We start from the raw sequence: 57,671 nt of genomic DNA, 5'->3' as shown, positions 1-57,671 counted from the left end.
CGATTGGCTTAATTGCATTAAACTCATTTGATTCTCATCAATAAAAGTTCTTAATTTTGTAACCGTTGGTTTTACTTCATCTTGTAATTTTTGAAGTTTCTGGTTATTCTCACTTCCACCTAATACAGTTTCTGTTGGTTGATCTTTAGTCACTGAAATTGTGATATGTCCTGGTTCTCCGATGAAAAACACATTGTTTTGCATTTCCCCACCTAGTACCACATAAGCTTCTTCAAGTTCAGTAAATGGATTTTCAAAAACTAATTTATTATCTTTTATAGTCCCTGTGTAAACAACAGTTGGAGAAGGATTACCCAATTCTGAAGTCATGATTTCTACTTTTGTATCATTGGCAACATCTTTCGTAGTAATCTCAATTGTATTATCTTGCTTACATGAAAACATTCCTAATGCTAGCAAAACAACTGCTAATTTTTTCATATTAATGATTTATAATTTTACGTCTTCGTAAAAGTATTAATAAAATCAAGATATCAAAAAGAAGTTGCGTTAATAAATTAGTTAATATTGCCCTTGAATCAAGAATAGTTGAATTTTCGTTGTTTTTTTCAACAAAAAAATGAATCGTTTAACTAAGCCAAAGCTTAAAATCGTTAACTTTTTCTCTACTTACAATCAATTCTTCCTCAAAATCAACCTGTAAGCTCAATTTTAAACGCGAATTACTATAGGCTGTTATCTCCTTAATTGAATCTACAGCAACAATGTGTTTGCGGCTTATGCGAAAAAACTGTTCAGTCTCTATCGTTTTTTCAATCTCATCGAGGGATTGATCTAAGATATAGTCTCTACCTTCTTTTGTTTTGAGGTAGGTTATTTTATTTGTACTGAAGAAACAAGCCACCTCCCCAATCGGTACAATCTTTAATTGGGTACCTATTTTAATTAAAAAACGCTCTTTATTTTCTTTTGGTGTTGTAGATAGAAAAGATTTAAACAGATTCAATTGCTCTGTAAAAGCGAAGAAAGACGCTCGTTGCTCATTGAATTTATCAATTGCTCCTTTCAGATCTGTATCGCTAATCGGCTTTAATAGGTAATCAATGCTGTTTAATTTAAAAGCGCGCAAGGCATAGGCATCATAAGCCGTTGTAAAAACAATTGCGCTTTTAACCGTTACCTGATCAAATATTTCAAAAGACAAACCATCTGATAGTTGGATATCTAAAAAGATTAAATCTGGTTCTTCGTTTTGCTGGAACCATTGAACTGCATCTTCCACACTGGTTATCATTTCCATTACATGGTATCCCAATTTTTCTATTTTTCGTTCCAACAAGCGTGCCGCTGGTTTTTCATCCTCAATAATGACTATGCGAAGTGATTTCATCTTTTACTTTCAATTGATATTCGTATGTATTTTTCAACCGCTCAAATTCCTTGCGTTCTAAACGATCTTGCCATTGAGACAAGACAGGTATTCGCTCTGCATAGTAAAAAATAAATTGTACAATCAGGAGCACCAACCAACACAAAGGTAATTCATAAAACATTCGCTCTGAACTTTTATAGGTAGGCGTATGAATTCCGATTACCACGTCTTCAAATCCCACAAGCTGTTGGTAAAGCATAACACCAGTGAATAGTAACCACACCACAACTTGAATAAAAAGACTTTTCAAATATCCTGCTCTTTTGCGCTTATACCCCCAATATTTTTGTTCTACTTCTTTGGTATAAAAATCCATTTTTTCTTTTATTTCCAATTATTGGTACGATTATTTTGTTGATCCATGTATTCACGGATTTTTCGGTCTTCCCAATCCTTTCCTAAGAAAAAATGATAGTTATACGTTTTCATCCAATCGGCTACTAATCCAATTCCCCATGAAAACACAACGATTAAACTCCACATAAATCTGGCATCAGTCATCAAGTTCAGTACAATTAAAAAGGTATTCACCATAATATACATGGTAAGGTGCGCATAAAACTTCTTCATTTTCTCCACGTTTTTCTTTGCTTGAATCAATATTTCTTGTTCATTTTCTTGTACATCAATAATTCTCATAGGTTCAATAAGTTTAGTTAATATTGGGATTCGTATTGTAAATGTTGTTTCTGTTTGGTCAATTTTGATTGGTTTATTCGTCAATAAGGCATAGCGATCGGCGATATTGGTTAGCCCAATTCCCTTTCTATCCTCATTGACTTGACGTAAGTTCAAGTTATTTTCTACAACTAAATAGCCGTTTTCTTGTTTGATTACAATATGCAAAGGTTTTGTAGAAGTCGCTTTGTTGTGTTTAATTACATTTTCCAACAACAACTGCAAAGACAAGGGAACTACCTTTGCTCCTTCTTGCTTTATTTCTTGCTCAATTTCAAAGGTTAAACTCTCTTCAAAGCGCATTTGAAGCAATTCGATATACGTTTGAGCAAAATCTAACTCTTCTTCTAAAGGCACTAGTTCTTTATTTTTTTGGTCTAAGATATAGCGATAGGTCTTTGATAATCCGCTTGTAAACTCTTGTGCTTTTTCAGGGTTTTCTTCAATTAATGCATTGAGCACATTGAGACTATTAAACAAAAAGTGAGGGTCTAATTGATTTTTTAAACTTTCAAATTGAGCTGATACACTACCTGTAATCACTTTTTGCTCGTTAATACTCATTCTTTTGTCCAAAGACGTAAAATAAGTATAGTAATAAATATACACGAGGATACTAAAGAAAAAAGCGGTGCTAAAAATGGCGCTGAAACTACTAGAATCCATAAAGTAATAGAACGTTTTATTTCCTATAAAATGGACATCAAAAATCTTCAAGGCTAAACATATCATCCAAATAAACCCAAAGTTAATTGCAGTTACAATAGCTGTCACTTTGTGTACACTATTCTCCTTTCCATCTAAAGATTTCGTAAACTTCTTCCAATAATTTTCTTTCCAATATTGGTTCACCAAAATAATAACGCCTACAAAAGACACGAGATACCCCAAAAACAAGGATAAATCCATAAAACGCAACTTGAGCACTTTCGTAAACAAAATGAATACGATAAAAGCTAAGAGTACGAGTTTTACATAATTATTTTTCATTTTTTTTACTATCCGTTTTTACTTTCTTTATTGGAGCCTCTTGTTCTTCTTTTGTTGTTACAATTCCTTTGCTACTTTCCTCTTGATTATAAGAGGAACCGACAGACCAGTTTGTTCCCATCTGAAGGGCAAATTGTGTCAACATTACAATAATCAAAAATATAAATTTCATAGGTACTTTGGTTGGTTTGTAGTACAAAGATTAGGAGATTAGAAAGCATATAAAAATAAGACTGGACGAACTGTAGTTTTAGTAGGATGAATTGTAAAAGGTAGTAAGGTTTTGATTTCCAACTAAGAGAAACTGCTGTATCAACTGTTAATAAAAAGACCTCAAATTATACCCAAAGACTTAATAATAATTATAAATTTGCATTTCTAATCGGTTTAAAAAATTATGGTTTATAAATTCAGAGTTATCCTTGATACTGAGGAAGATATTTTTCGCGATATTGCTATTTTAGAAGACGATACTTTAGAAGATTTACACAATGCTATTGTGAATGCTTTTGGCTTTGACGGTATGGAAGCAGCTTCATTTTATGCGTGTGATGATAGCTGGGCTCAACAAGAAGAGGAAATTTCTCTTTTTGATATGAGTGATGATCAAGATGCAGGAAAAACAATGGGTTCAACACCTATTAATGCTGTTTTAGATGAAGATCAGACTAAAATCATTTATGTGTATGATTTTCTTAATATGTGGACCTTCTTCGTTGAATTAGCCGCAATTGAAGAGGAAGAACCAGGTATATTGTATCCGGAACTTTTATTTTCTCATGGTATTTTACCAGATGATATTCCTACTAAATCATTTTCAGCTGGTCCTGTATCGAATGACGATATTTTTGGAGATTTTGACGATGATTATGATGAGGAAGATTACGATATGTTTGAAGGCGATGATAGCTTTACAGACTACGGAGAGGATAATTACTAATTTTTTTACATCTAAAAATAACAGATCTAAAAAGATCTACTACATATTTAACTATTATGATCAACCTTTTTAATGCACACGTAGAAACTTTATCTATCCACAGAGTTGGAAATAAAAGTAGAAACGAAGCCATCTTTTTATCAGATGAACCTTATAGCTTAAACGATGAGATTGCTCCTTTATTAAAAGAGTACTTCTTTAAACCTTTCCGCGAGAAAGAAGAAAGTTATTTTCAATTTGTTCATGATGTTGATTTAGAATTCAACGATATGTTTAACTATGCAGCAGATTTATTTAATGCGCCTTCTTCTGAAAAAGCACATGAGATCTCTCAAAAAATAACAAAACACTTATTCGAGCAATCGAATCATCCCCATATTAAAAATGGAGAGGTTTATGTTACTTATTTAACGAATACTTCTATTGACAATAATGTAGTAGATGCGATTGGAATTTTCAAAAGTGAGATTAAATCTGATTTCTTACAATTTCAAGAAAATGGTTCAAATCTAGAAATGATTTTACAACAAGGAATCAACTTAAATAAGTTAGATAAAGGTTGTATTATTTTCAATTACAAAAAAGAAGAAGGATACAAAATCCTAACTATCGATAGCAACCGTTATGATGCGCGTTACTGGTTAGAGCACTTTTTAAGTGTGGATATCTTCCAGGACGAAGCCTTCATGACAAAAAAATATTTAAAATTCTGTCAAGACTTCGCTAAAGACGTAGTTTTACCAGCAGAAGACAAAAAAGAAGAAGTCATGTTCATGAACCGTTCAGTAAACTATTTTGCTAAAAATGACGAGTTCGAAGAAACCAATTTCTTAAATGAAGTAATTGACAATCCTGATTTAATTTCTGAGTTCAAAAACTACAAAGTAGATAAAGGAGAGAAGTACAGTATTGAAGATACAACATCATTCCCTATTGCTAACAATGCCGTTTCTGATGCCCGTAAAAAGATTAAAAACGTGATTAATTTAGATACGAATATTCAGATTAAACTTGATTTTATTAATCCTGAAAGTGCAGATAAATTTGTAGAAAAAGGATGGGATGAAGAAAAGCAAATGTACTACTACTTGGTATATTTCAACAAAGAACAAAAATCATAAAGACAGTATAAAAAAAACCGAGACTTTTATATCTCGGTTTTTTTTATGTTCTTATTTTACGATGATTTTCTCTGAAATCTTTCTTTCTTTGCTTTCGTAAATCACGATATAATTTCCTGTTTTCAATTGCGGAATATTCAATTTATTCTCCCCTCTTTCTACAGTAAAATCTTGTGTTACTTTTTGTCCTGCCATATTGTAGAACGCAACCACTCCTTTATCATCTTTAGTTAATACCGTTAATTCTCCATTTGTAACTGGGTTAGGATATAAACTAAATACATCTTTTGCTAATTCGAAATCTTCTACTCCCATGTTTGGACGTCTTTCACCAAAACCAACCGCATACCAAGCATCATAAACAGCATAATATTCCGCTGAATCTGCTCCATATAAATTTGCTGTAACAGTCAATGCACCCTCTACTGCATCAATATATTGAGAATTGCTCCCTAATTGTGACATTAAAGTCAGATAAGCAATTTGTTCTGCTTTTTGCATCCCAATTCCAGTGACAGTATACTCATTTCCAATATCATTTACTCCCATTCCTCCTTCAGAAAGCAAATAATACCAGTAGTTAATTACTCCACTGTTATAATGTACACCGCCACTATCCCATTCTATATTTGTATCTACCCAATATTGTCCTTGGTACGTATTTGGCTGTCGACTCTGTTCTCTTCCTTCTTTAGGGTCACTCATACTTCTCATAAAATGAATGGGCCCTTTTATAACTCCTGTTCCGATAAACCAATCGGCATCATCTACTGAATAATGCTCAATAGAGGTTCCAAAAATATCAGCAAACCCTTCATTCAATGCTCCCGATTCTCCTTGATAAAATAAACCTCCTCTACCATTATTATCCACCACTAAATGAGTAAATTCATGTCCTACAACATCTAAACCTGTTAATGGATTATACGTATCACCACCTCTACCAAAAACCACCACATTATAAGGTAAAGGTATAGCAACTGCATTATTAGGAAAACCTGATCGATCTCCATCCATAATAATAGGATTATAAAAAGCAACTATTTCTCCTCCTCGAGCATCATAACTATCTCTATTGTGTACATACCAATAGTAATCATACGTTTTCGATAATCCCCAATGAACATCATTTGCTGGATTTTTCGGAAAAGTAGATGTTGCATAGGTAAATACACTCCCAACTCCACTATATATTTCCCATAGATTTGTAGACTGCATACCATCTAATGTTCTTATATTTCTTTCTCTATCTATCAGTTGATACTGGTCATTTTTCAATCGTAGCCCTAGTGGTAAATTAGCGCGATAGAATCCATCACCTCTACCTTGCACATCAATATGCGCGAGTAAAGATATCTCATGCACGATATCACCTTTTTCAACCCCTACAAAGACATTCTTGCTTTGAATTTGAGTAGATGATAAATCATCAATACGCACTTTATGAGCCAATACAAAAGCCTTATTATGCTTCATTGACTTCACAAAAACAGTTTCTACGGGATACTTTGTCTTCGTATTTTCTACTATTTTATTTGCTTGAAGCGCTATACTAACCGCCTTTTCTTTTGAAATAATAACTTTGCTATCTACATGTTCTTTTAGCGTATATACGCTTTTTTTATTTTCAATATTGATGATGGTACCATTAACACTTGTTACCCGTCCATTTTTATTACTATGAACAATAAACATTTGTCCTTCTACCGCATATTGCCCCACAATATGTTGATAGGTTTGGTGTACCTGTCCCATAATATCTGTATAGGAATGGATGAGTTGAAACGAATTCGTTTCATTTAATCCAAAAAAGACCGTTGCTTTTGCTACAAATTCTTCTGCTGTTAGGTTTGTCTTTTGGTCCATACGAATCACAAAAGAACCATAGTCATTCAGTGGCTTATAAGACGGAAGCTTTGTTCCATAAGGATTGGTTTGTGTTGTACTAGTTACAGCAATTGGAGTACTATAACTATAGCCTACAAATTGAAATAAACCGAGTGCTACATAAAGAGATAATCTACCTAAGTATTTTTTTTTCATGAACTATTTCTGCTATTTAAATATTTTATTATCAAAACATAAATATATCCAAAAATACTTAACATAAAAATTAACATTTAGTTTAACGCACAAAAAAAACCGAGACGCATCTCGGTTTCTATTTGTTTTTTTTATTTTACGATGATTTTCTCTGAAATCTTTCTCTCTTTGCTTTCGTAAATCACAATGTAATTTCCTGTTTTCAATTGTGGGATACTCAATTTATTCTCTCCTCTTTCTACAGTAAAATCTTGTGTTACTTTTTGTCCTGCCATATTGTAGAATGTAACCACTCCTTTATCATCTTTCGTTAATACCGTTAATTCCCCATTTGTAACTGGATTAGGATATAAGCTAAATACATCTTCTGCCAATTCAAAATCTTCTACACCCATGTTTGGACGTCTTTCACCGAAACCAACCGCATACCAAGCATCATGAACAGCAAAATACTCTTCCGAATCTACTCCGTATAATTCTTCTGCCACCATCTTACTTTGTTCCACTGCATTGATATATTGCGCATTATTTGTCAACAATTGTAATGTCTCATAAGCAATTTGCTCTGCTTTTTTCATTCCAACACCAGAAACAACATAATCATCTCCCTTATCATTAACTCCAGACCCCCCTTCACTAATTAGATAATACCAGTAATTAATTACACCACTATTGGTATGTACTCCTCCTTCATCATCTGCACCAAGACGTGTACTTGCCCAATGTTCTCCTTTATAAGTATTCGGTTGTTTTGCTCCATTACGATTATTTTTGGGATTCTGCATATCTCGCATAAAAGAATACCCTCCTCCTTTTACAACACCTTTACCTATTAACCAATCGGCATCATTCACCGCATAATGTTCAACAGAAGTTCCAAAAATATCAGCGAATCCCTCGTTTAAAGCTCCTGATTCACCTTGATATCTTAATCCACCATTCCCATTATTATCTATGACTAAATGAGTAAACTCATGAGCCGCTACATCTATTGCGACCAAAGGGTTAAAATAACTTGATCCTCTACCAAATACTAAATGACTCATTTCTCCATAAGGCTGTGCATAAGCATTTTCAGGCATACCCGAATTATAATCACCATCTAAGAATACTGGATCATAATAGGCATTAATTTTTCCTCCGCGTGCATCATAACTATCGCGATTGTGAATTTCTTTATAATAATCATAAGTATTAGTTAATCCCCAGTGAATTTCATTCGCAGGATTTTTAGGGAATGTCGTAGTCGCATTGTCGAATACAGGCCCTCTACCAAAAAAGAAATCACGATCATTATTCATCGTTCTTGCATCGAAAGTCTTTATCCTTCTTTCGTTGTCATATAACTGATATCTTCCACTAACCTCCGTTAAACCTAGAGGTAAATTGGAACGATACTGACCGTCACCGCTACCTGGAACATTTGCATGTGCAATTAAGGATACTTCGTTTACCACTTCTCCATTTTCCACACTGATGTACACATTTTTACTCACTACTCTTCTAGAAGACATTTCATCGACTCTTACTTTATGAGCTAAGACAAATACACCCTCCTCCTTTACAGAAGGAATAAACACGGTTTCAACAGCAGTATCTAACTCCGGTTTTTCTGCAATTTGGTTAACTTTAAAAGCAATACTCACCGCGTCTTTACTCGTTACTGTCGGTTTTCTATTTACATTCGCTCTTAAACTATAAGGACTCTTTTTATTTTCAATGTTGATAATCGTTCCATTAACCGCAGTTACTTTCCCTTTCTTACTATGAATAATAAACATTTGTCCATCTACAGGGTATTTCCCAACATAGTGTTGGTAAGTATTGTGTACTCCACCACGAGCATCAGTATAACTATTCAATAATTCGAACGTATTCGTTTCATATAATCCAAAGAACTCATTTGCTTTTGCTAAAAATTCTTGTTCAGTTAAATTGCTCTTTTGATTCATGCGAATTGCAAATGAACCATAAGTATTAAGGGGCTTATACGTCGGTAAATCAGTAGCATAAACTTCTACGTGATTTCCTAAATCAATTTTAGCGATGTCAGCATATCCATTTCCTACAAAAAGAAAAGAAGCTAATGCTACATATAAAAGAGGGGCTTTTATGTATTTTTTTTTCATGGGCTATTTTAACTATTTAGATTGGGTTTAAATTATTCCGAAATATACCAAAAATTACCTAACAATTACTTAACAAAACAACATCAATAAACATTTAACACTGTTTAAACACAGTAACTTCTATTTTTTAGCGGAATTGAATATTAAATCAAATTTTTAAAACATATCTGTTCAAAAACAAAAGTAAAAAGGTACAGAAACAATTTATTTTTTAACATCATATTTGGTTTTAAAGTTTCCAAAATTGATTTTATCTCCCTATAATTACGTTTCTATACAGAAAAACCTTTGTCATTTGAAAGTAGTACTTTACAATTCGGGCTATAAAGATGATTGGAATTGCTTTTTGGAGCAGGCCAATCCGGCTAGTTTTTTGTTTCACAGAAATTTCATGGATTATCATCGAGATCGATTTTGTGATCATTCGCTTTTATTTTATGAAGGTGATCGTTTGATCGCTTTACTCCCTGCTCATACCAATGACACGGTCTTGTGTAGTCATTTTGGATTAAGTTATGGAGGAATTATCCATCGCGCTTCACTGACTACAGCAGCTTTTTTAGCTCTTTTAGAGCTTCTTGCTGAGCATTGTAAAGAATACCAGTTGGAAGCTATTATTCTCAACGAAATTCCATTTATCTATCAACATACAATAAGCAGCCTTATGCCTTTTGTTAGTCATGCATTACAAGCAGTCCAACACGTGCAAATGCTTTCAACGATTGATTTTAAAACTCCACTTCCTCTTAATACCAATCGCAAGCGCATGATTCAGAAAGGAATCAAAAATGGGTATTGGATTCAAGAAGATTCCTCAGCTACTTCTTTTTGGCAGCGTATTTTAATTCCTCGCTTACACGATCGCTACCAAGCGAATCCTGTCCATACAATAGAAGAAATAGAATCTTTACTGCAAGCCTTTCCTCAATCTATTAAGCAGATGAATGTATATAATAGTCAAGGCGAACTCGTAGGGGGTACAACCCTTTTCATTCATCCTCATGTTGTGCATTTGCAGTACATTGCCGGCAATGAAATGGATAACAACAAAGGCGCTTTAGACTTATTAATTTATACGCTAATTCAGGAATACCAAACTACCGTTCGCTATTTTGATTTAGGCAGTAGTCATTTGAATCCGAAGCAGCTAAATAAAGGATTACTCTATTGGAAAGAAAGTTTTGGTGCTCGAAGTATTCCTCAGTATTGTTATACCTTTCAAGTTGAAAACCTTTTACAAGCACGCCGTGTAATCGACTGATATTCCTTATTTTTGTTGGGATAGATTTGAGTTTCACTCACACCATGACACAATCGCTTAAAATACCATACAATCGCTTAATTCGGCTAGACAAAACGTCTACGACGCCTGTATATATGCAAATTGCCAATCAATTGAGCAATGCCATTCAGCGCAACATTATTCCGATTGACACTAAACTTCCTGGAAGTAGAAAATTAGCGGAACTTTTACAGGTCAACCGCAATACCATTATTGCTGCTTTCGATGAACTTATTACTCAAGGCTGGCTCATCAGTCACCCTAATCAAGGTACCTTTGTTCAACACAAGAAAAATCAGATTCAGTCTAAATCCAACGCATTTCCTTCCTCAACGGCTTATTCTTTTCCCGTTGACAATCGCTTAGATTTAGCAAACCATGAACATCGTTGCAACTATTTTTTTACTGATGGTACTCCAGATATTCGATTGGGATTACAGGAAGAATTAGCCGCTATTTTCAGTGCTAATCTCAAGCGAAAACAACATGTCAACTATTTTGACCCCTATACGAATAAAACGGAGACTGCCTTTAAAAAACAGATTATTAACTACGTTAATGTAACGCGCAATATTCAGGCATCACCTGCCAATGTTCTAACCACCCATAGCACAACAACCGCGCTATACCTTTGTGCTTCCTTACTTCTTCAAGCAGGAGATCATGTAGCTATTAGCGAATATGGCTATTACGGCAGTCATATTATTTTACAACATACAGGAGCACAGTTACATCCTATTCCCATTCACCAGGAAGGAATTGATTTACACGCCTTAGAAAAGCTGTGTCAGCAAATGCCTATTCGCCTTCTATACTTAACAGTAAATCACCACTATCCAACCACGCAATCACTCCCTGTTCAGCAACGAGTAAAACTATTGCAGTTGGCCCAACAGTATGGTTTTATTTTACTAGAAGATGATGTGAATTTTGATTTTCACTACAACAATACACCGCCCCTTCCATTAATAAGTAGTGATAGCAAAGGGATGGTTATTTACCTTAGTTCAATAGGTAAATCAATAGCGTCGGATTTCAACACCGGTTTACTCTTAGCTCCTGCTAATTTAATTCAAGAGTTAGAAAAGCACAAAGCCTTAGTAGAAGCGAACAAAAACTATTTTGCGATGCATACCTTAATTGAATTGATTGAGGAAGGCACCTTATTTCGACACCAGGTAAAAGTCAATAAGATTTATAAAGAAAGACGCGATTATTTCTGCAGTGTACTGACACGTTTGTTTGGAGATTCTATTGCATTTACTATTCCCGAAGGTGATTTAGCTGTTTGGGTCACTTTTAACTATCCGGTCAACTTGATGCGTGTCCGTACGTTATGTTTGCTTCATAACCTCTATATTCCAACTACGTTATTATATCAAAATAAGAAACTAACGGGTATCCGTCTTGGTTTTGCTCATTTAACTTTCGAAGAAATAGATTGTTGTTTGACTATTTTTCATCAAGCTTGTATGGAGTAATAAACTTTTTCCAAATAAAACGACTCAATATATAACTTAGATGGGTGAACACTAATCCACCTACTCCTATAAATAAAATGGCTAGAAATACTCCCAAAGTAGGCATTGCACATTTGATTTCCATTTCATCGTAATTCGGCATATACAAGGGCATAATGACAAAAAAGTAGATTATAGTAAAAAAAACAAATAACAACCATTTCCATTCTCCCCATCCCTTGTTGTCAAGATAGATATAACCCAGAATTTGTGTCAGTGTAACAAGTAGTATAGGAACTATTAAAGGCATCTGTTTATCATATTAATACTCTAAAATACAAAAAAAACCGAGTCTAAAAGACTCGGTTCTTCAATTATAACTATAAAAAACTTTAGGGTTCTTATTTTACTTCCTCGTACTCAACATCTTGAGGTCCTTCAGCATCTCCACCTCCTTGGTTTCCACCTTGGTTTGGTTGAGCGCCTTGTCCTTCACCTTGTTGAGCCTCGGCTTGTGCTTTATACATTTCTTCAGAAGCTGCTTTCCAAGCCTCATTGATTTTGTCTAAAGCTGGAGTAATTGTTGCAACATCTTTTGTTTCGTATGCTTTTTTCAATTCCTCTAAAGCTCCTTCAATCGCAGTTTTATTTGCTGCTGATAACTTATCTCCAAATTCTTTCAATTGCTTGTCTGTTTGGAAAATCATTGCATCTGCCTCATTGATTTTATCTGCTGATTCTTTTGCTTTTTTATCTGCATCTGCGTTTGCTTCTGCTTCTTTTTTCATTCTTTCGATTTCTTCTTCTGTCAATCCTGATGAAGCTTCAATACGAATATCATGTGATTTACCTGTTCCTTTATCTGTAGCAGATACTTTGATAATTCCGTTTGCATCAATATCGAATGTTACTTCAATTTGAGGCACACCTCTTTGTGCAGGTGGAATTCCATCTAAGTGGAAACGACCAATTGTCTTGTTGTCGTTTGCCATCGGTCTTTCTCCTTGTAATACGTGGATTTCAACTGATGGTTGGTTATCTGCTGCAGTAGAGAATACTTGCGATTTTTTCGTTGGAATTGTTGTATTTGCTTCGATTAATTTAGTCAATACACCTCCCATTGTTTCAATACCTAATGAAAGTGGTGTAACGTCTAATAATAATACGTCTTTTACATCTCCTGTTAATACACCCCCTTGAATAGCAGCACCAATCGCTACTACCTCATCTGGATTTACTCCTTTGTGTGGTTTTTTACCGAAGAATTTCTCTACTTCTTCTTGAATTCTTGGGATACGTGTTGAACCACCTACTAAGATCACCTCATCGATATCTGATTTAGATAATCCTGCATCTTTCAATGCTTTCTCACAAGGAATCATAGAACGACGTACTAAATCATCAGACAATTGCTCAAATTTAGCTCTTGTCAACGTTTGCACTAAGTGTTTCGGTCCTGAAGCCGTTGCTGTAATATAAGGTAAGTTGATTTCTGTTTGTGTTGCAGAAGACAACTCTACTTTTGCTTTTTCAGCAGCTTCTTTTAAACGTTGTAATGCCATTGCATCTTTACGTAAATCTACTCCTTCAGCACTGTTAAACTCTTCCGCTAACCAGTTGATGATTACGTTATCAAAGTCATCCCCACCTAAGTGTGTATCTCCATTCGTAGATAATACTTCAAATACTCCATCTCCTAACTCAAGGATAGAAATATCAAATGTACCTCCCCCTAAATCGTATACTACTACTTTTTGATCTTTTCCTGTTTTGTCTAATCCGTAGGCTAACGCAGCAGCTGTAGGCTCGTTAATAATACGTCTTACTTTTAATCCTGCAATTTCACCTGCTTCTTTTGTTGCTTGACGTTGTGCGTCATTAAAGTATGCTGGTACAGTAATTACAGCTTCTGTTACTTCTTGTCCTAAGAAATCCTCTGCTGTTTTCTTCATTTTTTGTAAAGTCATTGCAGAAATTTCTTGCGGTGTGTATAAACGTCCGTCAATATCAACGCGAGGTGTATCGTTATCTCCTTTTACTACACTGTAAGGTACAGCTGAAATTTCAGCAGGGATTTGGCTGAATTTCTCACCCATAAATCTCTTGATAGACGCTACCGTTTTTGTTGGGTTTGTCACTGCCTGACGTTTTGCAGGATCTCCAACTTTAATTTCTCCTCCTTCAACAAATGCTACAACTGAAGGTGTTGTTCTTTTTCCTTCCGCATTTGTGATTACTACTGGCTCGTTACCTTCCATTACAGAAACACATGAGTTCGTAGTTCCTAAGTCAATACCAATTATTTTACTCATAATATGTTTATCGTTTATCTTTTATACTTAATTTTCCTTATTCGTTTTTTGAACCTCAGGCTCGCTTACTATTAGTCAATCTTTGTGCCAAGAACAATCTTTGCCATTTCTGACCCATTTTGAGTAAAAAAAACCTTTACTAAATGTCACTTTGTCACTTATTCTTGTCATTCCGTTCTTATTCGCCTATCCTTTCGTCAGTTTTCATGACAGCTAAAACCCAACTATTCTTATCTTTTAACCTAATACTTTTGTATATTCTTCAATTTCTTATTCTTTTTATCCGTATTTCATCGTGTATTCTCAGGTCTAAAACGTTAAACTATCTATACGTTAAATCCCTTTGCTCCATTTGTGACTCCACAGTTTTTACTTATCTTCGTAACGATTAAATCATGCAACATTATGGAATGTATATCTGTTTTTGATATGCTCAAGATTGGCGTTGGACCTTCGAGCTCACACACATTAGGTCCTTGGAGAGCCGCAGAGCTTTTCTTGAAAGAACTAAAAGAGCGTCAACTATTTAACCAAGTGCAAAACCTAACCGTAGATCTATTTGGTTCGCTTTCACTTACTGGTATTGGACACGCCACAGACTTAGCGGTTATGTTAGGACTGAGTGGTGCGGATCCAGAATATGTTCCTGTAGAAAATATCGGTGCCATTATTGCCGAAATCAACACGACAAAATCCCTTATTTTAGGAGCTGAATTACCGATTACGTTTGATCCTAAAGTTCAAATCGTTTTCAATAAAAACTTCTTGCCTTTCCATGCCAATGGAATGACCTTTACTGTTGAAACCCAAACGGGAGCAATCTATACCTCAACATTTTACTCCATTGGTGGAGGATTTGTTGTCAAAGAAGAAAGTGCTTCCAATGAGAAGAACGATGAAATTAAGGCTAGTTTTCCTTATCCTATAGACAAAGCAACCGAGCTTTTAGCGTATTGCAAAGAACAAAACATGACCGTTTCACAATTGGTCTATGAGAATGAAAAATCACTGCGCAGTGAGGATGAAATTCACCATGAACTGATGCGTGTTTGGAATACGATGTTGGAGTGTATGTACATTGGTTGTCATACCGAAGGGGTTCTACCTGGAGGATTAAATGTCCGCAGACGTGCCTATGATTCCCATCAAAATTTAAAGAGCGATTTACCTTATTCCACTCCGCAAGAATGGTTGGGTACAATTCGCAAAACCAAGGTTTATTTCCGCCAAATTCTAAAATGGGTAAGTTGCTTTGCACTTGCTGTAAATGAAGTCAATGCTTCTTTGGGACGTGTAGTCACTGCACCAACCAATGGAAGTGCAGGTGTGATTCCTGCTGTATTGATGTATTATTTGGTGATTGAAAACCACAAAGCGGGCGAAAAAGAGATCAAACAGTTTTTATTGGTTGCGGGCGAAATTGGCAGTATCTTCAAAAAAGGAGCGACTATTTCTGCAGCAATGGGTGGTTGTCAGGCCGAAATTGGTGTTTCTAGTGCCATGGCAGCAGGTGCACTATGTGAATTAATGGGTGGTTGCCCAGAACAAGTGATGATGGCTGCTGAAATTGCCATGGAGCATCACTTAGGTTTAACTTGTGATCCTATCGGTGGATTGGTTCAAATCCCTTGTATTGAAAGAAATGCCATGGGAGCAATTAAAGCCATTAATGCGGCAGAACTTGCACTAGATACCGATCCTAAAAATGCAAAAGTGCCTTTGGATAAAGTAGTAAGCACCATGTGGGAAACTGCTAAAGACATGAATAACAAATACAAAGAAACCTCAGAAGGAGGATTGGCAGTAGCAGTAAACTTAGCAGACTGTTAGTCCGGGGATTATGAAAGAGCAATTTCTTTTGTGCATACACCAATAGTACCTTTGTTTTAGAACAAAACAATCTTATAAAAACAACCCCTACAATTTTTAAATTGTAGGGGTTGTTTTATAAATAGAGATACGAAATGTACCAGTTGTAAAAAACATTAGTCTTTCTTTTTTAACTTTCTCAATTGAGCCATCGTTAAATAATCCTCTACTTCTCCTTTAATCATTATTTTATAGTCATCCGGCCCACCACATATCCAATTCACTTCAATAATGGTATCTTGCTTATGAAAAGAAAACGTCAATTCTCCTTTTCTTTTTATGATGGTATCTCCAATTTCTACTAATTCAGCATAATTAGCTAACCATCGTGTTTCATCTTTGCAATTGCACTTTCTTCCTGTCACTAAATGGGTTCCTTTTGAATTCATATTATACGCACTTGTTGAAGGCTTTTTTTCTAGAATTTGCAAGCATTCTACTGCTAAAACCAAATTTTTATTTGCTTCACAATCAACCTCTAAACAAGAAGACAATGAAAACAATAACATGATAACTCCAACTCTTTTTAAAATTCTCATTTAAACTAATTTTTACTTGTGGCTGTATAAAGGTAAGTAATTTTCACAGCAGGAAAAATTACTTTTCTTTGCTTACAAATAAGAATAAAAAAGAACTTTTAACATCAATAATACTTACATCCAAAATTTTAAAACTAAACAGGCATTTAGATAAAAACAACAAAGCCCAATTAAATCGGGCTTTGTTATTTTAGATACTTTCTATAAATTCTGTAAAGGTCTTATCCTTAAAAACCGCTTCTTCTTTTGACATACCTATAAATGGCATTTCATAAATATTCCCTGTGCTTTTCTCTATCGCAAAAGCGGTATCTCCACCATCAGAACCAAAAATAAAAAATTCGGGAGCATACTCTGCAACGTTGTATTCCTTATTCAGTTGAACCATTTCAGTTAATGCCCACAAAACAACATACCTTTCATCTGTGCTAATATCAGCACCATTTGCTTCTTTAAAAAACTCAAAAAATCCTTTCGGCAAATTAAATTCAACTTGTCCTAAAAAGGCTTCTACTTCATCTGATGTTGGTGCTGTATTTCTATCTATTGTTGCCATTACGATATTATTTATTTAGTGCTTCGCATTAACGCATTCCAAAAATTAGTGTATTGGGCATGCTGCGATGGTGTTAAAAAAAATTTGTTTGAAAGATCTGTTGAACTGCCACCAAACTTTATGGGATGTATTTCGTGTATCTGCACCTTCTAAATACATATTAAACCGCTTTTGCTCCTGTTTCATTGCTCTTGGGTTAAGGGGCTTCAACTTGTAAATTGTCCTATTGTTAATATCAAGAAAGTAAATACGTTTTCTGCTTAACAAGCTAAATTCTTTAATGTCGTCTGCTTCCACTTAATAGGATTTGTTCATTTGCTGTCTGAACTTCAAACTGGACTTTGCATATTCAACTCCCCCTTAGCGGCAACTTAATTAAGCACCGATTTTATATATAGATTCTTTGCTGTTGTTTTTTTATTACACTCATCTATCAACATTATTTTTTCTTCCTTATACTTGTCTTTTTCAAATAGATATAAGAAAAAATAAGGTACTTTACACTTAGCATCTCCATATTTTTCTATCAGTTGTCTGCAATCCTGCACTGGAAATTCTTCGCCAAAAGTTATATGTAAAAAATATCTTTTCCAAAAGTTTAATTCAACACTATCGGGATAGTTATTTAGCCCTAATTCTAAAACCTCTGAATACCTTTTCCCACCAATACTACTCCAATCTTCCGAAATATTATTTTGAATATTAAATTCATAAAGCTCAAAGGCAAAACACCAACATAGAAATGCCAAATTGATATAACTATCAAGGGAGGCAGATAACCTACGATTAGTTATCTCATCTTCATAGTAGTTAACTGCTTCTAAATATTCTTTATTTATTTCTTTAATTATTGCTACTTCCATTGTTCTTCATTTTACTTAGGAATAATATTTACTCCTGTATCGATAATTTTTCCATTAATAAATTGAATCCATACCTGCCGACCGATCCACATTCATCCATCGACCAAGTGAAGCATCGTAGTTCCTTACGTCGTAATCGTATAGATTTAATTCTAACTCGTCTTATAACTCAGCATAACCAAAAGAGATAAATTCTTATTAAATAAGCATTACTCTTATTCCCGAATATACCAATTATCTTTATACTGGTTGAAAGTATAATTATACATCTTAACGATTGAGTCATTTGAATTTTTATTTAATTTTAAAAGAAATGGTCTTCTTTCGATCTCAAATGGATTAATAAAAATATTGTTCTCGTTATCCACTTTTAAATACACAAAATTATATTTTGTATACTCCTGTATAATAGCAGATAATGCTTCATCTGTCAAAGTTCCCTTTACAAACACATCATGTAGAGCCTCTCTTTTACTAATCTCACTGATATTATTACTCCATTTATTGAATGTAACAAAAAACAAAGTAGTTCCTATATTATCTTTTTGATTCTCTCTTACTATGTAAATAGTCTCTGTAAGCGTATGTTGACGAATTTCGATTGTAAAACCTTTAAATACACTAAAATCTTCCTTTCCATATTTATTTATAAATGAATCTATCTCTTTTTTTGTTATCTCGCGTTGCTCACAACTAACAAAAAAACACAATGCAATTAATACTATAATGTATTTTAATCTAATTAAAAATCTCATTTACTTTCTCATTAATCTAAAATTATTTCTTTGTTTAGAATAAGTACCTTTGACTATAGACTCTTGATCATCTTTAGCACCCAATTGTGGTTGATACCCATTCTCTTTAGCATTTATTAAACCCAACCTTTAGAGTCATATATTCAAATCCTAAAGAATAACCTGTTGAGGCCCGCAAAAAATCCCCAAAATTACTTAGATTATGTATCATAAAATCATCTTCTAACATTCTTGTTTGATCAATAAACATCATATTATATCCATAACGATAAGGAGTTCAACTATATGCTTGCTCCAGCAGCGGATCCATACTCAAAAATATACTCGCACTCGGATTATACTAATGTACTCCCAAACCACAGAGATTAATCAATGTCACCACTATAAAAAAAGCATTTATAATTCTAAACAATAGTATTATTGCTATTCTACTTTTACATAATAAATTCCCTTTTCAGCAATTATATCATCTCCATCAAAAGAAGAACTAAACAAAGTGACAGCATTTCTAATTGCTTCTTTAGAATATGAATGATCTGAAAGATTATTATCATTATCAAAAAAGAAATCCATAAATTCTATTCTTCCTTCATTCAACCACCAAGTGCCATTATTTATAAACAATAATTCTCCTGTTTTCTTATTGTAAAGAACTTGTTTGTATTTATAAACACTACGATTATATACTTGAGTAAATTGTAAGGTATCACTGTAAATAAATAAACTATCTATCACATTTACCGTAGGAGATTTAACATATATACCTGTAATTTCTTTTTCAGATTTTTGACAACCAACAAAAAGAAATACTAGTATGATTATTGAAATTATTGTTTTCATAGTTTTACTCTTCTATATTATGATCTATCCAAATATAAGTCTGTCGTGTAATTCTTGATGGTACTTTTGTAAGAAAATCCGAAAATTCATCCCCCATAAAAGGCCCCAAACGATTCAAAGACTTTACTGATTTTGAATCTGTAATCAAAACTAATCTTTGAAAACTTCTAATATTATAAAAACTAGCATTTACAGTTCCCATCATTTGCATAATCATATTATTTCCAGATAAGAAAGCTGCTCGTAACGCGGGTAAATAATTTGCAAATGAAATTAACATATTACCTTACTTGAGTATTTCCTTTTTGAGAACCATCCATCTGATGATTAAAATCAATTCTACCTTCATCCCCCAATATAAAAACCTTATTTTAAGGCACTTCATCGATATAATGATAATATTTAATTGAAAACAATACTAGACAGTAATAGATTAAATGAGGATCATCTTCTGTAAAGTAAAAATGATAAACGCTCTTCCTATTTTCATATTTTCTTATAATCGAACCAAAAATAATGTCGTTTACAAACACATCTCCCTCAAAATTTCCAAGTACTTTAAAATGTGATTTAATACTTAATTCTTTTTTTTCATTTTCTAAAAAAAGTTTTAATTGCATTCGCTCTTTTTTAAATACAACTTGATCTTCTAGTTTTTGAAATAGAATTCTTATTCTACTTCCAAAAAAAGTTCTTCTATATTGTAGTACTAAATCACCTTGTGCATTCTTTATTGTCCCTTTTGAAAAAACCAAATAATTCGTTTCATCAAAAACAAATAATAGTTGATCTTGAAAATATATCTTATAATCAACTGCCCTATAATCTTCAATATATTTTTTCATTTTTTACCTGTAAATCCTATTCTATCTCTACCTTCAATACCTAGAATTTCCCTATCCATATATCAATAGTTCACTATTTATTTTATAAATAGAGATCCAGTTGTAAAAAATCATTAGTCTTTCTTTTTTAACTTTCTCAATTGAGCCATCGTTAAATGATTTTCTACCCCTCCTTTAATCATTATTTTATAGTCATCTGGCTCTCCACATCTCCAATTTACTTCAATAATGGTATCTTGCTTATGAAAAGAAAACGTCAATTCTCCTTTTCTTTTTATGATGGTATCCCCGATTTCTATTAATTCAGCATAATTAGCTAACCATCGTGTTTCATCTTTGCAATTGCACTTTTTTCCTGTCACTAAGTGCGTCCCTTCTGAATTCATATTATACGCACTTGTTGATGGCTTTTTTTCTAGAATTTGCAAACATTCTACTGCCAAAGCGTGTTTTTTATCTATTTCACAATTCCCTTCTGCACAAGAAGATAATGACAACAATAACAGTATAACTCCAACTCTTTTTAAAATTCTCATTTAAATCAATTTTTATCCGAATAGTATGTCCCAGTAACTGTAGTACTTAGTACAACACCAAATCTTACATTTCTCTCCTCACATTGCTATGTATTATAATATAAATACCAAAAAACAACAACATATAACAGTACATTTAGTATCATATAGCGAATTACTAAACTTGCAACAAATGTTTTTTTATAGATCACATAACTTACTATAAAATGTATAAATATTGTAATTATGTAAACTATCCCCATCTCCTTTTGATAGTTTGCATTACTTGTAAATCCTAAAAAAAAGCAAGATAAAAACCAAAGAACAAGTAATACAACTAGAATAGCACTATTTAATACTAGATATTTTATACTTTTCATTATTGTATATTTTAATTAAGGATTTTTCACCTACTCCGAATAATTTTATATTGTTCTCCCTCACACTTCCCCGAGGGTTTCATTGAGTTATCCCCTTTACTGTGAATTAAATATTCCAAAAGTTAGTTATTCTAGTCATTTAAAAATATCTTTATTTCATGTACTAGTTCTTCCTCTCCTACATTTCGTCCTTCTTTTACAACATTAATTTTTTCATTATCATCCTCATCTAATATCTCCAAATCAAAATCATACCTTAATTTCTTATCACTTCCATAATTAAATGTAGAGATATAAATTAATTTATTCTCCTTCATTATTCCAATTGCGCAAAGATCTGCCTCCCAGAAATCAACTATTTTGATTGCACTAAAATTAATTCTTAATCGCAATCTTTCTATAAAATTCAATATTGTTATATCCTTCTCCATTATTTTACAAATCTTCCATTTGTTAATAATTTCCTTAACATTGCCTTGCCATTCTTTTGAGCAATTACCACTAAAACACTATCGTTGATCACTTTATCAAAGCAAGCAAGATTTCTTTGATGTAAAACAAAAACGCAAAGCTGTTAGCCTGGATTTTTGGGGGTTATGATAGCTTCTTCAATGTCTTTAATGCTTCCTTTCTTATTAAAGATTTTGGGTGATTAGTCAACATTGTTATTTTCTCCCTTGTCTTTCTTGATTTCATCATCTTTTCTTCAATTTAAGGAAGTGCTTGAGTATTAAACTCATCTATAACTAAAATAGAAAACAATAGTATACAATAAAAATTAACATCTTTCTCACTATTAAATTCAAATGTAAATGATGATTTCAATAATGTTAGGCTATTACTAAATACACCTTGTTTTTTATTATCTACCATAAAATCTCCTTCAAATTTCCAAGCTCTGATCTTTTTTTTGAGTTCTATAATACTACCCTCTACTTCTAAGCACAATCTCTTTCTCAAAAAACATAAATTCACTTTTTTGTCAAAATTTTGATTTTTTATGAGATACTTTTTATTATATCCAAACAAGTGTTTAATCTCTATCTCTAGTAATTTCACATTATGACTATCTTCTATATAAAATACATCTCTAAACATTTTTTTCTGTGTTCTGCTCGTATATAATAATTGATTGTGATAGTAAAAGTCTGTATTCCCATTCAAAGTTATCGCCGTATACATTATTTTCTTGTTTTCCTGTTAAACCTATTTTAAGTGAAACATTGATTCCTATTATGGCTTTAATACCTACACTAAGATCTAAGACATGGTTATTACTTCCAGAAACAGTTCCAATTTTTCCGCCTAAATCACCTCCTCCTAGTGACATTTTATTAGTCAATTGCGCCATTTTAGCCCTTTTTACACTTCTTTTAGGCCCAATCCCCCATTCTGTTTGAAGATTCCCCTAATTAGAATAATAATCTAATCATTGTCCACTAGGCGTCCTATCTTTAGTAACCTAGTCTAATTTACCCGAAATAGCACTATTTTTTAAATAGGGAACATGTAATGATCCACCAATAAAATCATGTACTTGGTCGAGTATTAAACTCATCTATAACCAAAATAGAAAATAATAGTATACAATAAATATTAACGTCACTCTTGCTATTAAAATCAAATGTAAATGATGATTTAAAAAATTTTAAATCGTTATTAAAATTTCCGAAAAAATCATTATTTACAATGAAATCTCCTTCAAATTTCCAAGCTCTGATCTTTTTATTTAATGAGATAGTATCATTTTCTACTTTTAAATATAATTTCTTCTTAAGTTTAAATAAACTAATCTGATGATGTAATTTCTGTCCTACTATCAAGTATTTTTTATTAAATCCAAAGAAGTTCTTGATTTCTAGTTCTAATAATTTTACTCCATGGATATCTTCAATATAGAAGATATCCTTAAGGAAGTATTTATAAGTGAAACATCTAAACAACAATTCATTATCAAAGTAAATATCTGTATTCCCATTCAAAGTTATCGCCGTATACATTATTTTCTTGTTTTACCTGTTAAACCTATTTTAAGGGAAACATCGATTCCTATTATGGCTTTAATACCTAACCAAAAGATCAGTGGGTGTGTTATTTATACTTTAATTGAATATCGATGGACGGTTCACAGCTTACAGTTTTACTTCTCTTTTAATCGAATAATCTTCCGTAGACTGTTAACGGTTAACTGTCAACTAAATTCACTGTTGCTTTTTTTGTAGGCTATGACAAATCCACTAGTTAAACGAGTTTTTAAATTTTATTTTATCTGATGTTTTTTACAATTTTTACTACTTCTCTTGCTTCTTCTGTAATCTTAATCCAAACAGAATCTCTTAACATTTTTTCAACATCCTGTTCCTCATACTCTAATAAATTAGCAATAAAACCATCAATCTTCTGTTTTTCTACCTCAGAGAATTTAATACTACCTTGTTTAGCATCCGAAAAAAAGTCATAGTCTTCTAAGGAATTAACTCCTTCTTCAAAACTAGAAACTCTATCCCAATATTTTCCTTCTAACCATACATCTTTTTGAAATTTCAAATCAGCTATTTTTTCCAGAATATCAATAACATTTTTTTCTTTATTTTTCATTTTTTCTAAAACTTAAAATCATTTACTGGTACATGTAAATTCGATGCTCTATTTTGATTTTTACCAGTTATATTTAAAATTTGTTTTTTATGAACATCTACTGGAGCTCCATTTATATATCTTATGGTATAAGGTGTTTGAGAATTAACAAAAGGGCTATTAACATTCCCTCTCATGACTCTTACATTGTTACCAATATTAGAAGGATCAATATACCTTGTTCCCGCATCTTTTTTAGCCGATTTAATTATCCAATTTTCTGGTATTTGTTTTGTGACCAAAGCACCTGCATCTCCTGCAGGTCCAATCAATTTAACTCCAACTTTCGAAACTGTAGCACCAACTCCAATAAATGGAATCGTGGCCGCTAAACTCAAAGATCCTTCTACGTACCTACCTCTACCATACGAAATACCTGCATTGATTAAATCAATCGGTTCGCCTATTATCGGTACCATCCCAATAATATCTAACCCTGATTGTAAATTATCTAATTGTGTTTCTCGAAGACCATCTCTGAAATACTGATAACCCGATGCATTTTTATACACATGATCCTGAATCAATATTCCTCGTTGGCTACTGCTAAAACTACTCGAAATTGTAATATTAGGCAAACTTTCATAAAATGTACTCTTTCCTGTTGTACTATTTACACCTATATTTCCAAAATCATTAAAAAAGTCGTCTCCCTGATTACTCTAAATATTCCATCCCAAATTGAAACTATTATTCCTTAAATTGTCAGACAAAAAATTACTTGGATTCAATAACTCTATTATCTCATAATAAATTTAACATTCCTTGCCTCCATAAATCTAAAGTCGTTTTTGCAGATAATCCAGTAATAGAAGTTAATTTCGATAAATCTTCTAGTGTTCTTTCTGCTAAATCTGGAAAACTCTTAAGTGTAAAAGTTGCTGCCCAAAGTCTTACATTTTCATCTGGGTCGCTAAGCAATTCACTAAATACATTTGTATGGTTTAACTCCTTTGCTTTAGTGTACAAATCTTGTATTTTTTTGTGGAGTTTATTTACATTTTTTTTATCTCCAACGGCTATTGCCTTGCCCCACTCAATAGCTTCTATTAAAAATTTTGTTTTTATATTATCTTTTGTCATCATGGTGTCCATCCAAATCTTTTTAATACATCAATACCATATTGGTATTGCTTTTCATAACTCAATCCTTTTACATAATCTCTGACTCTCATACTTGTACCTGGCATTAACGAATTATAGTACCCTGTTACTTTTGCATGAATAGTACCCGCTCCATGAGGAAGCTTAATTAAATTATTTACATTATGAATGCTCTCAGTTCCAAATTTAGCTACATTATCCGAATGTTGTTCTACAATATGATACCAAGCATATCCTTTCCTTGCTGTACCATGAGCTCTTTTAAAAGCATTAAAAGAACTAAACCCTTGACTTACTGACTCTTTTGACTTACTAAAAATAGTAAACACCCCATTAAATCGTGCAGACGGCATTACTAAACCGATGTTACTACCTACAGCATGAGCGTAATTATCATAAGATATATTTGGATCCCAAACGCCTAAATTTGTCCATTCCTGAATTAGCTGTTGTTCTTTAAGTCGAGAGGATACAATATCAATCTTAACTCATCCTGTAATTCCTTGCACTACGTGCGGTATCTTCGTCTAAAGCTACGCTTTTTCCTCGATAATATACTGGTCTTATAGTTTTGGGCTATTGTATTATTCTTCTCATTATACCCTTGATGTGCCAATCCAAATGGATAGTAATTCGTTTCTTCAATGATCTCACCAACATCGATTTTATCGTTTTTATTCGCATCGACTCAACTCAACTCAAACGGTATTATCCAAAGCTAAAGATAACTAACTTTTTATATTATAAATAGGCTTTGGTCAATGAGTAGGAAAATACATCAACTATAAAGTCTTATTCTATATCATGGATACCTACATCCAAAATTTTAAAACAAAACAAGCATTTGTTAAATAACGCTCAATCTATTTTATAAATTACAAAACCCGCTAGTCTAAAGACTAGCGGGTTTTTCCTCTTTTAAAAGTAACTCTTTATTTTTATTATCAAAAAAATAATCCCTGCAATAAATAACGCATAATTACTAAAATAATAATTCGTTTCTATAGGAAAACGAGCTCCATCCTTAAATTTAGGTAATTTAGTTTTTAGTATACCTCTTAAACCTATTGTTATCATAATTAAGTAAATAATTATATATCCCATATAAATCTTATTTCATTAACCATTTTTTTGTATCCGCCCCAATTGTTTCTTCCATCGTATAATTAATACCATTTATTAATGTGGTACCTCCTCTGCTTAAACCTTTTCCAATCACTCTTTCGGCAGCCTTTACACCATAATTACCACTACGTGAAAAAATTAAAGACACTCCAAAATTGACTGCTGCATTTTTCTCTTCTCCTCTATTCAACATAAATCCTGATTCAATTGTTGTGCTAGCTAAACTCATAAATCCACCAATACTCATCAAAGGACCACCTAATGGAGCCCCAACACCAGTAATAGATAATGCTAAACCAACTTCGGTAAATTTAGCTCCACCATTTTCTAAACTAGAAGAAATTGCTTTTAAATGATTATTCTCACTAATGTAAAAACCATCACTCGTTCTCATTGGACTAAATCCTACATCGGTAGTATCCCCACTAAGATTATCCGTTACTGAACCATCTGCATTTAAGTTATAAGATTCTGTACCTGAAGTACCATTGTAAGACATTGTTTCTGATACTCCTTTGACATTTCGATATCCTCTATCTATCGCATCTTGTTCGCTATGAACTAAAGCATCATAAGTAAGTAACTTTTCTCCTTTATCTGTGGTATGTTCAATCCAATCTTCACCAATCATTCCCGTAGGATCAACCATATTGATAGGATTATTAAATGTATAAGCATAAGGATTCCACTGTGGCATTTTCTCCGCCAACGGATCCACATTCATCCATCGACCAAGTGCAGCATCATAATTCCTTGCACCGTAATCATGTAAATTCAAGCCTAATTCGTCTTGATATTCCTTGCACTACGTGCGGTATCTTCGTCCAAAGCTACGCTTTTTCCTCGATAATATACTGGTACTTACAGTTTTAAACTATGAACTTACTAAATTAGCTTAGACATTAAGTTAAACATAAAGACTTATCTTTGAATCATGAAAAGAATCTGAAAGGCATACGATGTTACTTTTAAACAGTAAGCTGTTGAACTGACTAAGGAAAGAACGAACAAATCAGAATTAGCTCGTGAAATCAAGAAAAAGGACTGTCTTTTTAAGACAGCTCTTTTGGTTATTTATATCGAACATCCCACATTTTATGGATATTAATGTCTTCGACAACTTTGTTTAGGAAATCAGATTTGTATTTTGATTTGGTAAAACATTCTATACCTATCGGTAAATCCTGTTGCTCTATTTCTGAACCTCTTTTTATTCTATAGCCAAAGCCATCTCCCTCTAATTCCATACATTGGTCTAACTCAAATAATTCTTCTTTTGATATTTGATTAATGTTATCAATGCATATTGTGAAATATTCTTGTTGAAAATTGATTCTACCATTTATCAACTTATAAATCTCAAGTTTATCTTTACTGTATGTCCAAACCGTTGAAAAAGTAGCATAGGTAGAAGTAAGATAAAATACATTTCCATTCTTCTCCAAAAGGGAAGAAATTGTTTTGTCTGTAAACTTGTTGTTCTTCTGTATGTTACTCTTCAGCGTTGAACAAGATATACTTAGTAACGCAATAAATGCTAAAATTATTTTTATCTTTGTTTTCATCTCAATTACAGATTTATTTACCTCCCATTGTCTTAAAATCAGAATACTTAATAGTTATCAGGGACTTATTTTTATTATAAAATGTTACTGTTCCACTTCTTACTCCAATAACAAACGTGTTGCCTTTAAATCCTCTATTCTCCATTGTTGTTTGAAACCTAAAGTCTGCAGGAGATGGATTTGAACTACCTAACTGTATACCTCCAACAGAAGTATTAGGGTGTGTATGCCACCAATAATCTACATTTGAGGCATCTAATGGCATCTGCCTCTGTCCATTAACCACAAAAGTATTCATAGATGCTTTCGCTCCGATAACATTTCCGCTTGTGTCTTTTACTTTTTGTGCAGGTGTACCCTCATCCCAACGTGTTGCATTAGCATCGCCAGAGTTTGCGTGTCCTCCGTGTTCTTTTTCTGATGTCTTTGTATCATTGACGGAACTAATCACATCATCCATTACACCGCCTGTTGGAATTTTAAATACATTATCACTTTCAGTAAGTGAACCTGTATAATTTTCTCCTGCTTTAGTGGAATTTTTTACATCTCTCTTTACTACACCACTTACAAGGTACGATTGTCCATCATCCTTTCCGTCATCTCCAATAAGTTTAGTTCTACCCCAAAAGTTTTTAGTATAAATCGGATCTCTACCGTCTGGATCTATGAAAACAAGTGGATTATTAAACACAAAACTGTATAGCGACCAAGATGTATAACGCTCTGCGTGTGGATCCACATTCATCCATCGACCAAGTGCAGCATCGTAATTCCTTGCACCGTAATCATACAAATTCAATCCTAACTCATCCTGTAATTCCTTGCCATTGTATTGATACTTATATTTGTCTCCAATGGTATTATTCTTCTCATTATACCCTTGATGTGCCAATCCAAATGGATAGTAATTCGTTTCTTCAATGATCTCACCAACGTCGATTTTATCGTTTTTATTTGCATCCGAATAACTCAAGCGAACGTTGCCTAAATGGTCGCGGTATTAGTATACATAGCTACTAGTCTCTGCATTGAAATATCCTTCTACTGTAGGGAAGAAACTCAATATACCATCTACGTATTGGAAACCATCGATATAATCTGTAACGACTGTTGTACTGCCTTGGGTTACTTTTTTCTGTACTTTTTCACCTGTGGCTGTATAAAGGTAAGTAATTTTTCCCGCTGCAAAAACTACTTCAGTAGGTAAATTCAGATGGTTGTACTTCATTGCCGTAATCCCCTTGTTTCGGTCTACTTTCAGGTTACCAAAACTATCGTAATCGTAATGTTTATCAGCCGTACTCCCTTGTTTGAATCCATCAGTATTATTAGAACTGTCTACTACTTTTTGTAGGGTATTACCTTCATAACTGTAAGTCAGCTGATCGAGATCCAACGCAATGGCTGTATTCACACTGCATCCTTTTCGATTTAAGTAGATAATATTACCATTGGCATCGTAGTTCATCTTTTCATCATACAATCCGATGATAGGTGTGATACCTCCAGGTTCGTGGTAGGTTCCTGCTTTTAAACGGTTAACCTTATCATACGCATAACTATAACGACGCAATACATTATCTTGGGCTGTTTTCCAGGTTTGTTCAGCAATGTTGCCGTTGTACAACTTCTTGACGCCCCTACTTCCTCCCTAGAAATAGTGAAATTCAGCCCTACTTTGCATTTTTCTATTTTCAGCTTTATTTTTTTTATCAATTTTACATCCTCAATTAAACCTATATTGAATAACAGAACACCGTATGAAAACACTCGTTCAAGCCTTATTATTATGTTGCTCATTACAAGCTGCAGCACAATCTACTACCTTGTATACCACCAAGCCCACAGAAGCCTATAAAGACAAAGCGGCGACTCAAAAGGCAGGGATTTTTATTTCTAATGCACATCTTTCTTACTATGAGAAAATCAACAAACGCTTAGTACAGATAGACCGTGATTACGAGAATCCCATTTATATTGTGGATACCCAAAACCTAAAAGAATACTATACCGAAGATTCACCAGCAGCACCTGCTCCAATTATTGAAATGGATGAGTACTATGGATCTCCTCACCTTTTCACAACTGTAGCGGGATTAAAGGTGCGCGAATACCCAAGTAGTACCGCTAGTGTATTGGGAACGGTCTTAATTGGAACGGCAGTACCGATTGAGTTTTATCCGTATGATAAAAATGCATGGGTTCCGATTTCGTATAAAGATGGATATGGTTATGTAGCGGTACAATATTTAGGTGAACGCCCTGTGATGAGTGAGTTGATTCAAGCGTACAAAGGAGCAACCGAAGTGAACGAACAACGCAAATACGCGGAGCGCATCTTAGAATTAGGTTGGAACAGCGAAGACAAAGAAACGCAAAAGGCCATTCAGCTTTATATCGACTTTGCAACAAAACAAGATGAAACGGAAAAAGTAGAATTGTTGAAAATGCAATTGGAAGTATTTAAATCCATGCCTAAAGTGGGTGATTCTTCTAAAGTGAACAAAATGGTGAAGAAAAAGCAATTTGGCTTTGCTTTAAACGGAAAAGTTGAGCCCATAGACGGTTTTGATATCGATTGGATTCACAACTACTTAGGGTATCCGATTGATGAATCTTCCAATTTAGAAGATTGTGCCTTGGAGGATTATGAATCTAACTCCTACTTTAATTCGGCTGAATTTATCACGCATGACCTTGATCATACCTATAAGGTAAGAAAAATGGACATGCTCAATAAAAATGGTTTTATTCTAGATAATCACTTGTTGGAGCAGTATACGACAGAAACACTCTTCCTAAAATTAGCCAAGGGATTAATCACGACCATTGATCCAATTGAACATACTTATTACATTGCGGTGGAGGATGTACTCTACAGTTTTGAGTTTCGCAATAATGAATTATTGCGAGTAGAATTGATTTATTACTGCTAAATTTTTTATTTCAAGTCTTTTTACTCTACTTTTACAAGGAATTACAAAATAAACAACAATGTCAGTAGCAAAGAAAGATTATAAAAAAGTGACTACTAAGTCGCTGATTGATATGAAAGCCAATGGAGAAAAAATATCAATGCTTACTTGTTATGATTACTCAATGGCCAAGGTTTTAGAAGCTGGTGGAATTGATGTCATGTTAGTTGGAGATTCTGCTAGTAATGTAATGGCAGGACACGAAACAACATTGCCAATCACACTAGATCAAATGATATACCATGCACAATCGGTAGTACGAGGTGCAGATAGAGCTCTAATTGTAGTGGATTTACCTTTTGGTTCTTACCAATCTGATCCTAAAGAGGCATTGCGTTCTTCTATTCGAATTATGAAAGAAAGTGGCGCACATGCAGTAAAAATGGAAGGTGGTATTGAAATCAAAGAAGGAATCAAACGCATTTTAGAGGCGGGTATTCCTGTAATGGGGCATTTAGGTTTAACTCCTCAGTCTATTTATAAATTTGGAACGTACACCGTTAGAGCCAAAGAAGAGGAAGAGGCAGAACAGTTGATGAAAGACGCTAAAATGCTAGAAGAAATCGGATGTTTTGCTGTTGTATTAGAAAAAATTCCAGCTACATTAGCGAAAAAAGTAGCAGAAAGCATTTCGATTCCTGTTATTGGTATCGGAGCTGGTAATGGGGTGGATGGACAAGTATTGGTTATCCATGATATGATTGGATTAACACACGAATTCAACCCTAAATTCTTACGTCGTTATTTAAACATTTTTGATCAGATGAAAGATGCTGTTGCACAATATGTTGACGATGTAAAAGCAGTGGATTTCCCTAATGAAAATGAACAGTACTAAACTGTTTTTTTTACAAAATATACTTTCAAAAATATCCTTTTACATCTAAAAGGATATTTTTGTTTTAAAATTCATCGTATGAAAGTTGTTTCTACTCCAGATAATTTACAAATCTTACACGAAGACAATCACCTCATCGTGATCAATAAACGCGTGGGTGATTTAGTTCAAGGGGATCAAACGGGAGATATGCCTTTAAGTGATATCATCAAATTGTATTTAAAGAAAAAGTACAATAAACCAGGAGAAGCTTATTTAGGTGTGGTACATCGCTTGGATCGTCCTACCTCGGGAATTGTAGTATTTGCCAAAACATCCAAAGCCTTGACGCGTTTGAACGAATCTTTTAAAAATAGAGAAACGAAGAAAACGTATTGGGCTGTTGTGAAAGATGCTCCACCTAAAGTAGAAGATACTTTAGAGCATTTTTTAGTCCGAAACCCAAAGAATAACACCTCTAAAGCGCATAATAAAGAGGTTTCCAATAGCAAAAAAGCCAAATTGACTTATCGTTTGTTCCATCAATTGAAAACGTATTCTGCTTTAGAAATTGATTTACACACGGGACGTCATCACCAAATACGCTGCCAATTAGCCGCAGTAGGTTGTCCTATTAAGGGTGATTTAAAGTATGGGGCTGATCGAAGTAATCCAGACGGCGGAATTCACCTACACGCCCGTTCGTTAACGTTTACTCATCCTGTAACCAAAGAAATCCTGACGATAGTAGCTCCAACACCAGAAGATGTGATTTGGAATGAAATTAGTAAGTGATGGGTTGTGAGGTTTGTTTTTTGTGAGGTTTGTTTTTTGTGAGGTTTGTGCTTTGTGAGGTTTGTACTTTGTGAGGCGATGAGGAAACTCTTACCTCCTAACTCATAACCCCTAACCCATAACATAACCCTTAACCCATTTCCATAAAAAAAAGCTTCCCTAGGGAAGCTTTTGATATATCCAGAAGAAAGGAGATTACGCCATCGTTGTGAAAACGTTTTGAACGTCATCGTCTTCTTCAATTTTTTCTAATAATTTATCCACATCTGCTTGTTCAGCTTCTGTCAATTCTTTTGTAACTTGTGGAATACGGTCAAATCCTGAAGATAAGATTTCAATATTTCTACTTTCTAGTTCTTTTTGAATTGCACCAAAGCTTTCAAAAGGAGCATAAATCATTACTCCATCCTCGTCTTCAAAAATTTCATCAATACCATAATCAATCAATTCCAATTCAAATTCTTCTAAATCTCTATTGGCATCTGCAGGTATTCTAAAGTTACAAGTATGATCAAACATAAACTCTACTGAACCAGATGTTCCTAATGTACCATTGCATTTATTAAAGTAACTTCTAATATTAGCAACTGTACGGTTGTTGTTATCTGTAGCACATTCAATTAAGAAAGCAATTCCATGAGGACCATAGCCTTCAAACATTACTTCTTTATAGTTTTCGGTGTCTTTATCTGTAGCACGTTTTATTGCACGCTCAACGTTTTCTTTCGGCATATTAGCTGCCTTAGCGTTTTGCATAACTGCACGTAAGCGAGAGTTTGTTTCTGGGTTAGGTCCACCTTCTTTAATAGCCATTACAATGTCCTTACCAATTCTCGTAAACGTTTTTGCCATAGCAGACCAACGTTTTAGCTTACGTCCTTTTCTAAATTCAAACGCTCTTCCCATAATAATTTATAACTTGATTTAATAATGCAAAAATAAAAGATAAAAAAAATATATCATAAAAAAGAGGGGCTTATTTTAAGCCCCTAGTTTTTGATTCCATTATTTTTTATAAAACGGTGTTTTTACCACTTTTGCTTCAACATCGTTTTTTCTAATTCTAATGTAGATTGTACTACCTTCAGCAGCATGTGCTAAGGTTACATACCCCATTCCGATTCCCTTTCCTAAAGAAGGAGACATCGTTCCTGAAGTAACTTTTCCAATTACAGCACCTGTTGCATCCACAATTTCGTAATCGTGTCTTGGAATACCTTTTTCTACCAATTCAAAACCTACTAATTTGTTTTGTAGTCCTGCTTCTTTTTGTGCTTTTAAGATATCTGCACTAATGAAGTCCTTAGTGAATTTAGTAACCCATCCTAATCCTGCTTCTAGAGGAGAGATTTCATCGTTTAGCTCATTTCCATATAAGCAATATCCCATTTCTAAACGCAAAGTATCACGTGCTGCTAATCCAATAGGTTTGATTCCCCAGTTTGCACCAGCTTCAAATACTTTGTTCCAAATCATTTCGATATCTTCGTTTTTCGCGTAGATTTCAAATCCTCCTGAACCAGTATAGCCTGTTGCAGAAATTACTACGTCTTTTGCTCCAGCAAAAGTATCGATGGTAAAGTTGTAAAATTTAAGATCAGTTAAGTTCACTGAGGTTAAGCTTTGCATTGCTTCAACAGCTTTAGGCCCCTGAATAGCTAAAATAGAGTAGCCGTCAGATAAGTTTTCAAGTGTTGCATTTACATCATTATGCTGGTTGATCCACGTCCAATCTTTATCGATATTCGATGCATTTACCACCATTAGATATTCATTCTCATTGATTCTATAGGTAATGATATCGTCGATTACTCCTCCTTTTTCATTTGGAAAATAACAGTATTGTGCTTTTCCATCTACCAACGTAGAAGCATCATTAGAAGTAACTTTTTGGATTAATGGCAACGCATTCGGACCCGAAATTTTGAAAATCCCCATGTGAGATACATCAAATACCCCTACACCGTTTCTTACTGTCTCGTGTTCTGCATTTACACCTTCATATTGAACAGGCATTGAAAATCCTGCAAATGGAACCATTTTAGCTCCTAAACCTTCGTGAATGTGATTTAAAGTTACTTGTTTCATCGTGTTGTATATCAATTTTAATAATAGCGCTAAAGTAAACTAATTTTATTGGATTTGAAAGCGGGAATTTATATTCAATAAAAGCACACTGATCTTGTGTTATTTACAAGGTAGTTAAGATAAAATTTAATAGTTTATGGACTATTTGCGTATTTTTTTTGAATTTTTGAAATCTTTTTTTGAGCTTGGTTTTCAGCTTGTTAGGTTGTATCTTTGCAGTAGATTTAAAAGAAACAAAACTATGGAAAAAGGATTAAAAATAGGCGCAATGTTATTGTTATTAGCAGGTATGCTAAGCTTGCCAAAAGATTTTTATGAATTGACAAAATTCATTTTGATTGCATTATTCGGTATCCTAGCTTACAATTCACATGTGGAAGCAAATATTAAAGGTACTGGACTTTATATTGCCTTAATCATCTTGTTTCAACCTTTCGTTCCAATTCCATTTGGAGCTACAGTTTGGATGGTGATCCACGGTGCAATTATTGCGTTTCTAGGAGTAACTTTATTCGCTCCTAAAAGTAAGCTTCGCAAAGCTATTTAATGAAAAGTTAATATACAAGAAATATTTATAAAATTTTAGTCTATCCAAAAATCTTGGGTAGACTTTTTTTATGGGGTTAACCCTACTAAAACCGCACAATTGCAAAGGGAAGTAATGTTTTTGACTAAACGTATGGAATTATAATGTGAAAGCAGTATATCCGGAATGTTTTATTAATATTTAGATTTTTTAATAATTTTTATATTAAAATATTTGATTATTGATTTTTTTTAGTATCTTGCATAGGGTAAATAAATGTATTACTGTATTTTTTATTAGTTGTTAAAATGAGTATTCAGTGTTTCTTCTTACTTTGTGGGGACTTGGTTTAAGATTAAAACGAATACGAAAGAAATTAAAAAGGGTTGCTTTTCAGCAACCCTTTTTTTATCGTTTATGGTTTACAGTTGATGATTTATACCGTTTACAGTTGATAAAATTTTCTTTAATCGATAAATTTCATAACCTTTCACTACTCACTAGTTCGTAAATTGTTTACCTCTTAGTAAGGGATAATAGTAGCTTTGTTCGACATTCCTTGGACAATGCTAGGAGTATACTAGGAAAACAAGCCTTTTTGTCGAAGGAATGTCCAAGAAAAGTCGAAGGAATGTCCAAGGAAAGTACAAGAAAGGTACAAGAAAGGTACAAGGAAGATTGAAGAAACTGTATTCAAGTCCCTAAGATGTTTTTTATGTTCTCCCTTTTAGGGCGAAGTTAACTTTTGCTATTTTATTGAAATAGGTCAACATAAGGCCACGGAAATGAAAAAAGAAGTAAATTTTCGATTAAAAACGATTTGCAAAAAACAATACTCCACAACATGGTGTGAGCGCGGGATGCGACCCCTCCTTCGTCGGGGTGACATACTGGATGCGAATTACGAGATGATGATAGATTCTTCTTTAATCGATAAATCTCACAAAGAACAAACCTCACAAAAAACAAACCTCACAAAGCATCCCTTTCTTTTTTAAAGGGTAAAAAAGAAACAAAAACCCCTTCAACTAACTCAAATAAAGGTCTAATTAGTTTTTAAGGCTGAAAATAAAAGAACTCGCTACGCTCAAACACCTTTTATTTTTACAGCCTTTTCAAACATTTGACGCTCTTTATTTGACTTACGTTGAGGCTAAATTGTCTTTTGTAAAGGTATTTTACACTTTTAAGTAAATTGGTTTTGTATTGTTTGCTGGGTCGCTTTTTTGTTTTCTTGTGAAGTTGTAGGATTTATCGATTAAAGACGATTTACAAAAAAGCCTCTCGCAAAAAATCAAACCTCACCGTCTCATCTTCTCACCGCCTCACAACCTATTATGGATTCGGAGGATGCGCCCCCTCCTTCGTCGGGGTGACATACTGGATGCGAATTACGAGATGATGATAGATTCTTCTTTAATCGATAAATCTCACAAAAAACAAACCTCACAAAGAACAAACCTCACAAAGCACAAACCTCACAAAGAACAAACCTCACAAAGAACAAACCTCACAAAGAACAAACCTCACAAAAAACAAACCTCACAAAGCACAAACCTCACCCATCTCCCCCCTTTCCACTAACCTATTTTTTTCATACATTTACGAAAAAATCCGGAATCCGTATGAAATGGGAAAATCTCAGAGAAAGTAAAAATGTCCGAGACAATCGAGGAAAATCGATGGTTGGAAAAACCGCATTAGGCGGAGGTTTAATTGGTATTATTGCCATGCTTCTTGTTATTTTTGGAGGCGAAACGGGACAACAAATTGCACCAGTCTTAGAACAATTGAATCAAGGCGGGCAAACAACGGAACAAACAGAAACAAGAACCCTTTCATCCGAAGAAGTTAAAATGGGTAAAATGGTTTCCGCTATCGTTGGAAGTACGGAAGATGTTTGGCATGATATTTTTGATCAAATGGGTCAAATCTACCAAGAACCTGCTCTCGAACTCTTCGATGATCAAGTGCAAACCGAATGTGGAAATGCGCAAGCTAGCGTAGGCCCTTTCTACTGTCCTGCGGATCAAACCGTCTATATGGATTTGCGATTCTTCGAGGAATTACACCAACGTTTCGGTGCGGAGAAAGGCGATTTCGCGATTGCTTATGTCATTGCACATGAAATTGGGCACCACGTTCAGAACTTATTGGGAACAAATACCAAAGTATGGGAGCAACAACAACGACTGAGTAAAAAAGAAGCCAATAAATTATCCGTTGCCCAAGAACTACAAGCTGATTTCTATGCTGGTGTTTGGGCTAAACACGTTCAAAAATACCTAGAGCCCAAAGATATTGATATTGCCTTAAGCGCTGCACAAGCTGTTGGAGACGATGCCATTCAAAAGAGAGTAACCGGACAAGTTAATCCTGATTCCTTTACCCATGGTACCTCTAAACAACGCAAAGAATGGTTCATGAAAGGATATCAAACAGGCGATATCAAACAAGGCAATACATTCGATTTTATCAAATAACAATTCACTATAAAACCATAATGACTAATTTAAAACAAACGATTCAAAAAATTTTACATGAAGGATATGATTTCCAACCTTTTCTAATAATGAGAGAGGCGGCAACCTACTATAAAAAAACCATTTTACTTGTTGTTGTCAGTCTATTACTTGCTTTCTTTGTTGCTTCTTTTTTGGGGTCTATTGCTTTAACGCAAATCATAGACATCAATGAAACTGCAACACCAGCGGAAATTCAAGAAAAACTAATTGAATTGACTGGCAAGCTAACACAACCTCCTTTGTTGTATACTTATTTGCTTTTTGCAGTCTTATTTTCGGCTTTATCTAGCGTACTCATTGCCGGATTTTACAAGATAAACGCAGAAGCAGCACTAGGACAAACTCCGCGTTTTAGTAGTGTTTTTAAATATTTTTTCAATTTAAAAGGAGCTTATGTTTTTGTCGCACAAGGGTTGATTACTTTGTTCTTTACGGCATTCTCTGTCTTGCTGAAAGAATATCAATTGGAAATGGTTTCCATCATTATCAATTGGTTAATCAATATCTTAACGATATTCGCTACTCCTTTGATTATTTTTGGTCGTATGTCTCCTTTTGCTGCAATCAAAACGAGTATTCAAGTCGTTAATAAACAACCCATTCCCATTATACTAACAGTAGTATTGAATTATTTCTTAGTATTTTCAGGTCTATTTTTCTTCCTTGTAGGAATTTTAATCACCTTACCTTACTTATTCTCTATCTACTTTACCTTGTATAAACAGATTATAGGTTACAACTTAGAAGAAGCGAAAGTTTAATTCACACCTTCCTTCATCCCTTATACAAATGCCTCACTTCAATTGAACGTGAGGCATCTTTGATTTGTGAATAGACTTTAAGATCCATGAATCAAAACCATCCTTCTCGATCCAAACTTCGATATTGTATCGCTTCGGCGATATGATGCGCTTCTATTTTATCTACATGTTCCAGGTCGGCAATGGTTCTTGCTACTTTTAAAATTCGATCGTACGCTCGTGCAGACAGGTTCAACCGGTCCATGGCTGTCTTTAGGAGTTTTAGCGATTCCGCATCGAGGTTGCAATACTCCCGCAATAAAGGAGTGGTCATTTGCGCATTATAATGGATTCCTTTATAAGGTGTAAAACGCACGCTTTGTTGCTTTCTAGCCGCAATGACCCGTTGGCGAATAGCTAAGCTTGGTTCGGCTAATTGTTTATCGGCTAATTTTTCAAAAGGAACCGGATTGACTTCAATATGAAGGTCGATGCGATCCAGCAACGGACCAGATATTTTATTCATATAGCGCTGCATTTCTGCTTGGGTCGATTGTACCCTAGATCCCGGTTCATGAAAATAACCACTCGGACTGGGATTCATACTCGCCACAAGCATAAAAGAAGACGGATATGTAATGGTAAATTTGGCACGCGAAATCGTTACCTCCCGGTCTTCTAGGGGTTGTCGCATTACCTCCAATACCTCGCGTTTAAATTCGGGAAGTTCATCTAAAAACAACACCCCGTTGTGTGCGAGTGAAATCTCTCCGGGTTGAGGATAACTCCCCCCTCCTACCAAAGCCGCTGATGATGCCGTATGATGGGGATTGCGAAACGGACGCACGCGAATTAAGCCTTTGTCTTTTGCTTTGCCTACCACACTGTGTATTTTGGTGGTTTCTAATGCCTCATCTAAGGTCATGGGTGGTAAAATACTCGCCAATCGCTTTGCCAACATCGTCTTCCCAGAACCCGGGGGTCCAATCAGAATAATATTATGCCCTCCTGCGGCGGCAATTTCCATGGCTCTTTTAATACTTTCTTGTCCTTTGACATCCTTAAAATCTCGGTCGAGCATTTCCTCTTGATTCAACATATCACTTTCAAAGTCTAGTTGATATGGAGCCAGTGTACATTTTCCCTCAAAAAAATCAATTACCTCGCTAATATGATCCACTCCATAAACCGCTAACCCATCGACGACAGCCGCTTCTTTTTGATTGTCTTTGGGCAAGATAATCCCTTTAAACCCTTCTTCCTTGGCTTTAATTGCAATAGGTAAAGCGCCATTAATACTCTGCAATGTGCCATCAAGAGACAATTCCCCCATCAAGGTGTAATGCGTTTCATCCAAACTCATTTTAATCTGTTCAGAAGCAATTAAAATGCCCAAGGCAATCGGCAAATCATAAGCAGAACCTTCTTTTCGCATATTCGCAGGAGCGAGATTTATTGTAATTCGCTTTCCGGGTAACCGGTACCCTATATTGGCTAAAGCAGCTGCAATGCGATAGGAACTTTCCTTAATGGCATGATCAGCTAGCCCTACTAGATAATACCCTACCCCATGATCGACATTTACCTCTATGGTGATCGTTGTTGCATCAATGCCAAACACAGCACTTCCAAATATTTTTGTTAACATATCTCCGTTTTATTGTTAATATTCTTTTCCTAATTTTATACTTTATCAAATTTTATTCCTAAATTGAAGGAAGTAAAAAATGTAGAGTTGTAGAACACATCCCCAATTGGCAACGTTTTTTTTATACTATACTTTTTTTACTTTTTTATTTTAAAATTGAAAAAACAAAAACAATGAATTGATAATCAACACAATACTACTTTAAAGCACGTTTATTTATGCTTTAGTTTACATTTTGGCACTCTAGTTGAATAACTAGTACTAACGAAGAAAAAGAATTCATCACCTACAACAAGTAAATTAACAGTATGAAAATGATAACAAATCGAAAAGTGTTTTTTATTGGCTTTGCAGCCATGCTTATGATTGGAACGCTAATAGCTATTAATAGTTGCAACATTGGCAATTCAAAAACATTAGATCCAAGAGAAAACGCCATTGCCTTGCCTATCATCCAAATTGATACTACAACGGCTATAACCATTAAGGATTACATCGGAAATATTGAAGGTAAAATTAATGTAGAAATCCGTCCTCAAGTTGAAGGAACTTTAGATCAAATATTTGTCGATGAGGGTGCGTATGTACACGAAGGTCAGTCTTTATTTCAAATTAATCCACAACCTTATCGCGAGATTTTAAACAATATGATTGCCACAGAAAATGTGGAGAAAGCAAAATTAAAAAATGCGCAATTAGAGATCGACCGTTTAAAACCTTTGATTGACAATGAGGTAATTGCAGAAGTGCAATTAGAAACAGCAAAATCAAATTACGAAATAGCGAGAGCCTCTTTAGCTAAAGCTTCTGCTGCGGTTGCTAGTGCGCAAATTAACTTGGATTACACTACCATTAAAGCCCCAGTGAGTGGTTATATTGGTCGTATGCCTAAACGCATTGGAAACTTAGTTAGCAGAGGAGATAAAGAGCCTTTGACTGTATTGACAGACGTTAGTGAAGTGTATGTGTATTTTGGGATGAGTGAATCAGATTTCCTTTATTTCACAAAAGACACTAAAAAATCAGATAGCACTCGTATTACGTCTTCAGGACAAATTTTACCTGAGGTAACGTTGATCTTAGCTGATGGACATGAATATGGAGAAAAAGGAAAAGTGGATATGGTTAATGGACAAGTAAACCGCAACACCGGTTCTATTTCTTTGCGTGCATCTTTTCCAAACTCACAAGATGTGATGCGTTCTGGAAATACAGGAACAATAAAACTACGTGAAACCAAAGCGCATGTAATTTTAGTTCCACAAGAAATGACTACAGCTATTCAAGATAAAACCTTTGTTTATCTATTAGATAAAGAGGACAAAGTAAAACTACAGTCTATCCAATTGGACGGAGTTTCAGGTACTAATTATATTGTATCAGAAGGGCTTCAAATTGGCGATCGCGTAATCAAAACGGGATTCGATAAGTTAACAGAAGGAATGTATGTAAAAGCGATGAACTAATACTTCTTCTCTCCTACCTATTTTTCACCTTTACTAAAATCAAAAAATATGCTAAAGACTATTATAGATCGTCCGATACTCGCTACAGTTATTTCGATTATGTTCGTTTTACTTGGGCTAGTAGGGCTTACGTTATTACCGATTACTCGTTTTCCTGAAATTGCGCCACCTAGTGTAAGTGTATCGACCTCTTATCCTGGTGCGAATGCTGAAACAGTAGCACAAAGTGTTTTGTTGCCTATTGAGGAAGCTATCAATGGGGTGGACAACATGACCTACATCAGCTCTAAAGCGAGTAACAGTGGTTCGGGAACGATTAATGTTTTCTTCAAAGCAGGAACAGATCCTGATCAAGCAGCTGTAAACGTACAAAACCGCGTAAGTAAAGCAGCGAGTGACTTACCTTCTGAAGTAAATGAAAACGGTATTTCAGTTACACCTCGTCAAAGTGGTAACATCATGACGATTAACTTTTACAGTGATCATCCAGAAGGCATTTACGATGAGACTTTCTTACAAGCGTATACGCAGATTAATATCAACCGTGAGTTGTTGCGTGTTCCTGGTGTAGCTGCAGTAGGACGTGTAGGTGCGCGTGATTACTCGATGCGTACTTGGTTAAACCCCGAGAAATTAGCTTTATATGGTCTAACTCCACAGGATGTTATTGCGGCAATCAAAGATCAAAACTTTGAAATTGCCCCAGGAAATTTTGGAGAGACTTCAGAAGAAGCCTTTGAAACGGCATTAAAACACAAAGGGAGATTTAGTCAACCGGAAGAATATGAAAATATTGTAATCAAAACGAATATCGACGGGTCCGTCTTATTATTAAAAGATGTAGCTCGCGTTGAGTTTGGTGCTTCCAATGTGGGAAGTGATAACAGTGTGAATGGTTTTCCTGGTTTAACGATGAACATTACACAAACAGCAGGATCCAATGCAAGAGAAATTGACATTGCTGTGCGTAAAGTATTGGAACGCGTGGCTCAAACTTTTCCTAAAGGGATTCATTATGAGATTAGTTATTCTGTAAAAGATCAAATTGACGAATCGATTAACCAGGTAAAAAGCACCCTTTTTGAGGCATTTTTCCTTGTTTTCATTATCGTTTATTTATTCTTACAGGATTTTAGATCTACGATTATTCCGGCTATTGCCATTCCAATTTCCTTGATTGGTACGTTGTTCTTTATCTATTTAATGGGATTCTCGATCAATGTATTGACCATGTTTGCCTTAGTTCTGGCGATTGGTATTGTGGTGGATGATGCCATTGTCGTCGTCGAAGCGATTCACGAAAAGATGCATCAAACGGGGTTAAAGGCCAAAGAAGCGACCATTGAAACCATGAGTGAAATTACTCGAGCGATTATCTCCATTACCTTGGTGATGTCTGCAGTATTTTTACCTGTTGGTTTTATGCAAGGTCCTGCGGGAATATTCTACAAGCAATTTGCGTATACCCTCGCCTTTGCTATTTTAATTTCGGCTGTTAATGCCTTGACGTTGAGTCCAGCTTTATGTGCGTTGTTTTTAAAACAACCCAAAGCAGAGGAATTAGCAAAACAGAAAGAAACCAATCCAATAAAAAGAGTATCAGCTCGTTTTTTCTTTGCGTTTAATACCGCCTTTGATTCATTTACTACCAAATATGTAGCAACCATTGGCAAATTAATCCGCAATAAAAAAGTAGCTATCTCAGGATTAGTATTAATCATTGGATTAGGTGTATTCTTTTTATATAAAACACCTTCTTCTTTTATTCCAAGAGAAGATGATAGTTATATTACCTATTCCTTAGCTATGCCTCCAGGAGCTTCTCTTGCGAGAACAAAAGTAGTATTAGCCAAAGCGGATAGCATTTTGAAATTGAGAACAGACATCGAAGGGATGACGGCTATTTCAGGATACAATACCATTGATGGAAATGCGAGTCCTTCTTTTGCTGTGGGGTATATCAATTTGAAACCTTATAAGAAAAGAGGAAAAGTAAAAAATATCGATTTAATTATTGACGAGATTCAACAGGATTTATCGGTGATTCACGAGGCTACGTTTAATGTATTTCCTCGACCAACGATTCAAGGATTTGGGGATTTCGGGGGAATTGAATTTGTCTTGCAAGATCGATTAGGAGGAGATTTCACTTCGTTTAGTCAGGCTGCAGATGGAGTCATCAAAGAATTAAATGAAAGAGAAGAAATTGGGTCTGCCTTTACCTCTTTCAAAGCGAACTTTCCACAGTATTTACTTGAAATTGATTATATCAAAGCTAAATCACTGGGTGTAAGTGTAAAAGATTTAATGACAACGATTAAGAACTACTACGGAAGGGTTAAAGCGGGTGATTTCAACCGATTTGGGCGTACTTACCGTGTGTATATGCAAGCTGATATTGAATACAGAGAAAGTCCACAGTCTTTCAGTTCCATTTACGTTAAGAATAAAGATGGAGAAATGTTACCTGCTAATACGCTGGTTAAATTGAAAAAAGTACTGGGACCACAAACCGTTAGTCGTTACAATTTATACAATGCAATTACGGTTAAAGTAAATCCTAGCCAAGGTTATAGTACGGGTGATGCCATGAAAGCCATTGAAGAAGTAACAGGTAAAATGCCTGGTAACTATTCGTATGAATTCACGGGAATGTCATTGGAAGAAAAAGATTCAGGGAATCAAGCGATTTTCATTTTTGCTTTGAGTATTATCTTTGTTTACTTTTTACTTTCTGCTCAATATGAAAGTTACTTATTGCCTATTGCAATTTTATTAACGGTACCTACGGGACTTTTGGGTGTAGCTTTATTTGTCAATTTAGCAGGGCTTCAAAACAACATTTACGTACAAGTAGGTTTAGTGATGTTGATTGGATTATTGGCTAAGAATGCCATTTTAATTATAGAATTTGCGCTTCAACAGCGCAAAAGGGGATTATCCATTGTTGAGGCTGCAACAGAAGGAGCTAAAATGAGGCTTCGTCCTATTTTAATGACTTCATTTGCTTTCGTCGCTGGTCTGATACCTTTAATGTTTACCGTTGGTCCATCTGCACAAGGAAACCATTCGATTAGTTTTAGTGCAGCCGGAGGTATGCTATTTGGAGTGGCCGCAGGTATATTTATCATTCCTGTTTTATTTGTCATCTTCCAAAGTATCGATGAACGATTAAAAGCAAAATTTACTAACGATTAAAAAAAACAGTATGATTAAAAAAAGAAACACCTCTCATTTAACGCTCGTTTTTTTATTGGGGACAGGTCTGACTTTATTTCAGGCGTGTGCACCTCAATCGAACTATAAAATTCCAACGATTGATTTACCTGAAACCTACAGAGGCCAATCGGATAGTATAGCTACTCAAGATTCTTTGTCCATTTCTGCAATCAAATGGCGCGATTTCTTTCAAGATGAACAATTAACGAGTTTAATTGACAAGGGATTGGCTCACAATTTTGACATGCAAAATGCCATTAAAAACTTGGAGATTGCGACACAACAAACCAAACAAGCAAAATTGGAATGGTTGCCCTCTTTAGATTTAGAAGCTGGAAGTGTGGCCTATCAATATCGTTCTGAGAACTATTATGGAACGCCTTCTACCAATTACTATAAGAATAAAGGTAAAGAAGCGCCAACGAATATGTATGTCAATTCGGCACAGTATACGTCGGGCTTATCGTTGAGTTGGGAGCTTGATATTTGGGGTAAGATCAAAAGCCAAACCGCTGAGCAATTGGCTCGTTTTCTGCAAACAGCAGAAGCAAAAAAAGCAGTTCAAACAGAATTGATAGCTAAAATTGCAGAAGGATATTACAACCTTCTCTTGCTGGATGCGCAAATGGAAGTAGCACAAACCAACTATGAATTAACAAAAAACACGCTTAAGATAGTTGAATTGCAACGCGATGCAGGGCAAATCACGTCATTAGCGATTACGCAGACAAAAAACCAAATGTTGGTGGCCAAAGCGTTAATTCCTTCGTTAAAACAACAAATTGCCATTCAAGAAAATGCCCTTTCCTTGTTGACCGGTCAATTGCCTACCATGATTTTAAGAGAAGTAAAGTTAGCTGAAGTAAAACAAGAAGAATTAGGAAGTACAGGTTTGCCTTTGGCATTATTGCAATATCGTCCGGATGTACAGATGGCAGAATTTGAGCTAAAAGCGAAGAACGCTGCGGTGGGAGTTGCACAGACAGCACGCTACCCTTCTTTGACGATTAACCTTGAAGGAGGAGTAAACAGTATGTTAGGTGAAAACTGGTTCAATATTCCAGGTTCTCTATTTGGAAGTCTAATCGGAAAAGTAGCGAATCCCATCTTCAACAAACGCAAGTTAAAAACGGCTTTTGAAGTAGCTAAAATAGAGCGTACAAAAAGTGAAATCGACTTTCAAAAGACGGTATACACTGCCGTTACAGAAGTTACAGATGCTTTAATCAATCTAAAAACATCAGAAGAACAGATTGAAATTGCGGATGAACAAGTAACGACTTCTCGTTTGGGTGTAAAGCAATCTAACTTGTTATTTAACAGTGGTTATGCGACGTATATTGAGGTAATTAATGCGCAGAAAAACATGTTGGATAATGAGCTAAACTTAAACAAACTGAAATTGAACAAGCTTCAATATGGAGTACAATTATACAAATCATTAGGTGGTGGTTGGCAATAGTAAATTGGTGTAATTTTTTCACAACCACATCCCTATATAAGCGAAAAGAGGAATACCTTTCCTTCTTTTCGCTTTTTTTATTCTGTACCTTGAGTTAATTCAAATGCTTTAGTCTTTATCCATTCTTGAAAGGATGCTACTTTCTTCTCATTTTTATTTAGCCATTGTAGATTCCCTCCTGGAGTTGTTTGATAAACATAATTACAAAATACCTCCTCCTCTGTTATGGCAGTAAAAAAAGGAACATACAAAACGAGGTCTATCTCTAATAACGTTGGATTTTCGGTCTTTACTACTTTTAACAAATCTAAAAAATTAGTTGTTCGATCACAGAAAGCCTCTTTATCTTGCCCTTTTTGTTCTGCTATATCTACCGCTGCATTTAGGGTTAATCCCATTTCTACTAACCCATATTTAGAATCTAACTTCCCTTCATCAAGGGCTAAATTGATTACATTTTTTTCTTCTGTAGACACTGAAACTCCTTTTTCAAAACCTTGTTCTATCAATTGCAACATCTTTATACTACGAGCTGAATGCTGCTCTAATAACAGGAAGAAATAAGCAGACAACATAGATTCTATATGGAGTTGCTGACTTTCTTTTACTACAGCCAACATATAATGTGAGCTAGCATGTAATGGATTATCGTAAATTCCTGCTACTAATGCACGTTCTGCTTTTTCTAAATCATTTAATTTCAAATAACAAATCGCCAAATTGTAATATACCATGACATCCACTTCGTGTGTATCAATCGTCTCTTCTAATAGCTCAATAGCTTCGTCTATTCTATTTAAATTACTCAACGAAGAGGCTTTTACAACAAGAGCAGGAACACTATATCTCCCTCCTCTTTCTACGGCTTTACTACTATATTCAATCGCCAAATCATATTGTTTTGCGTACATATAGCTCATACTTATTTCATAGTAAGCAATAGCAGAGTTTGGATCTAACGCTAACATCTTTTGATAACTTTCGATGGCTTTGTCGTACTGTCCTTTGTCGTGATAAGCGATTCCTTCTTTCAACAATTGTTCCAATTGATTTTGAGCATATATAGTCATGGAAGAAACCATAAACAAGAATAAGGTGCAGATATACTTTTTCATACTTGATGTTCTGGTGATTTAAACTGTTACACATCCCAAGATACTCTTTTTTTATTCTCATTAACCATTTAGTCAAACTAAATATTTCAACAAATCCGCTTCTTCTATTAAGAATTAAATTTATACCACCTATCTTTGTAGGCAAGAAGCCCAGGCTTTAATTCCCTAATTTAAAAAGACAAGTATGAAAGAACAATACGAGCAGATTGCTATCCAATATCACAGTGAAGTATTAGAGAAAGAAACGGAAGAAATTTTATGGGGAATTGTAATTGATGCGGACAAAAACTTGTTTCAGGTTGACAATATTCCTTTTTACGGTCCAGAATTATCTTGTGAAGATATTATTTATGCGACCTACAACGAGCAGGAAAAACGCTATAAATTAGAGCATATTGAAACGCCTTCTGGGAACAGTACCATTCAGGTTATGGTGTTAAAAGAAAAATACAATCGCGAGGATTTATACAACGAGATTTTATACGCACAAACGGAAATTGAATTGGTTGATGATTATTACTTTGTTATCAATGTGCCAGTTAAAACGGACTACAAAAATGTATACGCCATTTTAGCTGCTTTAGAAGAAGAACAAGTAATTTCTTTTGCAGAACCCAATTTATCTCCTAAACACAGTGCAGATATCAGAAAATAAAAAAAACCTCGCAAAAGCGAGGTTTTTTTTATGTTATATAATTAAATATTCATTTAGAATTGGAAGTAAATAAAAGGTTGTGGACCTGCTGTAGCTGTTGCATATACAACCCAGAATACAAATCCCAACACCACTGACTTCACAAATATGGGTGCTACATTAAACCATTGTTGAGGGATTGCCATCCAACGTTTAGGAATAAAATGCCATACAAATCCAATAGCAATAAGTAAAAATACATTCTTATATCCTATAATAATCGTTTGCCAAGCATCCCAATCAAATTCTAGATCTGCAATATTGTAGATGATATTCAAGGCGGTTTCAAATGAATTAGCGCGGAAGAAAATCCAGCAAAACGCTACAAAGTGAAATGTTAGCGCAATGGAAATAACTCGCCATACGAAAGAAACGGGTTTATCTTTTTTACGTGGAAATAATTCCATCACCAATTTGTGTACTGCTAGTGCAATTCCGTGCAACGCTCCCCAAATAATGAAGCGCAAGCTGGCACCGTGCCATAAACCACCCAACAACATCGTTGTCAATAAGTTGAAATTGGTAAACAAACTCTTTTGTCTCGTTTTTGACAAGGCGATTGTCAACATAAATACCACCAAAGACAATATACCAATAATCAGAGGATAGATACTCGAATTATAGCTATAGACTCCCCAGCCTATAATTCCAACGAAAAATAAACCTGGAAAGAAATATCCGCCAAAGGTTCCTTTTCGATTTCCTCCTACTGAGATATAAAGGAAATCCTTTAACCACGTAGACAATGAAATATGCCATCTTCTCCAAAACTCTGTAATGGACGTGGATTGATAAGGCACATTAAAGTTCATCGGTAATCGATATCCCAATAATAATGCAATACCAATGGCCATATCCGAATATCCGGAAAAGTCACAGTAAATCTGAATGGCATAACCATAGGAGGCCATTAAATTTTCAAATGCCGTATAACTATTTGGGGCGTCAAATACGCGGTCTACAAAGTTGATCGAGATATAATCTGAGATTACAGCCTTTTTTAAAACCCCTCCAATAATTAAGAGCATTCCTTCATTAACCTGATCTCGGGTTACAATGAGATTGGAATAGATCTGTGGGATAAAATCTTTGGCACGGACGATAGGCCCTGCCACTAATTGAGGGAAAAAGGAGATAAAGAACAGGTAATCCAAAAAGCTTCTAGTCGGTTCAATCTCTTTGCGGTAAATTTCAATGATATAGCTGATGGATTGAAACGTGTAAAACGATATTCCCACAGGTAAAATCAAATCATCTAAATGAAACTTCGTATCTGCAAAGAAGTTGAATCCATCCAAAAAGAAATTGGTATATTTAAAATACCCCAACAACCCGAGGTTTAAGACCACGCTTAACGTCAACAAAAAACGTTTTTTCACCTCATTGGTACTGTTGTGAATGGTATTGGCAAATGTATAATCCATCAAGGATGATCCTATTAAAATAAAAAGGTATAATCCACTTGATTTATAATAGAAAAACAACGAAAATAGAACCACATACAAGAGACGGGCGTGAAACGTTTTCCTTAGACCAATGTAGAGAAAGTAAAAAACAATAAACATACCCAAAAACAAAGCCGAGTTGAACAACAACGGTTCTTTAGGGTTAAATGTAAACCAATGGATCACATCATCCAAGGTTACAGAGGGCATTTCTATATTAAATAGACTCATTTGTCTGTTCTGTTTCTGTTGAATAATAATTCTGATATACCTTCATCAGTCCCTCATAAAACAAGGTTCCAGTATATTCATAACCTTTAATTGTATAATGTACTAAATCTTTAGCCAACATTTGTTCCTCAATTAAATAAGGCAAGCCCAACGTTCCTCCTAAATTATAGTACATATCCCAAATTGCGTATTTTTGGTCTACCCCATTGATGATAATTTCATTGGCTAAAGTACTCGCTACTGTATTGGGGTTTCCCTTAGAAAAATAACTAGGCGGCGGCGACGTAACTAAAATAGAAGCTCGTGGGTTTTTGCTTTTCACTTCTTTTAAAAAGCGATTAATTTCCGTTTTAAAACTCTCTCCATCTATTTTATCAAAAGCCTCGTTAGTTCCCATTGAAATAATCACTAAATCCGCTTCTAATCCCTCTAACTGATCAAAGAATAAAGGGTATTTATTATAATCTGAATAACGCGCGCCATTTACACCAATCGTGTGGTATACAATACCTGCTTGATCATTTTCTAATACAATTCCATTGATCTCATTGGACGTATTTTGCGCCTCGCTATACAAGTAAAACTGAGCGGTAGCATTAGGAAAATCAAAAGCAAAACACGTTTTTTGCTTGCTGTAATGCACGGGTTGAAAAACAGAAGTAGCAATTTGTGGTCGTTCTACCTCTTTCGTTGGAATAACCAAGGTTTTACCGGCTTGAATGTTTGTCGATTTTAATTTATTCAACTGCTTCAAATGGGCAACAGTGGTGTTATACTTCTTCGCAATACCCGATAAGGATTCTCCAGATTTAATTTTATGTGAACTCGTTTTTGCTACGGTTGTATTGGTTAAATTCACATCGCGATCTGTAATTCCAACGCGATAAGTCAACTCATTATTCGGGGTAAATAGTTTTACTTTGGTAAAAGCAAATTTACTCTCTCTCAGATCTACTTTGATAACGGCATCTTTGGCTGTAGATGATAGGGCAATTCCACTTAACCCTACTTTAGCACCATTAACGGGATAGATATTTCTTCTATTTTCCCAATCTGAATTACTCGAATAACGAACAAAATTATTGCTATTTGTACGCGCCAATTGATACGGAAAAGTAAATCCTAGTCCGCCATTTCCAAACTGCTCTTGAATTAGACTACGCACTCTACCACTAAAAAAATCAGCTTGAATATGCGAATCACCAATATGAACAATATTGACTTTCTTTCTCTTACCTTCGCTTAATTCTTTCAAGCTTGTGAAAAAGTGCTTCAATTGCTCCGGGTAATAAATCATATTTTTATAGGGCTCATTTAGCGTATCTTGTACACTAGCTGCATCTAGAATCGCTTGATCTTTGGGTTGTTCTTGCGCCCAAACACTAGTATTTACTAGCAGCAGAGCCACCACAATTTTACTCCATTTCATCATTGGACACCGTATCTATTTCTTTTTGAACTTTCTTTTTTTGTAAGGAATCTTCTTTTTCTTTAACTCCTCTTCGTTGTACGGGCTCTCCTCCTTTTTCTTTTTTATAAGCAGCATAACCTTCTTCTAACTGCTTAAAAATTAGAGTAGATACCGTTTGCGCACCTCTAAAATTGAAGTGTGTATAATCTTTATTCGCTTTTGCAGGCGACTCTTCTACCCACTGCACCATCGAACCTTTACCGCCCATGGCTTCATATAAATTGAAGAATCCTGTTTTAGACTCCATGGCATACTTGCGTTGTGCACGCATCAATGGCGTTACAGCTGAATCCGTTTCCATCGTTAAATTATACTTTGTCGCTTTATCCGCAGTAGAAATAACTAAAATGGAAGCCTTTGGAAAACATTGTCTTAAATGACTAACGACTTTATTCATCTGTTTGGTATACCAGCTGTAATTATAAGAACCATAATTCAATACATTGGTTCCATAATGTAAGATAATCAAACTATAATCCAATTCTTTTTGGAATTTTTGCATGACTGATACATTGAATAAAGACAAAGGTAATCCAGAGTTTCCACGGCTTGAGAAATTATCTACTTGTACTCCTATTGGGCTACTCACATCTATTCCATACAAAGGAATTGAATCTGCATGAAGGAATTGTAATTTCAGTTGTTTGATTGAACCTCCACCTGTCAATTTCAATTTATTCAAGGCTGCAACTGCTTGTAATGATTTTCTAAGTGTATCTTTTTGCATAATCACTTCAACAGTACCTTGGGTATTTGTTGATCGACCGTAATACAAGGTTGGATTATTCAAAGTAGTCATATTTCGAATATTCCCTGCTTGGTAGCTTACCCATGTAGGTTTTATTGTATCTTTTATGAAAAACACTTGTCCGCCAATACCAAACGGTTTGCGTGGATTTTTCACATTCAAATACGATTGTACTTTCCAGTTTGGAGAATATTTGTGGGTTACTGACCCTCTAGACTGAGCGGATTCGGATGTAATTTGTATAAAACCAACCCCAGAACCACCGTATTTATCTTGGTAATTCTTTCTCAAATCTTGTACAATCATATCCCCATCTGTCATGGAATCTCCATAATAAGCGATACGCGCACGTCCTTGATTTTGACTTTCTACTTGGTACAAACGACTAAAGAAATAGTCTAGGAATACCATTCCTTTGAAACTTGCTTCGCCTTCATTCGAAAACAAATCTTCTTCTTGGATAACCAATACGGATCCTTCTTCTTGATCTGTATCCGTTGTGGTTGTTTTTTCTTCTTTTTCTGCTATTTTTTCTTCCTCAATTGCCTCCAGCAACAAACTGTCAATAACAACATTTGCTGTTGCGGGTTTTTCTTCTGAAAAAATCTTTCGTGGCAAATTAGCCTTAAAGAATAAAAAAAAGCCACTAGCCAATATAACAATGGCTAATGACTGTATCATGTATGATTTTACTACTTTCACAAAGAACTTAATTACATACGATTTGGTACCGCGATTCCCAATAAAGAGAATGCGTCTTGGATCACCAAACCAACTTTTTGAGATAATTGTACTCTAAACGTTTTCAACGTTAGGTCTTCTTCTCCAAGAATAGAAACCGATTGGTAGAAAGAGTTATATTCTTTTACCAAGTCATATACATAGTTCGCTACTAATGCTGGACTATGTGATTTTGCTGCATTTTGAATTACTTCTGGGAAATCCTCCAATAGTTTGATTATTTCCTTTTCTTTTGGATCTAATGCAATAGCAGGAGAAACCACTGTAAGATCAAAATCAGCTCTACGCAAAATCGATTGAATACGCGCATAGGCATATTGAATAAATGGTCCTGTATTTCCAGCAAAATCTACAGATTCTTCTGGGTTAAACAAGATACGTTTCTTCGGATCAACCTTTAAAATATAATATTTAAGCGCTCCTAAACCGATGGTTTTGTATAGCGTTTCTTTCTCTTCTTCTGAGTATCCTTCTAGCTTGCCTAAATCTTCAGAAATCGTACGAGCTGTACTTGTCATCTCTTCCATTAATTCATCTGCATCTACAACCGTACCTTCTCTACTCTTCATTTTTCCTGAAGGTAAATCTACCATACCGTAAGATAAATGATACAAGCTATCTGCCCAATCAAAACCTAAGCGTTTTAAGATTAAGAACAATACTTTGAAATGATAATCTTGCTCATTTCCAACGGTATAAACCATTCCTCCAATATCTGGAAAATCTTTTACACGTTGAATTGCTGTTCCAATATCTTGCGTCATATAAACGGAAGTTCCATCACCACGAAGTACTAATTTTTCATCTAGTCCTTCATCGGTTAGGTCAATCCATACGGAATTATCTTCTTTTTTGAAGAATACACCACGAGCTAATCCATCCTCAACGACATCTTTACCTAATAAATAAGTATTGCTTTCGTAATAATTCTTATCGAAATCAATGCCTAAGTTTGCATAAGAAACGGCAAAACCATCATACACCCATTGGTTCATCTTTTTCCATAACTCAATGACTTCTGGTTTACCTGCTTCCCAATCCAACAGCATTTGTTTGGCTTCTTTGATGATTGGTGCTTCAGCTTTCGCTTGATCTTCCGTCATCCCATTCGCCATCAAATCTTTGATTTGACTCTTATACTCGATATCGAATTTCACATAGTAATTTCCGACTAACTTATCTCCTTTTAATCCCGTTGATTCAGGAGTTTCTCCCTGACCAAATTTTTGCCAAGCCAACATGGACTTACAAATATGGATTCCTCTATCGTTGATAATTTGTGTTTTATACACTTTCTTTCCTGAAGCTTTTAAAATTTCAGCTACAGAAAAACCAAGTAAATTATTTCGAACGTGCCCTAAGTGTAAAGGTTTATTTGTATTAGGCGAAGAATATTCAACCAATACTGCTTTATCATCTGCTTCTGGTGTTTGGTATCCAAAATGTGCTTCTCCATACATTGAAGTGAATGAAGATAAATAATACGCATCAGAAACAACTAAATTTAAAAATCCTTTTACGACATTAAACCGTTCTATTTCAGCTGTGTTTTCAACTAAATATTCACCAATTTTGGTTCCTATTTCTATAGGATTACCTTTAATCTGTTTTAAAAATGGGAAAATAACAACTGTAATATCTCCTTCAAATTCTTTTCGAGTAACTTGATATTCTACTTTATCAATTACTACATCATACAGCTCTTGGGCTGCTTTTATAATCTGAGGAGTTAAAATCTGATTCAACATCATTAACAAAATTTAATAGGCAAAGATAATTCTTATTTTATCATGAATAAAATAGATAAAAGGAAATTTTATAATCAAAAGTTACGCTTTTTTATTTTATCCCGACAAGCCTACTACTAATTGAGTCATTCTAGTGCATTTTTGATTCAACAGTAGAAAAGATCTTAGCTAAAAAGTGAATCTATATGAAGTAATATCGTCTGTCTTTTTGCTTTGTTTTTTCTTAAAAAAACATAAGGTATTCCCAAGAATATTATATGTCAATTGCCCTATACCTAAATTTAGATATAGAGCAATTGTACCTTTCATCTTCAAATAGTAAGGGTACTATTTCCTTTATTCTCTTTGTATTATCTCTAAAGTGCCATCTCCTACTCTTTCAGTCATACCATTACCATGATTCTTTCCCAAAGACATGGATTCCATTTCACCTAAAAAGAGTTAAAAACAACTACAAGAGAAACAGGCAAGTATACCCTTACTCTTCTCCAATAAACCTATCCTATGGTGTATTGGAACTAATTTCAAATTCTTATTTTTTCACTGCTTCTAATTTTTCCAAGCGCTCTTTTGTTACTTCCATTTCTTTCTTTAAAAATGCTATTTCAGTTCGCTGTAGCCCTAATTCTTCCTCCTGCTCAATTACATGCAAATACAATTCTTCTATTTTTTCTAAACTTTGAATCGTTAATTCAGTTAGATCAAAGGTATATCCCGCTTCACTTTTAGCTAAATCACCAATAGGGGTTACTCCAGGTAAGTGATTATTTTTCTTAACGAAATCCTTTACATAAGCCAACGATTTAAATTCATACGCTTCATTAATGGTTGAACTACCATTAAAATATTTTTCAAATACGTAATCCGCATACATACTATTGGTCGTATAGTATTTTCCTGTAGTAGATACATCCCCTTCGATATGTAGCTTAGGTTGTATACTAGTTGTACCAATTACTACGGGTAATATCGTAGTTGCTCCAATTGCGAGGCTTCCCATTTGATAGATATCCTCGGTATTCAAAGTAGCTGAAGTTGTTGTTCCTTGTTTATTCCAAGGACCACCAGTATCACTAGCCACAACATCTTCCTGACTTAGTAGCTTCACCCATTTGCTTCCTGTAGCATTCCAGTAATAGTATCCTGCAGTCACCTCATTGGGGGCTGTTCCTGCTTTGGCAGTATTAAATACAGTCAGTGCATTCGCTGGGGATGCTATAGTTGTTCTATCTTCCAAACCAGTTAAAGCTACTCGGGGAAATAAAACTCCCTTGCGATTATGTTCTACTTCTAGTACCGCTGAAGCATGCATGCTCATCGGATTTTGCCCTATTTTTTGAGTGGCTATTTGCGCCTGAGCAAAGTATGTCGTCCCTAATCCGAATAATAGTATCGCTATTATTTTTTTCACTTCTTTATTCATAACTTTTATTTTTTCACACAACCTTTATCAAAATTCAAAAAACTTATTAATTAATCATATACCAAACACTTCCATTACTTTGAATATTAACAGTAATACCAAAATTTATAGAAGTAAAGCCTTCTGTTTTACTTGTTTTAATTTGCTGACTAAAATTGACTGCATTATCTGATTCATCTATTTTTCGAATTGTAATCATTCGTCCTTTATTCTCAGAGGTAGCTGCTGGTAAGGTTATTGTCACATCTGCTGCTTCTGCATCTACTATTATAGTAGTATCTACATCTAATACAACGTAGTTTACCGCTGTTTCTACAAGAGTATTCGATCTAACTACAAACTGTTGTAGTAAATTTCCTACATTAGCATCAGCAACAATAGTTTCAAAATTATTAATCACGTCTGTAGGAATATCTAATTCTACAGTTGTATTAGTCTCGTTGGTATAGGTATATTTCCCGTTATCTGAAGCGTCTTTTACTAAAGTGGTCGTTGTTTCGTTTCCTTGAACAAAGGTTGACATATCCATCGCAACAGTATCACCATTTCCATCTGTATACGTAAAACCAGTACCATCGTACGTCATATTTCCACCAACATTATTTACTACTTGTGTCAACAACTCTTGAACTTCTGTTCTATTGATAATCTCTTCAAAGTTATTGACAACATCTGCCTGTACGTCAATCACCATCGCTACACCAGCCTCATTCGTGTATGTATAAGTACCTGATGGGTCTTTGACAATGGTAGTAACTGTTTCACTGCCTTGAACAATCGTAGTTAAATCAACCGTTTGAGAAGCACCATTTTCATCTGTATAGGTAAAGCCTCCTTCATCAAAGTGAACATTCCCTCCGTTGTTATTGATCACTTGCGTCAATAGTTCTTGAACTTCTGTTTTATTGATAATCTCTTCAAAGTTATTGACAACATCTGCCTGTACGTCAATCACCATCGCTACACCAGCCTCATTCGTGTATGTATAAGTACCTGATGGGTCTTTGACAATGGTAGTAACTGTTTCACTGCCTTGAACAATCGTAGTTAAATCAACAGTTTGAGAAGCACCATTTTCATCTGTATAGGTAAAGCCTCCTTCATCAAAGTGAACATTCCCTCCGTTGTTATTGATCACTTGTGTCAACAACTCTTGAACTTCTGTTTTATTGATGATTTCTTCGAAGTTATTGACAACATCGGCCTGTACATCAATCACCATCGCTACGCCAGCCTCATTCGTGTACGTATAAGTACCTGATGGGTCTTTGACAATCGTAGTAACTGTTTCACTGCCCTGAACAATCGTAGTTAAATCAACCGTTTGAGAAGCACCATTTTCATCTGTATAGGTAAAACCTCCTTCATCAAAATGAACATTACCTCCGTTGTTATTGATCACTTGTGTCAACAACTCTTGAACTTCTGTTTTATTGATAATCTCTTCGAAATTATTGACAACATCTGCCTGTACATCAATCACCATCGCTACACCGGCCTCATTCGTGTATGTATAAGTACCTGATGGGTCTTTGACAATCGTAGTAACTGTTTCACTGCCTTGAACAATCGTAGTTAGATCAACCGTTTGAGAAGCACCATTTTCATCTGTATAGGTAAAACCTCCTTCATCAAAGTGAACATTACCTCCGTTGTTATTGATCACTTGTGTCAACAACTCTTGAACTTCTGTTTTATTGATAATTTCTTCGAAGTTATTGACAACATCAGCTTGTACATCAATCACCATCGCTACACCGGCCTCATTCGTGTACGTATAAGTACCTGATGGGTCTTTGACAATCGTAGTAACTGTTTCACTGCCCTGAACAATCGTAGTTAAATCAACC

The 57,671-nt window shown here is 34.7% G+C and carries 54 protein-coding genes and 1 pseudogene (1 of these 55 running past the window's edge); 15 read left to right on the top strand and 40 right to left on the bottom strand.

Annotated features, from left to right (window positions below; genetic code table 11):
- From ACUTSE_RS11630 to ACUTSE_RS11610, 5 genes are all read right to left on the bottom strand, one after another.
- On the bottom strand, window positions 1–441 hold the 5' portion of the coding sequence (locus ACUTSE_RS11630) for a redoxin domain-containing protein (RefSeq protein ID WP_445640339.1). Its footprint begins 708 nt before the window's first position; only the first 441 of its 1,149 coding nucleotides appear in the window; the start codon lies at window positions 439–441; the stop codon falls past the left edge of the window.
- 148 nt (window positions 442–589) lie between these two features.
- Complete coding sequence (locus ACUTSE_RS11625; protein ID WP_445640338.1) at window positions 590–1,351, bottom strand: LytR/AlgR family response regulator transcription factor; 762 nt, start codon at window positions 1,349–1,351, stop codon at window positions 590–592.
- Window positions 1,323–1,709, bottom strand: coding sequence for a hypothetical protein (locus ACUTSE_RS11620; RefSeq protein ID WP_445640337.1), 387 nt, complete (start codon window positions 1,707–1,709; stop codon window positions 1,323–1,325). The genes ACUTSE_RS11625 and ACUTSE_RS11620 overlap by 29 nt, the downstream gene beginning before the upstream one ends.
- Before the next feature lie 8 nt (window positions 1,710–1,717).
- Window positions 1,718–3,061 (bottom strand): 2TM domain-containing protein, encoded by a 1,344-nt coding sequence (locus ACUTSE_RS11615; RefSeq protein ID WP_445640336.1) that lies wholly within the window; start codon window positions 3,059–3,061, stop codon window positions 1,718–1,720.
- Window positions 3,051–3,233 (bottom strand): hypothetical protein, encoded by a 183-nt coding sequence (locus ACUTSE_RS11610; protein WP_445640335.1) that lies wholly within the window; start codon window positions 3,231–3,233, stop codon window positions 3,051–3,053. The genes ACUTSE_RS11615 and ACUTSE_RS11610 overlap by 11 nt, the downstream gene beginning before the upstream one ends.
- A 225-nt stretch (window positions 3,234–3,458) precedes the next feature.
- Between ACUTSE_RS11610 and ACUTSE_RS11605 the strand changes: the two genes are divergently transcribed.
- Together ACUTSE_RS11605 and ACUTSE_RS11600 are read left to right on the top strand one after the other, a co-directional pair.
- Window positions 3,459–4,001 (top strand): IS1096 element passenger TnpR family protein, encoded by a 543-nt coding sequence (locus ACUTSE_RS11605; RefSeq protein WP_002991058.1) that lies wholly within the window; start codon window positions 3,459–3,461, stop codon window positions 3,999–4,001.
- 56 nt (window positions 4,002–4,057) lie between these two features.
- Window positions 4,058–5,122, top strand: coding sequence for a nucleoid-associated protein (locus tag ACUTSE_RS11600; RefSeq protein ID WP_002991055.1), 1,065 nt, complete (start codon window positions 4,058–4,060; stop codon window positions 5,120–5,122).
- Window positions 5,123–5,173: 51 nt separating this feature from the next.
- On the opposite strand, the gene ACUTSE_RS11595 is transcribed toward ACUTSE_RS11600, so the two are convergent.
- Window positions 5,174–7,165: a M4 family metallopeptidase gene (locus tag ACUTSE_RS11595; RefSeq protein WP_445640334.1), complete on the bottom strand. Its 1,992-nt coding sequence runs from the start codon at window positions 7,163–7,165 to the stop codon at window positions 5,174–5,176.
- A 131-nt stretch (window positions 7,166–7,296) separates the two neighbouring features.
- Entirely contained in the window at window positions 7,297–9,294 is a 1,998-nt protein-coding gene (locus ACUTSE_RS11590; protein ID WP_445640333.1) for a M4 family metallopeptidase, read from the bottom strand.
- Window positions 9,295–9,589: 295 nt separating this feature from the next.
- On the opposite strand from ACUTSE_RS11590, the gene ACUTSE_RS11585 reads away from it, so the two are divergent.
- Window positions 9,590–10,555, top strand: coding sequence for a hypothetical protein (locus ACUTSE_RS11585; protein WP_445640332.1), 966 nt, complete (start codon window positions 9,590–9,592; stop codon window positions 10,553–10,555).
- Window positions 10,556–10,599: 44 nt separating this feature from the next.
- On the top strand, window positions 10,600–12,057 hold the full coding sequence (locus ACUTSE_RS11580; protein WP_445640331.1) for an aminotransferase-like domain-containing protein: 1,458 nt from the start codon (window positions 10,600–10,602) through the stop codon (window positions 12,055–12,057).
- Here the strand turns inward: ACUTSE_RS11580 and ACUTSE_RS11575 are convergent.
- Both ACUTSE_RS11575 and dnaK read right to left on the bottom strand, forming a co-directional pair.
- Window positions 12,029–12,346 (bottom strand): hypothetical protein, encoded by a 318-nt coding sequence (locus ACUTSE_RS11575; RefSeq protein ID WP_353101351.1) that lies wholly within the window; start codon window positions 12,344–12,346, stop codon window positions 12,029–12,031. The two genes, ACUTSE_RS11580 and ACUTSE_RS11575, sit on opposite strands and share 29 nt — an antisense overlap.
- A 91-nt stretch (window positions 12,347–12,437) precedes the next feature.
- Window positions 12,438–14,348, bottom strand: coding sequence for a molecular chaperone DnaK (gene dnaK / locus ACUTSE_RS11570; protein WP_445640330.1), 1,911 nt, complete (start codon window positions 14,346–14,348; stop codon window positions 12,438–12,440).
- A 405-nt stretch (window positions 14,349–14,753) separates the two neighbouring features.
- Between dnaK and ACUTSE_RS11565 the strand changes: the two genes are divergently transcribed.
- Window positions 14,754–16,178, top strand: a complete 1,425-nt coding sequence (locus ACUTSE_RS11565) for an L-serine ammonia-lyase (RefSeq protein WP_002991043.1) — start codon at window positions 14,754–14,756, stop codon at window positions 16,176–16,178.
- A gap of 155 nt (window positions 16,179–16,333) precedes the next feature.
- Here the strand turns inward: ACUTSE_RS11565 and ACUTSE_RS11560 are convergent, their stop codons facing one another.
- From ACUTSE_RS11560 to ACUTSE_RS11460, 21 genes and pseudogenes are all read right to left on the bottom strand, one after another.
- A complete protein-coding gene (locus ACUTSE_RS11560) occupies window positions 16,334–16,756 on the bottom strand; it encodes a hypothetical protein (RefSeq protein ID WP_445640329.1) in 423 nt (140 codons plus the stop codon).
- 190 nt (window positions 16,757–16,946) lie between these two features.
- Window positions 16,947–17,312, bottom strand: coding sequence for an SMI1/KNR4 family protein (locus tag ACUTSE_RS11555; protein ID WP_445640328.1), 366 nt, complete (start codon window positions 17,310–17,312; stop codon window positions 16,947–16,949).
- 45 nt (window positions 17,313–17,357) lie between these two features.
- On the bottom strand, window positions 17,358–17,609 hold the full coding sequence (locus tag ACUTSE_RS11550) for a hypothetical protein (protein WP_445640327.1): 252 nt from the start codon (window positions 17,607–17,609) through the stop codon (window positions 17,358–17,360).
- 74 nt (window positions 17,610–17,683) lie between these two features.
- A complete protein-coding gene (locus tag ACUTSE_RS11545) occupies window positions 17,684–18,175 on the bottom strand; it encodes a hypothetical protein (RefSeq protein WP_445640326.1) in 492 nt (163 codons plus the stop codon).
- Between the two features lie 215 nt (window positions 18,176–18,390).
- Entirely contained in the window at window positions 18,391–18,930 is a 540-nt protein-coding gene (locus ACUTSE_RS11540) for a hypothetical protein (protein ID WP_445640325.1), read from the bottom strand.
- Between the two features lie 423 nt (window positions 18,931–19,353).
- Complete coding sequence (locus tag ACUTSE_RS11535) at window positions 19,354–19,770, bottom strand: hypothetical protein (protein ID WP_445640324.1); 417 nt, start codon at window positions 19,768–19,770, stop codon at window positions 19,354–19,356.
- Window positions 19,771–19,774: 4 nt separating this feature from the next.
- Window positions 19,775–20,050 (bottom strand): hypothetical protein, encoded by a 276-nt coding sequence (locus ACUTSE_RS11530; protein WP_445640323.1) that lies wholly within the window; start codon window positions 20,048–20,050, stop codon window positions 19,775–19,777.
- Window positions 20,051–20,141: 91 nt separating this feature from the next.
- Window positions 20,142–20,615 carry a hypothetical protein gene (locus ACUTSE_RS11525; protein WP_445640322.1) on the bottom strand — a complete coding sequence of 158 codons (474 nt, stop codon included), beginning with the start codon at window positions 20,613–20,615 and terminating at the stop codon, window positions 20,142–20,144.
- A 113-nt stretch (window positions 20,616–20,728) separates the two neighbouring features.
- A complete protein-coding gene (locus tag ACUTSE_RS11520) occupies window positions 20,729–21,151 on the bottom strand; it encodes a hypothetical protein (protein WP_445640321.1) in 423 nt (140 codons plus the stop codon).
- A 490-nt stretch (window positions 21,152–21,641) separates the two neighbouring features.
- The gene (locus tag ACUTSE_RS11515; RefSeq protein WP_445640320.1) at window positions 21,642–21,941 is read right to left on the bottom strand and encodes a hypothetical protein; all 300 of its coding nucleotides are present in this window, start codon (window positions 21,939–21,941) and stop codon (window positions 21,642–21,644) included.
- A gap of 280 nt (window positions 21,942–22,221) precedes the next feature.
- The gene (locus ACUTSE_RS11510) at window positions 22,222–22,608 is read right to left on the bottom strand and encodes a hypothetical protein (RefSeq protein WP_445640319.1); all 387 of its coding nucleotides are present in this window, start codon (window positions 22,606–22,608) and stop codon (window positions 22,222–22,224) included.
- Window positions 22,601–22,861, bottom strand: a complete 261-nt coding sequence (locus ACUTSE_RS11505; RefSeq protein WP_445640318.1) for a hypothetical protein — start codon at window positions 22,859–22,861, stop codon at window positions 22,601–22,603. The genes ACUTSE_RS11510 and ACUTSE_RS11505 overlap by 8 nt, the downstream gene beginning before the upstream one ends.
- A 178-nt stretch (window positions 22,862–23,039) precedes the next feature.
- Complete coding sequence (locus tag ACUTSE_RS11500) at window positions 23,040–23,510, bottom strand: hypothetical protein (RefSeq protein WP_445640317.1); 471 nt, start codon at window positions 23,508–23,510, stop codon at window positions 23,040–23,042.
- Window positions 23,511–23,775: 265 nt separating this feature from the next.
- Entirely contained in the window at window positions 23,776–24,108 is a 333-nt protein-coding gene (locus ACUTSE_RS11495) for a hypothetical protein (RefSeq protein WP_445640316.1), read from the bottom strand.
- Between the two features lie 5 nt (window positions 24,109–24,113).
- Window positions 24,114–24,725 carry a hypothetical protein gene (locus ACUTSE_RS11490; RefSeq protein WP_445640315.1) on the bottom strand — a complete coding sequence of 204 codons (612 nt, stop codon included), beginning with the start codon at window positions 24,723–24,725 and terminating at the stop codon, window positions 24,114–24,116.
- Between the two features lie 166 nt (window positions 24,726–24,891).
- The gene (locus ACUTSE_RS11485; RefSeq protein WP_002991032.1) at window positions 24,892–25,242 is read right to left on the bottom strand and encodes a DUF2019 domain-containing protein; all 351 of its coding nucleotides are present in this window, start codon (window positions 25,240–25,242) and stop codon (window positions 24,892–24,894) included.
- Entirely contained in the window at window positions 25,230–25,604 is a 375-nt protein-coding gene (locus ACUTSE_RS11480; protein ID WP_002991030.1) for a hypothetical protein, read from the bottom strand. Before ACUTSE_RS11480 ends, ACUTSE_RS11485 begins: the two co-directional genes overlap by 13 nt.
- A 758-nt stretch (window positions 25,605–26,362) precedes the next feature.
- A pseudogene (locus ACUTSE_RS11475) lies at window positions 26,363–27,163 on the bottom strand (RHS repeat-associated core domain-containing protein); the annotation flags it as partial.
- A 283-nt stretch (window positions 27,164–27,446) separates the two neighbouring features.
- Window positions 27,447–27,941 carry a hypothetical protein gene (locus ACUTSE_RS11470; RefSeq protein WP_445640314.1) on the bottom strand — a complete coding sequence of 165 codons (495 nt, stop codon included), beginning with the start codon at window positions 27,939–27,941 and terminating at the stop codon, window positions 27,447–27,449.
- Window positions 27,942–27,954: 13 nt separating this feature from the next.
- A complete protein-coding gene (locus ACUTSE_RS11465; RefSeq protein ID WP_445640313.1) occupies window positions 27,955–28,917 on the bottom strand; it encodes an RHS repeat-associated core domain-containing protein in 963 nt (320 codons plus the stop codon).
- Between the two features lie 27 nt (window positions 28,918–28,944).
- On the bottom strand, window positions 28,945–29,571 hold the full coding sequence (locus tag ACUTSE_RS11460; protein ID WP_445640312.1) for a hypothetical protein: 627 nt from the start codon (window positions 29,569–29,571) through the stop codon (window positions 28,945–28,947).
- Between the two features lie 133 nt (window positions 29,572–29,704).
- Between ACUTSE_RS11460 and ACUTSE_RS11455 the strand changes: the two genes are divergently transcribed.
- From ACUTSE_RS11455 to ACUTSE_RS11445, 3 genes are all read left to right on the top strand, one after another.
- Window positions 29,705–30,880, top strand: a complete 1,176-nt coding sequence (locus ACUTSE_RS11455; RefSeq protein WP_445640311.1) for an SH3 domain-containing protein — start codon at window positions 29,705–29,707, stop codon at window positions 30,878–30,880.
- A gap of 58 nt (window positions 30,881–30,938) precedes the next feature.
- Complete coding sequence (gene panB / locus ACUTSE_RS11450) at window positions 30,939–31,757, top strand: 3-methyl-2-oxobutanoate hydroxymethyltransferase (RefSeq protein WP_002991009.1); 819 nt, start codon at window positions 30,939–30,941, stop codon at window positions 31,755–31,757.
- 78 nt (window positions 31,758–31,835) lie between these two features.
- Complete coding sequence (locus ACUTSE_RS11445) at window positions 31,836–32,531, top strand: RluA family pseudouridine synthase (protein WP_002991007.1); 696 nt, start codon at window positions 31,836–31,838, stop codon at window positions 32,529–32,531.
- A 195-nt stretch (window positions 32,532–32,726) separates the two neighbouring features.
- Here ACUTSE_RS11445 and ACUTSE_RS11440 read toward each other — a convergent pair whose 3' ends face one another.
- Window positions 32,727–33,437 (bottom strand): YebC/PmpR family DNA-binding transcriptional regulator, encoded by a 711-nt coding sequence (locus ACUTSE_RS11440; protein ID WP_002991003.1) that lies wholly within the window; start codon window positions 33,435–33,437, stop codon window positions 32,727–32,729.
- 99 nt (window positions 33,438–33,536) lie between these two features.
- Window positions 33,537–34,619, bottom strand: a complete 1,083-nt coding sequence (gcvT, locus tag ACUTSE_RS11435) for a glycine cleavage system aminomethyltransferase GcvT (protein WP_002991000.1) — start codon at window positions 34,617–34,619, stop codon at window positions 33,537–33,539.
- A 241-nt stretch (window positions 34,620–34,860) separates the two neighbouring features.
- Here gcvT and ACUTSE_RS11430 point away from each other — a divergent pair, with 241 nt between their 5' ends.
- The 3 genes from ACUTSE_RS11430 (at window position 34,861) to ACUTSE_RS11420 (ending at window position 38,431) form a co-directional block, all read left to right on the top strand.
- The gene (locus tag ACUTSE_RS11430; RefSeq protein ID WP_002990997.1) at window positions 34,861–35,166 is read left to right on the top strand and encodes a DUF6804 family protein; all 306 of its coding nucleotides are present in this window, start codon (window positions 34,861–34,863) and stop codon (window positions 35,164–35,166) included.
- 1,604 nt (window positions 35,167–36,770) lie between these two features.
- The gene (ypfJ, locus tag ACUTSE_RS11425) at window positions 36,771–37,628 is read left to right on the top strand and encodes a KPN_02809 family neutral zinc metallopeptidase (RefSeq protein WP_445640310.1); all 858 of its coding nucleotides are present in this window, start codon (window positions 36,771–36,773) and stop codon (window positions 37,626–37,628) included.
- 20 nt (window positions 37,629–37,648) lie between these two features.
- Entirely contained in the window at window positions 37,649–38,431 is a 783-nt protein-coding gene (locus tag ACUTSE_RS11420; protein WP_445640309.1) for a hypothetical protein, read from the top strand.
- A 91-nt stretch (window positions 38,432–38,522) separates the two neighbouring features.
- On the opposite strand, the gene ACUTSE_RS11415 is transcribed toward ACUTSE_RS11420, so the two are convergent.
- Window positions 38,523–40,058: a YifB family Mg chelatase-like AAA ATPase gene (locus ACUTSE_RS11415; protein WP_445640308.1), complete on the bottom strand. Its 1,536-nt coding sequence runs from the start codon at window positions 40,056–40,058 to the stop codon at window positions 38,523–38,525.
- Window positions 40,059–40,366: 308 nt separating this feature from the next.
- Here ACUTSE_RS11415 and ACUTSE_RS11410 point away from each other — a divergent pair, with 308 nt between their 5' ends.
- From ACUTSE_RS11410 to ACUTSE_RS11400, 3 genes are read left to right on the top strand one after another with little or no spacing between them, the layout of a single operon-like run.
- The gene (locus tag ACUTSE_RS11410) at window positions 40,367–41,524 is read left to right on the top strand and encodes an efflux RND transporter periplasmic adaptor subunit (protein ID WP_115089688.1); all 1,158 of its coding nucleotides are present in this window, start codon (window positions 40,367–40,369) and stop codon (window positions 41,522–41,524) included.
- Window positions 41,525–41,572: 48 nt separating this feature from the next.
- The gene (locus ACUTSE_RS11405; RefSeq protein WP_445640307.1) at window positions 41,573–44,722 is read left to right on the top strand and encodes an efflux RND transporter permease subunit; all 3,150 of its coding nucleotides are present in this window, start codon (window positions 41,573–41,575) and stop codon (window positions 44,720–44,722) included.
- 10 nt (window positions 44,723–44,732) lie between these two features.
- Window positions 44,733–46,205 (top strand): efflux transporter outer membrane subunit, encoded by a 1,473-nt coding sequence (locus tag ACUTSE_RS11400; protein WP_445640306.1) that lies wholly within the window; start codon window positions 44,733–44,735, stop codon window positions 46,203–46,205.
- A 77-nt stretch (window positions 46,206–46,282) separates the two neighbouring features.
- On the opposite strand, the gene ACUTSE_RS11395 is transcribed toward ACUTSE_RS11400, so the two are convergent.
- Window positions 46,283–47,320, bottom strand: a complete 1,038-nt coding sequence (locus tag ACUTSE_RS11395; RefSeq protein ID WP_445640305.1) for a tetratricopeptide repeat protein — start codon at window positions 47,318–47,320, stop codon at window positions 46,283–46,285.
- Window positions 47,321–47,504: 184 nt separating this feature from the next.
- Here ACUTSE_RS11395 and ACUTSE_RS11390 point away from each other — a divergent pair, with 184 nt between their 5' ends.
- On the top strand, window positions 47,505–47,975 hold the full coding sequence (locus ACUTSE_RS11390) for a DUF4265 domain-containing protein (protein WP_445640304.1): 471 nt from the start codon (window positions 47,505–47,507) through the stop codon (window positions 47,973–47,975).
- Between the two features lie 53 nt (window positions 47,976–48,028).
- Here ACUTSE_RS11390 and ACUTSE_RS11385 read toward each other — a convergent pair whose 3' ends face one another.
- From ACUTSE_RS11385 to ACUTSE_RS11360, 6 genes are all read right to left on the bottom strand, one after another.
- The gene (locus ACUTSE_RS11385; RefSeq protein WP_445640303.1) at window positions 48,029–49,690 is read right to left on the bottom strand and encodes an MBOAT family O-acyltransferase; all 1,662 of its coding nucleotides are present in this window, start codon (window positions 49,688–49,690) and stop codon (window positions 48,029–48,031) included.
- A complete protein-coding gene (locus tag ACUTSE_RS11380; protein ID WP_445640302.1) occupies window positions 49,677–51,122 on the bottom strand; it encodes a LysM peptidoglycan-binding domain-containing protein in 1,446 nt (481 codons plus the stop codon). The genes ACUTSE_RS11385 and ACUTSE_RS11380 overlap by 14 nt, the downstream gene beginning before the upstream one ends.
- Window positions 51,106–52,590, bottom strand: a complete 1,485-nt coding sequence (locus ACUTSE_RS11375; RefSeq protein WP_445640301.1) for a hypothetical protein — start codon at window positions 52,588–52,590, stop codon at window positions 51,106–51,108. Before ACUTSE_RS11375 ends, ACUTSE_RS11380 begins: the two co-directional genes overlap by 17 nt.
- A gap of 32 nt (window positions 52,591–52,622) precedes the next feature.
- Window positions 52,623–54,401: an arginine--tRNA ligase gene (argS, locus tag ACUTSE_RS11370; RefSeq protein WP_445640300.1), complete on the bottom strand. Its 1,779-nt coding sequence runs from the start codon at window positions 54,399–54,401 to the stop codon at window positions 52,623–52,625.
- Window positions 54,402–54,930: 529 nt separating this feature from the next.
- Entirely contained in the window at window positions 54,931–55,821 is an 891-nt protein-coding gene (locus ACUTSE_RS11365; protein WP_445640299.1) for a hypothetical protein, read from the bottom strand.
- A gap of 46 nt (window positions 55,822–55,867) precedes the next feature.
- Window positions 55,868–57,671: hypothetical protein (locus tag ACUTSE_RS11360; protein WP_445640298.1), on the bottom strand; the 1,804-nt coding region annotated here is incomplete at its 5' end.

This window comes from Myroides sp. TSA_177.3 (genome assembly GCF_052691955.1).
This window is presented reverse-complemented; position numbering and strand designations above follow the sequence as displayed.

What these genes read in the sequence shown, in the direction of transcription:
- ACUTSE_RS11625 (WP_445640338.1), bottom strand. Translation starts at nt 1,351, where the DNA reads ATGAAATCACTTCGCATAGTCATTATTGAGGATGAAAAACCAGCGGCA.
- ACUTSE_RS11620 (WP_445640337.1), bottom strand. Translation starts at nt 1,709, where the DNA reads ATGGATTTTTATACCAAAGAAGTAGAACAAAAATATTGGGGGTATAAG.
- ACUTSE_RS11615 (WP_445640336.1), bottom strand. Translation starts at nt 3,061, where the DNA reads ATGAAAAATAATTATGTAAAACTCGTACTCTTAGCTTTTATCGTATTC.
- ACUTSE_RS11610 (WP_445640335.1), bottom strand. Translation starts at nt 3,233, where the DNA reads ATGAAATTTATATTTTTGATTATTGTAATGTTGACACAATTTGCCCTT.
- ACUTSE_RS11605 (WP_002991058.1), top strand. Translation starts at nt 3,459, where the DNA reads ATGGTTTATAAATTCAGAGTTATCCTTGATACTGAGGAAGATATTTTT.
- ACUTSE_RS11600 (WP_002991055.1), top strand. Translation starts at nt 4,058, where the DNA reads ATGATCAACCTTTTTAATGCACACGTAGAAACTTTATCTATCCACAGA.
- ACUTSE_RS11595 (WP_445640334.1), bottom strand. Translation starts at nt 7,165, where the DNA reads ATGAAAAAAAAATACTTAGGTAGATTATCTCTTTATGTAGCACTCGGT.
- ACUTSE_RS11590 (WP_445640333.1), bottom strand. Translation starts at nt 9,294, where the DNA reads ATGAAAAAAAAATACATAAAAGCCCCTCTTTTATATGTAGCATTAGCT.
- ACUTSE_RS11580 (WP_445640331.1), top strand. Translation starts at nt 10,600, where the DNA reads ATGACACAATCGCTTAAAATACCATACAATCGCTTAATTCGGCTAGAC.
- ACUTSE_RS11575 (WP_353101351.1), bottom strand. Translation starts at nt 12,346, where the DNA reads ATGCCTTTAATAGTTCCTATACTACTTGTTACACTGACACAAATTCTG.
- dnaK (WP_445640330.1), bottom strand. Translation starts at nt 14,348, where the DNA reads ATGAGTAAAATAATTGGTATTGACTTAGGAACTACGAACTCATGTGTT.
- ACUTSE_RS11565 (WP_002991043.1), top strand. Translation starts at nt 14,754, where the DNA reads ATGGAATGTATATCTGTTTTTGATATGCTCAAGATTGGCGTTGGACCT.
- ACUTSE_RS11560 (WP_445640329.1), bottom strand. Translation starts at nt 16,756, where the DNA reads ATGAGAATTTTAAAAAGAGTTGGAGTTATCATGTTATTGTTTTCATTG.
- ACUTSE_RS11555 (WP_445640328.1), bottom strand. Translation starts at nt 17,312, where the DNA reads ATGGCAACAATAGATAGAAATACAGCACCAACATCAGATGAAGTAGAA.
- ACUTSE_RS11545 (WP_445640326.1), bottom strand. Translation starts at nt 18,175, where the DNA reads ATGGAAGTAGCAATAATTAAAGAAATAAATAAAGAATATTTAGAAGCA.
- ACUTSE_RS11540 (WP_445640325.1), bottom strand. Translation starts at nt 18,930, where the DNA reads ATGAGATTTTTAATTAGATTAAAATACATTATAGTATTAATTGCATTG.
- ACUTSE_RS11535 (WP_445640324.1), bottom strand. Translation starts at nt 19,770, where the DNA reads ATGAAAACAATAATTTCAATAATCATACTAGTATTTCTTTTTGTTGGT.
- ACUTSE_RS11530 (WP_445640323.1), bottom strand. Translation starts at nt 20,050, where the DNA reads ATGTTAATTTCATTTGCAAATTATTTACCCGCGTTACGAGCAGCTTTC.
- ACUTSE_RS11525 (WP_445640322.1), bottom strand. Translation starts at nt 20,615, where the DNA reads ATGAAAAAATATATTGAAGATTATAGGGCAGTTGATTATAAGATATAT.
- ACUTSE_RS11520 (WP_445640321.1), bottom strand. Translation starts at nt 21,151, where the DNA reads ATGAGAATTTTAAAAAGAGTTGGAGTTATACTGTTATTGTTGTCATTA.
- ACUTSE_RS11515 (WP_445640320.1), bottom strand. Translation starts at nt 21,941, where the DNA reads ATGGAGAAGGATATAACAATATTGAATTTTATAGAAAGATTGCGATTA.
- ACUTSE_RS11510 (WP_445640319.1), bottom strand. Translation starts at nt 22,608, where the DNA reads ATGTTTAGAGATGTATTTTATATAGAAGATAGTCATAATGTGAAATTA.
- ACUTSE_RS11505 (WP_445640318.1), bottom strand. Translation starts at nt 22,861, where the DNA reads ATGGCGCAATTGACTAATAAAATGTCACTAGGAGGAGGTGATTTAGGC.
- ACUTSE_RS11500 (WP_445640317.1), bottom strand. Translation starts at nt 23,510, where the DNA reads ATGTATACGGCGATAACTTTGAATGGGAATACAGATATTTACTTTGAT.
- ACUTSE_RS11495 (WP_445640316.1), bottom strand. Translation starts at nt 24,108, where the DNA reads ATGAAAAATAAAGAAAAAAATGTTATTGATATTCTGGAAAAAATAGCT.
- ACUTSE_RS11485 (WP_002991032.1), bottom strand. Translation starts at nt 25,242, where the DNA reads ATGGACACCATGATGACAAAAGATAATATAAAAACAAAATTTTTAATA.
- ACUTSE_RS11480 (WP_002991030.1), bottom strand. Translation starts at nt 25,604, where the DNA reads ATGCCGTCTGCACGATTTAATGGGGTGTTTACTATTTTTAGTAAGTCA.
- ACUTSE_RS11470 (WP_445640314.1), bottom strand. Translation starts at nt 27,941, where the DNA reads ATGAAAACAAAGATAAAAATAATTTTAGCATTTATTGCGTTACTAAGT.
- ACUTSE_RS11455 (WP_445640311.1), top strand. Translation starts at nt 29,705, where the DNA reads ATGAAAACACTCGTTCAAGCCTTATTATTATGTTGCTCATTACAAGCT.
- panB (WP_002991009.1), top strand. Translation starts at nt 30,939, where the DNA reads ATGTCAGTAGCAAAGAAAGATTATAAAAAAGTGACTACTAAGTCGCTG.
- ACUTSE_RS11445 (WP_002991007.1), top strand. Translation starts at nt 31,836, where the DNA reads ATGAAAGTTGTTTCTACTCCAGATAATTTACAAATCTTACACGAAGAC.
- ACUTSE_RS11440 (WP_002991003.1), bottom strand. Translation starts at nt 33,437, where the DNA reads ATGGGAAGAGCGTTTGAATTTAGAAAAGGACGTAAGCTAAAACGTTGG.
- gcvT (WP_002991000.1), bottom strand. Translation starts at nt 34,619, where the DNA reads ATGAAACAAGTAACTTTAAATCACATTCACGAAGGTTTAGGAGCTAAA.
- ACUTSE_RS11430 (WP_002990997.1), top strand. Translation starts at nt 34,861, where the DNA reads ATGGAAAAAGGATTAAAAATAGGCGCAATGTTATTGTTATTAGCAGGT.
- ypfJ (WP_445640310.1), top strand. Translation starts at nt 36,771, where the DNA reads ATGAAATGGGAAAATCTCAGAGAAAGTAAAAATGTCCGAGACAATCGA.
- ACUTSE_RS11420 (WP_445640309.1), top strand. Translation starts at nt 37,649, where the DNA reads ATGACTAATTTAAAACAAACGATTCAAAAAATTTTACATGAAGGATAT.
- ACUTSE_RS11415 (WP_445640308.1), bottom strand. Translation starts at nt 40,058, where the DNA reads ATGTTAACAAAAATATTTGGAAGTGCTGTGTTTGGCATTGATGCAACA.
- ACUTSE_RS11410 (WP_115089688.1), top strand. Translation starts at nt 40,367, where the DNA reads ATGAAAATGATAACAAATCGAAAAGTGTTTTTTATTGGCTTTGCAGCC.
- ACUTSE_RS11405 (WP_445640307.1), top strand. Translation starts at nt 41,573, where the DNA reads ATGCTAAAGACTATTATAGATCGTCCGATACTCGCTACAGTTATTTCG.
- ACUTSE_RS11400 (WP_445640306.1), top strand. Translation starts at nt 44,733, where the DNA reads ATGATTAAAAAAAGAAACACCTCTCATTTAACGCTCGTTTTTTTATTG.
- ACUTSE_RS11395 (WP_445640305.1), bottom strand. Translation starts at nt 47,320, where the DNA reads ATGAAAAAGTATATCTGCACCTTATTCTTGTTTATGGTTTCTTCCATG.
- ACUTSE_RS11390 (WP_445640304.1), top strand. Translation starts at nt 47,505, where the DNA reads ATGAAAGAACAATACGAGCAGATTGCTATCCAATATCACAGTGAAGTA.
- ACUTSE_RS11385 (WP_445640303.1), bottom strand. Translation starts at nt 49,690, where the DNA reads ATGAGTCTATTTAATATAGAAATGCCCTCTGTAACCTTGGATGATGTG.
- ACUTSE_RS11380 (WP_445640302.1), bottom strand. Translation starts at nt 51,122, where the DNA reads ATGATGAAATGGAGTAAAATTGTGGTGGCTCTGCTGCTAGTAAATACT.
- ACUTSE_RS11375 (WP_445640301.1), bottom strand. Translation starts at nt 52,590, where the DNA reads ATGATACAGTCATTAGCCATTGTTATATTGGCTAGTGGCTTTTTTTTA.
- argS (WP_445640300.1), bottom strand. Translation starts at nt 54,401, where the DNA reads ATGATGTTGAATCAGATTTTAACTCCTCAGATTATAAAAGCAGCCCAA.
- ACUTSE_RS11365 (WP_445640299.1), bottom strand. Translation starts at nt 55,821, where the DNA reads ATGAATAAAGAAGTGAAAAAAATAATAGCGATACTATTATTCGGATTA.